The 43,141-nt window shown below is 63.3% G+C and carries 44 protein-coding genes (1 of these 44 only partly in view); 26 read left to right on the forward strand and 18 right to left on the reverse strand.

Going from position 1 to position 43,141, the window contains the following annotated elements:
• The 8 genes from cobS to UP09_RS02135 form a co-directional block, all read left to right on the forward strand.
• Positions 1 to 423: the end of a cobaltochelatase subunit CobS gene (cobS, locus tag UP09_RS02100; protein ID WP_044536352.1), read on the forward strand. It extends 576 nt beyond the left edge of the window; the window shows 423 of its 999 coding nt (coding positions 577-999); its start codon lies off the left edge, out of view; its stop codon occupies positions 421 to 423.
• A gap of 3 nt (positions 424 to 426) precedes the next feature.
• Positions 427 to 837, forward strand: coding sequence for a GNAT family N-acetyltransferase (locus UP09_RS02105; RefSeq protein ID WP_044536353.1), 411 nt, complete (start codon positions 427 to 429; stop codon positions 835 to 837).
• On the forward strand, positions 834 to 2,732 hold the full coding sequence (gene cobT, locus UP09_RS02110) for a cobaltochelatase subunit CobT (protein WP_044536354.1): 1,899 nt from the start codon (positions 834 to 836) through the stop codon (positions 2,730 to 2,732). Before UP09_RS02105 ends, cobT begins: the two co-directional genes overlap by 4 nt.
• Before the next feature lie 3 nt (positions 2,733 to 2,735).
• A complete protein-coding gene (locus tag UP09_RS02115; protein ID WP_044536356.1) occupies positions 2,736 to 3,839 on the forward strand; it encodes an esterase-like activity of phytase family protein in 1,104 nt (367 codons plus the stop codon).
• A gap of 122 nt (positions 3,840 to 3,961) precedes the next feature.
• The gene (locus UP09_RS02120) at positions 3,962 to 5,074 is read left to right on the forward strand and encodes an NADH:flavin oxidoreductase/NADH oxidase (RefSeq protein ID WP_044536357.1); all 1,113 of its coding nucleotides are present in this window, start codon (positions 3,962 to 3,964) and stop codon (positions 5,072 to 5,074) included.
• Positions 5,075 to 5,101: 27 nt separating this feature from the next.
• Positions 5,102 to 6,193: an LLM class flavin-dependent oxidoreductase gene (locus UP09_RS02125; protein WP_044536358.1), complete on the forward strand. Its 1,092-nt coding sequence runs from the start codon at positions 5,102 to 5,104 to the stop codon at positions 6,191 to 6,193.
• A 105-nt stretch (positions 6,194 to 6,298) separates the two neighbouring features.
• The gene (locus UP09_RS02130) at positions 6,299 to 6,718 is read left to right on the forward strand and encodes a hypothetical protein (protein WP_044536359.1); all 420 of its coding nucleotides are present in this window, start codon (positions 6,299 to 6,301) and stop codon (positions 6,716 to 6,718) included.
• Positions 6,719 to 6,883: 165 nt separating this feature from the next.
• Positions 6,884 to 7,141, forward strand: a complete 258-nt coding sequence (locus tag UP09_RS02135) for a hypothetical protein (protein ID WP_044536360.1) — start codon at positions 6,884 to 6,886, stop codon at positions 7,139 to 7,141.
• A 36-nt stretch (positions 7,142 to 7,177) separates the two neighbouring features.
• Here UP09_RS02135 and UP09_RS02140 read toward each other — a convergent pair whose 3' ends face one another.
• Positions 7,178 to 7,366, reverse strand: coding sequence for a hypothetical protein (locus UP09_RS02140; protein WP_156164395.1), 189 nt, complete (start codon positions 7,364 to 7,366; stop codon positions 7,178 to 7,180).
• A 75-nt stretch (positions 7,367 to 7,441) separates the two neighbouring features.
• On the opposite strand from UP09_RS02140, the gene UP09_RS02145 reads away from it, so the two are divergent.
• Positions 7,442 to 10,894 (forward strand): acyl-[ACP]--phospholipid O-acyltransferase, encoded by a 3,453-nt coding sequence (locus UP09_RS02145; RefSeq protein ID WP_044536362.1) that lies wholly within the window; start codon positions 7,442 to 7,444, stop codon positions 10,892 to 10,894.
• Positions 10,895 to 10,960: 66 nt separating this feature from the next.
• Positions 10,961 to 11,923, forward strand: a complete 963-nt coding sequence (locus tag UP09_RS02150) for an alpha/beta hydrolase (RefSeq protein WP_044536407.1) — start codon at positions 10,961 to 10,963, stop codon at positions 11,921 to 11,923.
• A 52-nt stretch (positions 11,924 to 11,975) separates the two neighbouring features.
• Here UP09_RS02150 and UP09_RS02155 read toward each other — a convergent pair whose 3' ends face one another.
• Positions 11,976 to 12,200 carry a hypothetical protein gene (locus tag UP09_RS02155; protein ID WP_044536363.1) on the reverse strand — a complete coding sequence of 75 codons (225 nt, stop codon included), beginning with the start codon at positions 12,198 to 12,200 and terminating at the stop codon, positions 11,976 to 11,978.
• Positions 12,201 to 13,022: 822 nt separating this feature from the next.
• On the opposite strand from UP09_RS02155, the gene UP09_RS37370 reads away from it, so the two are divergent.
• Entirely contained in the window at positions 13,023 to 13,172 is a 150-nt protein-coding gene (locus UP09_RS37370) for a hypothetical protein (protein ID WP_156164396.1), read from the forward strand.
• Positions 13,173 to 13,266: 94 nt separating this feature from the next.
• Here the strand turns inward: UP09_RS37370 and UP09_RS38005 are convergent, their stop codons facing one another.
• The 3 genes from UP09_RS38005 to UP09_RS02165 all read right to left on the reverse strand — a co-directional run bounded on the left by UP09_RS38005 (position 13,267) and on the right by UP09_RS02165 (position 14,182).
• Positions 13,267 to 13,497 (reverse strand): hypothetical protein, encoded by a 231-nt coding sequence (locus UP09_RS38005; RefSeq protein WP_044536408.1) that lies wholly within the window; start codon positions 13,495 to 13,497, stop codon positions 13,267 to 13,269.
• Between the two features lie 36 nt (positions 13,498 to 13,533).
• The gene (locus tag UP09_RS37380; protein WP_156164397.1) at positions 13,534 to 13,695 is read right to left on the reverse strand and encodes a hypothetical protein; all 162 of its coding nucleotides are present in this window, start codon (positions 13,693 to 13,695) and stop codon (positions 13,534 to 13,536) included.
• 298 nt (positions 13,696 to 13,993) lie between these two features.
• The gene (locus tag UP09_RS02165) at positions 13,994 to 14,182 is read right to left on the reverse strand and encodes a hypothetical protein (protein WP_044536364.1); all 189 of its coding nucleotides are present in this window, start codon (positions 14,180 to 14,182) and stop codon (positions 13,994 to 13,996) included.
• Positions 14,183 to 14,756: 574 nt separating this feature from the next.
• On the opposite strand from UP09_RS02165, the gene UP09_RS02170 reads away from it, so the two are divergent.
• Positions 14,757 to 14,954 (forward strand): hypothetical protein, encoded by a 198-nt coding sequence (locus UP09_RS02170; RefSeq protein WP_044536409.1) that lies wholly within the window; start codon positions 14,757 to 14,759, stop codon positions 14,952 to 14,954.
• A 12-nt stretch (positions 14,955 to 14,966) separates the two neighbouring features.
• On the opposite strand, the gene UP09_RS02175 is transcribed toward UP09_RS02170, so the two are convergent.
• Positions 14,967 to 15,293, reverse strand: coding sequence for a hypothetical protein (locus UP09_RS02175; RefSeq protein WP_044536365.1), 327 nt, complete (start codon positions 15,291 to 15,293; stop codon positions 14,967 to 14,969).
• A gap of 83 nt (positions 15,294 to 15,376) precedes the next feature.
• Positions 15,377 to 16,009, reverse strand: coding sequence for a toll/interleukin-1 receptor domain-containing protein (locus UP09_RS36190; protein ID WP_052832920.1), 633 nt, complete (start codon positions 16,007 to 16,009; stop codon positions 15,377 to 15,379).
• A gap of 416 nt (positions 16,010 to 16,425) precedes the next feature.
• Here UP09_RS36190 and UP09_RS02185 point away from each other — a divergent pair, with 416 nt between their 5' ends.
• From UP09_RS02185 to UP09_RS02205, 5 genes are all read left to right on the forward strand, one after another.
• On the forward strand, positions 16,426 to 16,644 hold the full coding sequence (locus UP09_RS02185) for a hypothetical protein (RefSeq protein WP_044536366.1): 219 nt from the start codon (positions 16,426 to 16,428) through the stop codon (positions 16,642 to 16,644).
• Positions 16,637 to 16,840, forward strand: coding sequence for a YodC family protein (locus UP09_RS02190; RefSeq protein WP_044536367.1), 204 nt, complete (start codon positions 16,637 to 16,639; stop codon positions 16,838 to 16,840). The genes UP09_RS02185 and UP09_RS02190 overlap by 8 nt, the downstream gene beginning before the upstream one ends.
• A 38-nt stretch (positions 16,841 to 16,878) precedes the next feature.
• Positions 16,879 to 17,412, forward strand: coding sequence for a hypothetical protein (locus UP09_RS02195; RefSeq protein ID WP_044536368.1), 534 nt, complete (start codon positions 16,879 to 16,881; stop codon positions 17,410 to 17,412).
• 80 nt (positions 17,413 to 17,492) lie between these two features.
• Complete coding sequence (locus UP09_RS02200) at positions 17,493 to 18,824, forward strand: hypothetical protein (RefSeq protein WP_156164398.1); 1,332 nt, start codon at positions 17,493 to 17,495, stop codon at positions 18,822 to 18,824.
• Positions 18,825 to 18,847: 23 nt separating this feature from the next.
• The gene (locus tag UP09_RS02205) at positions 18,848 to 19,138 is read left to right on the forward strand and encodes a hypothetical protein (RefSeq protein WP_044536370.1); all 291 of its coding nucleotides are present in this window, start codon (positions 18,848 to 18,850) and stop codon (positions 19,136 to 19,138) included.
• Between the two features lie 142 nt (positions 19,139 to 19,280).
• Here the strand turns inward: UP09_RS02205 and rpmB are convergent, their stop codons facing one another.
• Positions 19,281 to 19,589, reverse strand: coding sequence for a 50S ribosomal protein L28 (rpmB, locus tag UP09_RS02210; RefSeq protein WP_044536371.1), 309 nt, complete (start codon positions 19,587 to 19,589; stop codon positions 19,281 to 19,283).
• 394 nt (positions 19,590 to 19,983) lie between these two features.
• On the opposite strand from rpmB, the gene UP09_RS02215 reads away from it, so the two are divergent.
• From UP09_RS02215 to UP09_RS02235, 5 genes are all read left to right on the forward strand, one after another.
• On the forward strand, positions 19,984 to 20,835 hold the full coding sequence (locus UP09_RS02215) for a DUF3108 domain-containing protein (RefSeq protein WP_502689023.1): 852 nt from the start codon (positions 19,984 to 19,986) through the stop codon (positions 20,833 to 20,835).
• A 649-nt stretch (positions 20,836 to 21,484) separates the two neighbouring features.
• Complete coding sequence (locus UP09_RS02220; protein WP_044536372.1) at positions 21,485 to 24,967, forward strand: helicase-related protein; 3,483 nt, start codon at positions 21,485 to 21,487, stop codon at positions 24,965 to 24,967.
• Positions 24,968 to 24,976: 9 nt separating this feature from the next.
• Positions 24,977 to 25,246 (forward strand): RNA-binding S4 domain-containing protein, encoded by a 270-nt coding sequence (locus UP09_RS02225; protein WP_044536373.1) that lies wholly within the window; start codon positions 24,977 to 24,979, stop codon positions 25,244 to 25,246.
• 188 nt (positions 25,247 to 25,434) lie between these two features.
• On the forward strand, positions 25,435 to 25,773 hold the full coding sequence (gene fdxA / locus UP09_RS02230) for a ferredoxin FdxA (protein WP_044536374.1): 339 nt from the start codon (positions 25,435 to 25,437) through the stop codon (positions 25,771 to 25,773).
• A gap of 431 nt (positions 25,774 to 26,204) precedes the next feature.
• Positions 26,205 to 27,044, forward strand: coding sequence for a CarD family transcriptional regulator (locus tag UP09_RS02235; RefSeq protein WP_082069937.1), 840 nt, complete (start codon positions 26,205 to 26,207; stop codon positions 27,042 to 27,044).
• A gap of 336 nt (positions 27,045 to 27,380) precedes the next feature.
• Here the strand turns inward: UP09_RS02235 and UP09_RS02240 are convergent, their stop codons facing one another.
• A complete protein-coding gene (locus UP09_RS02240) occupies positions 27,381 to 28,712 on the reverse strand; it encodes an MFS transporter (RefSeq protein ID WP_082069932.1) in 1,332 nt (443 codons plus the stop codon).
• A gap of 109 nt (positions 28,713 to 28,821) precedes the next feature.
• Between UP09_RS02240 and UP09_RS02245 the strand changes: the two genes are divergently transcribed.
• Together UP09_RS02245 and UP09_RS02250 are read left to right on the forward strand one after the other, a co-directional pair.
• Positions 28,822 to 29,517 (forward strand): GntR family transcriptional regulator, encoded by a 696-nt coding sequence (locus UP09_RS02245; RefSeq protein ID WP_044536375.1) that lies wholly within the window; start codon positions 28,822 to 28,824, stop codon positions 29,515 to 29,517.
• Entirely contained in the window at positions 29,514 to 30,260 is a 747-nt protein-coding gene (locus UP09_RS02250) for an HAD-IA family hydrolase (protein WP_044536376.1), read from the forward strand. Before UP09_RS02245 ends, UP09_RS02250 begins: the two co-directional genes overlap by 4 nt.
• Here the strand turns inward: UP09_RS02250 and UP09_RS02255 are convergent.
• From UP09_RS02255 to cyoA, 8 genes are all read right to left on the reverse strand, one after another.
• Positions 30,247 to 32,010, reverse strand: a complete 1,764-nt coding sequence (locus UP09_RS02255) for a cytochrome c biogenesis protein DipZ (RefSeq protein WP_044536377.1) — start codon at positions 32,008 to 32,010, stop codon at positions 30,247 to 30,249. The genes UP09_RS02250 and UP09_RS02255 overlap by 14 nt on opposite strands.
• Positions 32,011 to 32,416: 406 nt before the next feature.
• Positions 32,417 to 32,953: a response regulator transcription factor gene (locus UP09_RS02260; protein ID WP_044536414.1), complete on the reverse strand. Its 537-nt coding sequence runs from the start codon at positions 32,951 to 32,953 to the stop codon at positions 32,417 to 32,419.
• Positions 32,943 to 34,274, reverse strand: coding sequence for an ATP-binding protein (locus UP09_RS02265; protein ID WP_044536415.1), 1,332 nt, complete (start codon positions 34,272 to 34,274; stop codon positions 32,943 to 32,945). The genes UP09_RS02260 and UP09_RS02265 overlap by 11 nt, the downstream gene beginning before the upstream one ends.
• A gap of 28 nt (positions 34,275 to 34,302) precedes the next feature.
• Positions 34,303 to 35,091 carry an SURF1 family protein gene (locus tag UP09_RS02270; protein WP_197082584.1) on the reverse strand — a complete coding sequence of 263 codons (789 nt, stop codon included), beginning with the start codon at positions 35,089 to 35,091 and terminating at the stop codon, positions 34,303 to 34,305.
• 44 nt (positions 35,092 to 35,135) lie between these two features.
• The gene (gene cyoD / locus UP09_RS02275; RefSeq protein WP_044536378.1) at positions 35,136 to 35,513 is read right to left on the reverse strand and encodes a cytochrome o ubiquinol oxidase subunit IV; all 378 of its coding nucleotides are present in this window, start codon (positions 35,511 to 35,513) and stop codon (positions 35,136 to 35,138) included.
• Positions 35,510 to 36,139 (reverse strand): cytochrome o ubiquinol oxidase subunit III, encoded by a 630-nt coding sequence (gene cyoC / locus UP09_RS02280; protein WP_044536379.1) that lies wholly within the window; start codon positions 36,137 to 36,139, stop codon positions 35,510 to 35,512. Before cyoC ends, cyoD begins: the two co-directional genes overlap by 4 nt.
• Positions 36,136 to 38,139: a cytochrome o ubiquinol oxidase subunit I gene (cyoB, locus tag UP09_RS02285; protein ID WP_044536380.1), complete on the reverse strand. Its 2,004-nt coding sequence runs from the start codon at positions 38,137 to 38,139 to the stop codon at positions 36,136 to 36,138. Before cyoB ends, cyoC begins: the two co-directional genes overlap by 4 nt.
• 9 nt (positions 38,140 to 38,148) lie before the next feature.
• Complete coding sequence (gene cyoA, locus UP09_RS02290; protein ID WP_044536381.1) at positions 38,149 to 39,315, reverse strand: ubiquinol oxidase subunit II; 1,167 nt, start codon at positions 39,313 to 39,315, stop codon at positions 38,149 to 38,151.
• A 179-nt stretch (positions 39,316 to 39,494) separates the two neighbouring features.
• Between cyoA and UP09_RS02295 the strand changes: the two genes are divergently transcribed.
• Entirely contained in the window at positions 39,495 to 40,817 is a 1,323-nt protein-coding gene (locus UP09_RS02295; protein ID WP_044536382.1) for an MFS transporter, read from the forward strand.
• Here the strand turns inward: UP09_RS02295 and UP09_RS02300 are convergent.
• Positions 40,814 to 41,572, reverse strand: coding sequence for a transporter (locus tag UP09_RS02300; RefSeq protein WP_044536383.1), 759 nt, complete (start codon positions 41,570 to 41,572; stop codon positions 40,814 to 40,816). The two genes, UP09_RS02295 and UP09_RS02300, sit on opposite strands and share 4 nt — an antisense overlap.
• Before the next feature lie 326 nt (positions 41,573 to 41,898).
• On the opposite strand from UP09_RS02300, the gene UP09_RS02305 reads away from it, so the two are divergent.
• Positions 41,899 to 43,002, forward strand: coding sequence for an IS4 family transposase (locus UP09_RS02305; RefSeq protein WP_044535962.1), 1,104 nt, complete (start codon positions 41,899 to 41,901; stop codon positions 43,000 to 43,002).
• The last annotated feature ends 139 nt before the right edge of the window (positions 43,003 to 43,141 follow it).

Below are 43,141 nucleotides of genomic sequence, written 5' to 3' on the forward strand. Positions count from 1 at the left end.
GGTCTCGGCGACACCTCGGGCCTCTATCACGGCACCCAGCAGATCAACCAGGGCCAGATGGACCGCTGGTCGATCGTCACCTCGCTGAACTACCTCGCCCATGACGAGGAAGTCGAGATCGTGCTGGCGAAGGCGCATCATTACCGCACGCAGGAAGGCCGCGACATCGTCAACAAGATGGTGCGGCTGGCCGATCTCACCCGCAACGCCTTCGCCAATGGCGATTTGTCGACGGTGATGAGCCCACGCACGGTGATCACCTGGGCGGAGAACGCCGACATCTTCAACGACATCGGCTTCGCGTTCCGCGTCACCTTCCTCAACAAGTGCGACGAACTGGAACGGCCGCTGGTCGCCGAGTTCTACCAGCGCTGCTTCAACGTCGAGCTGCCGGAATCCTCCGTCAACGTGGCGCTCAGCTAGCCCATGCCGAAAATCTCCGTCGAGCGCACACTGACCCAGACGAAGAAGGCGGTGCTCGGCGGATTGGGCCGTTACAATGACGAGAAGATGGGGAAGCAGAAATACAAGCGCTTCGCCATCTCGCTGCGCGAAGGCAACGAGATCGTCGGCGGCATCATCGGCGAACTGTGGACCGCGGTGTTGTTCATCCAGTACTTCTGGATGGATCAGAAGTTTCGCAAGAAGGGTCTTGGCGGGAAACTGATCAAGGCGATCGAGGACGAGGCGCGGCGCTTTGGGGCTGTTCGTGCCTATGTCGACACAATGAGTTTCCAGGCGCCGGGTTTCTACCGCGCCAACGGCTATGAAGAGTTTGGCTCGATTGAGGGGTATCCCGGCGGCGTCACGCGCCACTGGCTTACGAAATCGCTATGACAACCTCCAATATCAAATTCCGTCCCGGATCAAAGGAAGCGCCGACCGAGCCGTTCAAGCGCTCGGTCTCCGCGTGCCTGAAGGCGATCGCGAAGAAGCCTGAGCTCGAAGTCACCTTCGCCGCCGAGCGGCCGGGCCTCGCGCCCGGCAAGGCGCGGTTGCCGGAGCCGGCGCGCAAGATGACGAAGCGCGATGCCGCGATCGTGCGCGGTCACGCCGATTCGATCGCGCTGAAGATCGCCTGCCACGATCCGAAGGTGCATCGCAAGCTGATGCCCGGCAATCCGCAGGCCCGCGGCGTGTTCGAGGCGGTCGAGCAGGCGCGCGTCGAGGCGCTCGGTTCGCGGCGGATGGCGGGCGTTGCCAAGAACCTCACCGCGATGCTCGACGATCATTTCCACCGCGGCAAGTATGACGAGATCACCGACCGCGCCGACGCGCCGTTGTCGGATGCGTTGGCAATGCTGGTGCGCGAGCGCCTCACCGGCATGGCGCCGCCTGCGGCTGCGAAGAAGATGGTCGATCTCTGGCGTCCGGCGCTGGAGGACAAGATCGGCACGCGGCTCGACAAGTTGAGCCGCTTTGCCGAAGACCAGGCCAAATTCGGCGACCTCGTGCATGATTTGCTGTCGGCGCTCGACCTCGGCGACGACCGCAACATGGACAGCGACGATGACGACGACCAGGACGAGAACCAGGACGGCGAGAACGATCAGTCCGGCGCCGAGGGCTCGCCCGATTCCGATGCCGCGCAGGAGATGAGCGCCGACCAGGCGCAGGCGACGGCCGACGAGATGAGCGAAAGCGCGATGGAAAGCGCGCAGGCCTCCACCAGCGACACCTTCGACGACGGCGAACTCGGCGACGACGAAACGCCGGGGGAAGCGACGCGGCCGAATTCGCGCGGCGCCAACGAGCCGCGCGGGCCGGAATATCACGCCTTCGCGCCGAAGTTCGACGAGGTGATCGCAGCCGAGGATCTCTGCGATCATGATGAGCTCGAGCGGCTGCGTTCCTATCTCGACAAGCAGCTCGCGCATCTGCAGGGTATCGTGGCGCGGCTCGCCAACCGCCTGCAGCGCCGCCTGATGGCGCAGCAGAATCGCGCCTGGGAGTTCGACCTCGAAGAGGGCATCCTGGATCCGGCGCGGCTGTCGCGCGTGGTCACCGATCCCCACCATCCGTTGTCCTTCATGCATGAGAAGGAGGCAACGTTCCGCGACACCGTGGTGACTTTGCTGCTGGATAATTCCGGCTCGATGCGTGGCCGCCCGATCACGGTCGCCGCTACCTGCGCCGACATCTTGGCGCGTACGCTGGAGCGTTGCGGCGTCAAGGTCGAGATTCTGGGCTTCACCACCCGCGCCTGGAAGGGCGGGCAGTCGCGCGAGGCGTGGCTTGCCGCCGGCAAGCCGGCCAATCCCGGCCGCCTCAACGATCTCCGCCACATCATCTACAAATCCGCCGATGCCCCCTGGCGTCGCGCGCGCAAGAACCTCGGCCTGATGATGCGCGAGGGGCTGCTGAAGGAAAACATCGATGGCGAGGCGCTGGACTGGGCGCACAAGCGCCTGCTCGGGCGTTCCGAGCAGCGCAAGATCCTGATGATGATTTCCGACGGCGCGCCGGTCGACGATTCCACGTTGTCGGTCAATCCCGGCAATTACCTCGAGCGGCACCTGCGCCACATCATCGAGGAGATCGAGACCCGCTCGCCGGTCGAGCTGATCGCGATCGGCATCGGTCACGACGTCACTCGCTATTATCGTCGCGCCGTCACGATCGTGGACGCCGAAGAACTCGGCGGCGCCATCACAGAAAAGCTCGCCGAATTGTTCAGCGAGACCAGCGGGGCCGCGCCTGCACAGGGCTCCCGGCGCCGGCTCCACTCGTGAGACATGCGCTCAACTCCTAGCCGCCGCCGCGTCCTGTGGGATGCGGCGGCGGCCCTTTCGGCCGCCGCGCTGCCGGATATTGCGTGGGCACAGAGCGCAACGCAGCCGCCGCCGAAGCCAGCCGCCAAACCCAGCCCATATTCCATCAACGAGCCTGTTTCGATTGAGGTCAAGGCGCGGCCGTTGCCGTCGTTCGATATCCGCGATCGTTCGCGGGTGCGGTTCGGTTCGCTGGAATATCGCAGCGGTCTGATCCTGACCTCGCCGTTCTCCGCGTTCGGCGGCCTGTCGGCGCTGCGGCTCGATGCCAAGGGCGAACGCTTCATTTCGCTCAGCGACAAGGGGACGTGGTTCACCGGCCGCATCGTTTATCGCGGCCGCGAGATGACCGGGCTCGACGATGTCGAAGCCGCGCCGCTGCTCGGGCCCGACGGCAAACCGATCATCACGCGCGGCTGGTACGATTCCGAATCGCTCGCGCTCGATGGCTCGATCGCCTATGTCGGACTCGAGCGCGTCAACCAGGTGCTACGATACGATTTCGCCAAGGGCTTCACGCGCGCATCCGGCGAGGTCGTGCCGCTGCCGCCGGCAGCGCGCAAACTTCCCTCCAACAAGGGGCTCGAGGCGCTGGTCTTCGTGCCCAAGGAATCGTCCAAGGAATCGCCCAAAGGGCTGCCGCTTGCGGGCACGCTGATCGCGATGTCCGAGCGCGGGCTCGATGCCAACGGCAATCTCATCGCCTTCCTGGTCGGCGGCAAGACGCCCGGCCAGTTCAGCGTGCGCCGCACCGAAAATTTCGACATCAGCGACGCCGTGCTGCTGCCGTCGGGCGATCTGTTGATCCTGGAGCGGAAATTCTCCTGGCTCGGCGGCATTGGCATCCGCATTCGCCGTCTCACGCTGTCCGAGATCGCGCCCGGTGCCGTCGTCGACGGTCCTGATATCTTCAATGCCGATCTCAGCAACGAGATCGACAACATGGAAGGCATCGACGCCCATGTCACGGAGCAGGGCGAAACCGTGTTGACCATGGTCTCCGACGACAATTTCTCCCTGATCCAGCGCAATCTGCTGCTGCAGTTCACGCTGGTGGAGCGAGGTTAGGGCGGGGGCGCCGTTACCGCATTGCTGACCTGCGTCCCGGCCGCTCCGGCGGGCGGTTGGTGATCGCACGCACCGCCTCTATGTTGTCAGCACCCTTTCATTAAGGTCCGGATATTCCCCGCATGAGCACCCTGTTCTCCCCGATCGAGCTGCGCGGCCTGAAACTTGCCAACCGCATCACGGTCTCGCCGATGTGCCAGTATTCGGCCGTCGACGGTTCGGCCACTGACTGGCACTTCACCCACATCAACATGCTGGCGCTGTCGGGCGCCGCGATGTTCTGCATCGAGGCCACCCATGTCGAGGACATCGGGCGCATCACACCGGGCTGCCTCGGTCTCTACAGCGACGCCAATGAGGCGGCGCTGAAGCCGATCCTGGCCTCGGTGCGCAAGCATTCGAAGGCGGCGGTCGCGATGCAACTCGCCCATGCCGGCCGCAAGGCGTCGAGCCAGCGTCCCTGGGAGGGCGGGCAATTGATCCCGGTCGCGCAAGGCGGCTGGCAGACGGTGGCGCCATCGGCCGTGCCGCACAAGGACGGCGAGGCGTCGCCGCTGGCGCTTGATGACGCCGGACTGAAGCGGATCCGCGATGAATTTGTCGCTGCTGCGAAGCGCGCCGATCGGCTCGGCATCGATGCGCTCGAGCTGCACAGCGCGCACGGATATCTCTTGCACCAGTTCCTGTCGCCGATCGCGAACAAGCGCACCGATCAATATGGCGGCTCGCTGACGAACCGCATGCGCTATCCGCTGGAAGTGTTCGACGCGGTGCGCGCCGCGTTTCCGGACCGCAAGCCGGTCGGCGTGCGGGTCTCGGCGACCGATTGGGTCGAAGGCGGCTGGGACGTCGCGCAGACCATCGAATACAGCAAGGAATTGAAGAAGCGCGGTGTCGACTGGATGGACGTCTCCTCCGGCGGCGTCTCGCCGCTGCAGAAGATCCCGCTCGGCCCGGGCTACCAGGTGCCGGCGGCACAGGCGGTGAGGGAGGCGACCGGTGTCACCACGATGGCGGTCGGCCTGATCACGGAAGCCAAGCAGGCGGAAGAGATCGTTGCTTCGGGCAAGGCCGACATGGTCGCGCTCGCCCGTGGCCTGCTTTACGACCCGCGTTGGGGCTGGCACGCCGCCGCCACGCTCGGCGGCGAGGTGACGGCGCCGCCGCAATATTGGCGCTCGCAGCCGTCGACGCAGAAGGCGTTGTTCGGCACGACAACGTTCGGGGCGAGGTAAGTTCAATACGAGACAAGAGGAATCCTGATGGAACTCGGATACTTCGCGATGCCTTCGCATCCGCCGGAGTGCGGATTGAAGGAGGGCCACGACTGGGACCTTCAGGTGCTGCGGTGGCTGGACGAACTCGGCTATCAGGAAGCCTGGATCGGTGAGCACCACACCGCGCCCTGGGAGCCGCATCCGTCGCCCGACCTGTTGATCGCGCAGGCGCTACTGCAAACAAAAAATATCCGCATCGGGCCGGGCGGTTTCCTGCTGCCGTATCATCATCCTGCCGAGCTCGCCAACCGTGTCGCGATGCTGGATCACCTCTCCGAGGGCCGGCTCAATTTCGGCGTCGCGGCGAGCGGCCTGCCGAGCGACTGGGCGATGTTCAACGTCGACGGCATGTCGGGCCAAAACCGTGACATGACGCGCGAAGCGCTCGAGATCATCCTGAAGATGTGGGCCGAGCCGGGCCCGTGGACCCACAGGGGCAAGTTCTGGACGGTGACCAAGCCGGACACGATGTTCGATTTCCTGAAACCGCACATCAAGCCGAAGCAGGCGCCGCATCCGCCGATTGCCGTCGCGGGACTATCGAAGAACTCCGACACGCTGAAGCTTGCCGGTGAGCGCGGCTTCATCCCGATGAGCCTCAATCTCAATCCCGCCTATGTCGGCAGCCACTGGGACTCGGTCGAGGCCGGTGCCGCCAAGACCGGCCGCAAGCCGAGCCGCAAGGACTGGCGGATGGTGCGTGAGGTGTTCGTCGCCGACACCGATGAGGAGGCCTGGAAGCTGTCGACCGGCGACATGATGGGCCGGATGATGGGCGAGTATTTCCTGCCTCTGCTCGGGCACTTCGGCTTCAAGGATTATTTGAAAGCGTCACCCGACGTGGCCGACAGCGACGTCACGGTCGAATATTGCGCCCGCAACAACTGGATCGTCGGCTCGCCGGCAACCGTCACCGAGAAGATCGAGAAGATCTATCACGAGGTCGGCGGCTTCGGTGTGCTCTTGGTGTTCGGCTTCGACTACAAGCACAGGCCCGAGGCGTGGCACAATTCGCTGCGGCTGTTGAAGCAGGACGTACTGCCGCGGCTGAAGCATCTCGACGCCGCGATCGCCTAGCCATAAAAGCGTGACGTGGTCGCGGGCATGTGAGATGGCGCGTCTTTCGCAACGCGGCGAAAAGGCCTAGCCTGATCTTCGGGGCGATCGATGAGGGCACGGCGAATGCGGGCCCGCGCGCGGAAATTTGCTCACATCCTTGAACGTCTCGGCCTTGCCATGGCCGGCGCCGGGAGCGGCCTGTTCGTGGCCGTCCATGTCGGCTCGAGCGTATCGGCGCTGACCTCGCAGGCGTTCCTGCTCGTCATGATGCTTGGCGGCGCTGTCGGATTCTATCTCGGCATCGATACGCCGCAGCTGGCGTTTCATCCGACCAACGGTGGCTCGACGCGCAAGATCGATGCGGCGGAGCTCCTCAGCGCGGTCGGCACTTTCCTCGCGACCCTGGTCGCCTTCTTCTCGGTCGGCGTGATCGTGCTGCGCAGCGAGCCCGACATTGGCTGGACCGCGGCGATCATGGTGGGCTGGGTACTTGGCATCGCCATGCAGATCGTGGCCGGCACGATCGCGCGGCTACGCGCCTGAGTTTCGATAATTGATAGTGATTTCAATAATTTAAATGGAGTGTGGCCGCGAGAGAGCTCGATCGGCGCAAGATTCCCTGCCACTCCATGCAGAATTACCTTGAGCGCCGCTCATTCTTGCTCTATAACTTGAGCGTTGCTCAAGTTGGCATAGGAGGCCACGCTCATGCAGACCCTAGCACTTCAACTGACCACCACCTTCGTTGATGACGCGATTGCGTTCGTGACGGACATCGGCCGCAGCATCGTCGAGCTCGCGACCGCGCCGATCGAGCGCATCGCACGGGCCTGCGACGTCGCAGGTGTGCTGGAGCAGCGGCGCGCGAACATAAGCGCGCCGCGTCCGGTTCCGCATATCGGCCGCCGTCGCAATCTGCGCAACGGCTGGTTCTCGCTGTTCGGTGGCCTGAGCGAGCTGACCTGAGGTCAGGACGGCAGCGGTCATGCGCACGCCGAATTGTCACCAAATGCTCAACAAAGCACTCACCATGTCCCGCGCCAGCACCTCTCTGGATCGATCGACCGCGGCCCTGAGAAAGGTCTCGTACATTTCTGCCGGGCATGGTGGCGCCGCTCCGGCGCGCACGATCAGCGCCGGATCGAACCGATACGCGACCAAGAAGACTAAAGGCTGCGGCATCTCTCTCATTTCCCATCGCTCGTCCTCCGACACCCGAGATTGCAGATCCTTCGGGGCCGCACGCCCGAACACAAGGAAACGGTCATGATCAAGGAATTGATGTCGTCCCGCCGCTTCGCGCCGCTGTTCTGGGCCCAGTTCTGCTCGGCGTTGAACGACAACGTGCTGAAGAATGCGCTGGTCATCATGCTGCTTTACGGCGCGACCGTCGAGCAGGGACCGACGCTGGTTCAACTCGCGGGCGCGATCTTCATCTTCCCGTTCTTCGTCCTGTCGGGACTCGGCGGCGAACTCGCCGACAAATACGTCAAATCCGTCGTGGCACGGCGCCTCAAGTTCTTCGAGATCTTCGCCGCAGGCTTTGCAGCCGCGGGCTTCTTCGCACATTCGATCCCGCTCCTGTTCATCGCGCTGGCGCTGTTCGGCATCGTTGCGGCCCTGTTCGGTCCGGTGAAATACGCCATGCTGCCCGACCAGCTCTCGGTTCCCGAACTCGCGACCGGCAACGCGCTGGTCGAAGGCGCGACCTTCATGGCGATCCTGATCGGCACCATTGCCGGCGGCCTGTTCGTCGCGGGGGCGAGCCACATGGGCTGGATCTGCGCCGCCGTGATCGGCCTGGCGTTGCTGTCCTGGGGCTTTGCGTCGCGCATTCCGGTGACGCAGCCGTCGGCGCCCGATCTGCCGATCACCAAAAATCCCTGGACCTCGACCGTGCGTCTGTTGAAGGCGCTCCATGCCGAACCGCGGCTGTGGGACGGCATGATTATCGTGTCCTGGTTCTGGATGGTCGGCGCGATCGTGCTGGGGCTGCTGCCCCCGCTGGTCAAGGATGGCGTTGGCGGCACCGAGGATGTGGTCCCGCTCTGCCTTGCGGTCTTTGCCATCGGCATCGCCGTCGGCTCGCTGTTCGCCGCGCAACTCAGCCATATCAGACCCAATATCGCGCTGGTGCCGATCGGCGCCATCGTGATGGGCCTCGTCGGCCTCGATCTCGCCTGGGCGATCGGCCACACCTCGCTCGGCCATGACGTCACCGCGGCCGCGTTCGCGACGTCGTTCGGCGGCGTTCGCATGCTCATCGACTTCTTCCTGTTTGCCTTCGGCGGCGGCCTGTTCGTGGTGCCGTCCTTTGCCGCGGTACAGGCCTGGACTCAGCCTTCCGAGCGCGCCCGGATCATCGCCGCCGGCAATATCCTGCAGGCGGGATTCATGGTCGCCGGCGCGCTGTTCGTCGCGCTGCTGCAGGCCGCGGGACTGCCGATCGCCTGGATCTTCTTCGGCCTTGCGATCGCGAGCTTCGGCACCGTCTGGTTCGTGCTGAGCAAATGGGGCAAGGAGGGCGTGCGTGATTTCGGCGCGCTGCTGTTCCGGGCGCTGTTCCGCCTCGAGGTGCGCGGCATGGAGAATTTGCCGCCCGCAGGCACGCGCATGCTGATCGCGCCGAACCATGTCAGCCTGGTCGATGGTCCGCTGCTGCACGCCATGCTGCCGATCGACGCGAGCTTCGCGGTTGATACCGGCATCTCGAAGGCGTGGTGGGCCAAGCCGTTCCTGAAAATGATCAAGCACTACACGATGGACCCGACCAAGCCGTTGGCCGCGCGCGACCTGATCAAGCTGGTTTCCGCCGGCGAGCCGGTGGTGATCTTTCCGGAAGGGCGCATTACCGTCTCCGGTTCGCTGATGAAGGTCTATGACGGCACCGCGATGATCGCCGACAAGGCCGACGCCGTCGTCGTGCCGGTCCGTATCGAGGGCGCGCAGCGCTCGCATCTCAGCTACCTGAAGAATGGCGAGATCAAGCGCTCCTGGTTTCCCAAGGTGACGATCTCGATCCTGCCGCCAGTGAAATTGCCGATCGACCAGGCGCTGAAGGGCAAGGCCCGCCGCAACGCCGCCGGCGCAGCACTTCAGGACGTCATGATCGACGCCATGGTCAAGAACGCGATGCTCGACCAGACGCTGTTCGACGGCCTCGGCCACGCCTATCGCGACCGCGACACCGGAAAACCGATCATCGAGGACGCGCTTGGCACCAAGCTGACCTATCGCAAGCTGATCCTCGGCGCGCAGGTCCTGAGCCGCAAGCTCGAGCAGGGCACCTCTGTCGGTGAGAACATCGGCGTGCTGTTGCCGAACTCGGCCGGCGTTGCCGTCGTGTTCATGGCGCTGCAGACCATCGGTCGCGTGCCGGCGATGCTCAATTTCTCGGCCGGTCCGGTCAACGTGCTGTCGGCGATGAAGGCGGCGCAGGTCAAGACCGTGCTGACCTCGAAGGCGTTCATCGAGAAGGGCAAGCTCGACAAGCTGATGACGGCTATCGCCGAGCAGGCGCGTGTCGTCTATCTCGAGGACGTGCGCACCGGCATCAGCCTCGCCGACAAGATCGCTGGCTTCCGCGCCGGCATCGCGCCGCGCGTCTCCCGCAAGGCTGATGATCCGGCCGTCATCCTGTTCACTTCGGGCTCGGAGGGCACGCCGAAGGGCGTCGTGCTCTCCCATCGCAACATCCTCGCCAACGCGGCGCAGGCATTCGCACGGGTCGACGCCAATGCCAACGACAAGGTGTTCAACGTCCTGCCGGTGTTCCACTCGTTTGGCCTGACCGGCGGCATGATGATGCCGCTGCTCGGCGGCATCCCGATCTTCATGTATCCGTCGCCGCTGCATTACCGGATCGTGCCCGAGCTGATCTATCAGACCGGATCGACCATCCTGTTCGGCACCGACACCTTCCTCACCGGCTACGCCCGCTCGGCGCACGCCTATGATTTCCGTACGCTGCGGCTCGTCATTGCCGGCGCGGAAGCGGTCAAGGAGCGCACCCGGCAGATCTACATGGAGCGCTACGGCATCCGCATCCTCGAAGGCTACGGCGTCACCGAGACCGCGCCGGTGCTGGCGATGAACACGACGATGGCGAACCGCCAGGGTACCGTCGGCCGGATCTCGCCGCTGATGGAATACCGCCTCGATCCGGTCCCCGGCATCGAGGAAGGCGGGCGCCTCTCGGTGCGTGGGCCCAACGTCATGCTCGGATATCTCCGTGCGGAAAATCCCGGCGTGCTCGAGCCGCTGGTGGACGGCTGGCATGACACCGGCGATATCGTCGCGATCGACGCGCAGGGTTTTATTGCCATCAAGGGCCGCGCCAAGCGGTTCGCCAAGATCGCCGGCGAAATGGTCTCGCTGTCGGCAGTCGAGACGATGGCCGCAGCAATCTGGCCGCAGGCGATGTCGGTCGCGGTCTCGATCCCGGACGCGCGCAAGGGCGAACGCATCGTGCTGCTGACCACGCAGAAGGACGCCGACCGCGCCGCCATGCAGCGGCAGGCCAAGAGCGTCGGCGCCTCCGAACTCGCCGTGCCCGCCGACATCCGCATCGTCGACAAGGTGCCGCTGCTCGGCACCGGCAAGACCGACTATGTCGGCGCCACCGCGCTGGCGAAGGAGTTGGCGGCTGCGCCTGCAGCGCAGGCCGAGCCCGATGGCGAGGAGCCCGCACCGGAGTCACTGCAGCAACACGTCGCATGATGGTTGTGCTTTTCGGGAGCTTGTTGTCAGATGACTGGCAACTGCTCCCAAAGAAAGCACACCATGATGCCGCTGCCGCTCGATCCCGTCATAGAAAAAATCATTCCGCTGCTGCCATTGCGCGATCCCGCGGTCATGACGCCGCAGAGTGCGCGCGATTCGCTGCGGGCGCTGGCCGATGCGCGCGCTGCCATACCGCCGCCGCCGGTCGATCGCGTCGAGAATATCGAGGTGAAGGGCGGCGCCGGGAAGCTTGCGGCGCGAGTCTATCGCAGCGGCCAAGGCAAGGCGCCAACAGTCGTGTTCTTCCATGGCGGCGGCTGGGTTGCCGGCGATCTCGAGACCCATGACCGCCAGGCGCGCAACCTCGTGATCGAGACCGGCGCGGTGGTGATCTCGGTCGACTATCGCCGGCCGCCCGAGACACGCTTCCCCGGCGCGTTCGAGGATGCGTTTGCGGCCACGCGCGATGTGATCGCGCGCATCGGTGAATTCGGCGGCGACTTGTCGCGCCTCGGCGTCGCCGGTGATTCCGCCGGTGGCAATCTTGCCGCGACCGTGGCGCTGGCGTGCCGCGATGCCGGGATCACGCTTGCCGCGCAATTGCTGGTCTATCCGGTCACCGATGTAACAGGCAATTTCGCCGATGCGGCGGAGAACGCGAAATATCCGTCGCGCGAAGAGAATGCGGAAGGCTATTTCCTGTCGCGTGCGACGATGGAGTGGTTCGCCGGGCATTATCTCGCCGACAAGGCGCAAGGCGCCGACTGGCGCGTCTCGCCGCTGCGCGCAAAGACGCTCGCAGGTCTCGCCCCGGCCGTCGTCACCACCGCCTGGTTCGATCCGCTGCGCGATGAGGGTGTGGCTTATGCGAAGGCGCTGCAGGCCGCCGGTGTGCCGGTGAACTATCATCCCGGCGAGGGCCTGATTCACGGCTATTTCGGCTTGGGCGATACATCGGAGGCCGCGCGCGCCGAGGCGCAGCGGGCGCGGGCGGATTTCAGGGTGTTGTTGGAGAGGGGTGTCTAAATTCTTCGTCGTCCCGGCCTGCGCCGGGACGACGATGGGGAGGGACTCTGCCTTACCGCGCGCGCACGCTGCCGGTGGTGATCGGATCCGTCGGCAGCACGGTGGCGCCGGCGCGGTCGGCGGCGGCTGAGGTGATCATGCCGGGGCCGGCGGCGCGCACATCGTGGCGCGGGGTGAATTCGAGGAGAATCAGTGCGGCCGTCGCCAGCACCGCCACAATGGCGGTTGCGAGTGCGGGCACCAGTCTTCCGCGCGTATCGAATGCGCGAACTTGCATTTTATTAATTCCTTTATTCGGGTCGTCTTGCAGATACGATCTAGGAGCGGTTCGGTTTCTTCCCAAGGGTGCGGCGCACGCGCCTCACGATGAGTTGTGCCGGCCGTGATATTCACGGCCCCTCTCCCGAATCGGAGGCGTGGTGTACTGCGTCGTTTGCGCACAAACAATTGGAAATGATCGCGTCCGATGCATGCGCCTCATGCGCGCGCAATGCCGTGAACAACCCGGTTTCGTTAGGGTTTTCTTCACCGGGATCGCGGCGGCTTTTGTGCCTGCAACGGCGGCAGTTCGCAGTCCTGCCGTCATTATGAGCAACGTTAGCGAACTGTCTCGCGAGAGCGCCGCTAGCGACGACGCAATCCGTCTCTCCACGCGCGGCACGATAGAATGGATTGCTTCGCGCCTGCCTCCGCAGGGGCGCACTGCCAAAATATCGAAAACAACCCCATGCAAAGTAGCCGGCGGCTACCGGCGTTCGACACGAGCGCCGCTCGCCCCGACAAGCGGGAGAGGTGCAGCCAGTCTGCCGTCCGACCGACTCAACCTGGCCTCATCATGCTCAGGAGGCCGGCGGGCAGGGCCAGCCAGTCATCCGTCGTCAGGAGACGGCGCGCAGAATGAATGCGGCGACGGTCAAAATTGACCAGTCAGGTCTGGCTGGATGTGATCGACTGGGACTGGAACGCCGCGCAGGCCGCACCTGACGCCGTTCCCCCAGATGGCCCCAGCGCTCAGCCCCCGCGCTGGGGCTGTTCTGCTCCACCTGGGACCAAACCTGAGCCGGAGAGTCGGTCCCAAGCGTCCCGGCCTGAAAGGCACATGACGATGAAGATCAGAGAACATATTTGCCCGACGTGCAAGGGAACGGGTTTCCCCGCCGTGAAGCAGCCGGTGCAGGCGAACCACAAAATCTATCCCGCCAAATGCACGTCATGTGGCGGCAAGGGGAAGATTGCGGACAAGGACTGAAGTCACCTTGACGCGTCGATCTCGTGGAGCATGAGAGCGTTTTCCAGCGAAGTGGATACCGGTTCGCGCAAAGAAAACGCGTCAAAACGAGAATCTAGAGCTCCGTTCCGATTCCATCGGATCGGAAACGGCTCTGGCCGAGGCGGGCTTGGCGTTTGGCTTTCAATTCGCAAACCATGCGATTGAGTTGCCATAGCTCGACGTCGTGACCGTTGACCAGGTTTTCGGCGCGGTGCCTGGCGGCCTCGTCATTGTCGCAGAGGAAGTCGATACGCCGTCGGATCCGGCCCTTTGAACCTATGACGTAGGCGCGGTAGTCTTGCATCTGCGGCTCCCCACCAGCGGTCACGACATCACGGCCCTATTTGGGGGCTTGCAATTGGCCATGAAGCCAGCCGTTTGCTTTCGGGGATTTCATCGGGTCGGCCAGATCGGCGACGACCTGATGGATGCCGGTGCACACGGGGCATTCAAAGGTGCGGATATCGAAGTCCCATGCGCCGTGCGTAATCCGAGCCAGCATGGTTGTTGTTCGACACGTCGAACATAGAGGCTGGAACATGTTGCGCGCCTCGATCAGGCGGGAGCACGACGGAGCTCTCAGTCGCCGGCAGGTGCCGTTACAGGGCCGGTGATGCAGGAAGCTTGGAACGGATGAAGCTTCGCCGCTGGTCTGTTTTGATCACTTTGGAAAAAATTAACGATTTAGGCCGGGCCCGCGAACTCGATAGGACCGCCGCTGGTGTTCTGCGCGGTCGCCATGGTCGGTCATCGCGATCCTCCCCCGTAGTTTACGAAGGGGAAGCGTCCGAAACGTTCATTTAGAATTGTATTTTCCGCATGTGGTCGAACCTGGCTATCTTGCGGTCTCGCTGCCAAAGCTCGACGTCGTGGCCGTCAATCAGCTGCTCTGCCTGTTCCATGGCCTCGGTATCATCGGCGCATTCGAGCGGAACAGCGGTGTGGAAATGGCCGTCTTGGCCGATGATGTAAGCTCGGTATTCCGGCATATGACTCTCCCTTGGATCGGGCGGGAGTGCTACCGAACTCTCAGTCACCGATAGTGGCCATGGGGCGCGCGGCGATGGCCCTTATGTAGATACTTGTCACCATTCCTCAAGCCAGGCCCGCTCTCGCTGAGAGCGAACATTCACCGCGCCGCAATCCTTACTGCGAACGCCGGCCAAGCCCTGGTTTCCTTTCGATCAGGCGAGCGAGGATGCTCAAAATCAGCTCAGGACAGCTGAGGTTAAAGTGCGAACAATACCCGGGCATGGTCACACCGCGCGGCAATTGGTCGCCACCGAGGAACCAGCGCCGTGGCATCGACTTGATGCAGCGGGTCGGTTTGCCGGCCTGCACGGCCTTGTATTCTCCTGCCCCCAAAGCCTTGGCCGTGCACTTCCGGGGGTGGTCGCGGCGCTAGCCGTACCCGATTTCCTTGTCCGCTGTGTTCACAAGTGCACCGTCACGCCGCGCCCGGCAGGTGTAGCTTTCAGCCATCACCGCGCGGATATCCTGGCCTCTATCGGTGACTGAGAACGCCCGTTGCGCTCCCGCCTTCTGTTGGAATGGAGCAGCGTCATGCCGATGAGCCTTTCCAATCCCCGCCGCTCCGTCGAGCAGCACCTCGCGGATGAATCGATCCGCCTGCGCGAGGAAGCCAGCGCCATGCCTCCCGGCGTGGAGCGCGACCGCCTGATCCGCATGGCGCGTCGCGCCGAGACCGCCTCGCGCGTCAATGCGTGGGTGACGTCGCCGGGATTGCAGTCGCCGAAGTGAGCGACGACGCGATCAGGCTGCTTCGGTGACCGCGCGAATTTTCAGCTGCACGCCGGTCTCGTCCTGCAAGGCCCTGACGACGCCGAGCAGGTTGTCGGCAGTCGGATTGCCGTCCGGCCCGAACATCCGCATCAGGCTCTTCGGCGGGCGTCCCAGTACCTCGCCCAGCCGCTCAAACCCAACGGTCGCATTGATATAGGCCCGCAGCGTCGCGCGGCCGTCATCGGTCTCGCCGGCCAGCAGCGCCTGCATCGCCTCCTGGAACAGCGCCTTGCGAAACGCAGGCTCGCGCTCGGCCCGCGACCGCACCGTGTCGCGAAAACTTTGAGTCAGTGGCATGGGCTCATTCTTCATTTGCGCTCTCGCGCTTTGGCACGCTTACAAGTCGGTGCCATCCTGCGGACGGGAGGTGAAGATTGAACCTACGACGAAATATCGCGATCCCATTCAGCAATTTCGCGCAGTGCCTTGTCTCTGACATACATGGTCTGACCGTTGTCGCGGACTGCGTCCCGCACGATCTTCGAAAGCTTCTCGTTCCACACGGTCGCCTCTTCGAGCTGAGAAAAACGCGATTTAGCTGCTGCGAAGGTACTGCTGTCGGCAAAACGCAGTGCGGTATATGTCGCCAACCGGCCCGCTGTCTGCTCATGCCTGCAATAAGCTTTAAATAGAGTGTGAGCAAGTTTTGAAAGGTCGCCGCCTTTCAGGGGGAACGCTTGAAATTTGGCTAAGAAGCCGTAGGGGGCCTCGCCTAAATGGACTGCGAATGCTGGCATGTTGCGACCCATGACAAATCCAACTTCTTGATCCGTCCAATTGCTCTTGTGAAATCCCGGATGCAACAGTGCGACGAGCGAGTGGCATGTCCGAAGCGCATCTTCGATGGTATTCTCCCATCGAGATGTAGGGGTGATATCGGCGTGCGCAACGAACGCGTCAATTCCATATTCAGCTAGTGCAACCTTAAGCGACGCTGCTTCTGCTTGCTTGCTGGATAGGTGGGAGATGAAGACCCTTAGTCGATTAGCCTTCCATACCATCGCATCAGACATCTCGAAACTTCCATAAGTATTAGAATGACGTTGAAAGAAACACGTCCGACGATACAGCGATTGAAGCGGAAAGGATCATCATCGGGTAGAGGTTTTCCGCTCTTGCAATCTCATACGTCCCCCACCCTCGTTGCAAAGGATAGTTGTCGTTTCCACGTCCGTCCACCGTTAGATGGCGGACCCGTGAGGGCGTCGAGGCCAGCTATCGGCCAAAGAGGGCTTTCGACACGAGCGACACCGAAAGTATTGGACGGCCGTCATCACAGTGGGAGCTACAGCGGGTTTCAAATTCCTGGGAGATTGGATACTCTCTCGACTGAAATCGTCCGAGCCGCCGACACAACTGACGATCAATCACACGACCATCAACGCCGAGAATGTCGTGACCATCATCAATAATTTTGGGAGTAAAGTCGATGACGAAGCACGGCCTGATCATTGAAGAGTTGGAGCGCGAGCGAGCCAATATCGATAAGCTCTGGGAAGGTCTCGGCACTCGTCAGGTCCGAGTCCATCCGCCAGGCGGTGCGGAAGTCCTTGTCACAACCAAATATGCGGATGGTCTACGGCAAGCGTCGGATGCGCTCAACAAAGCGATACAGGCTCTAAAGAACGTAGGCGCCGGGCATGACTAAGCCGTCATTCGAGATCGGCGATACCGTGACGCTTACAAGCGGGGGCCATTTAATGACCGTGATTTCTATCGATCCCGAAGACGTAGTCACGTGCGCGTGGTCTGTGAGGGAAGACATTAAATCCAAGGGCTTCCCTGGTGCTGCGTTGATTAAAGCCGACAAGCCGCAAACGTTGGAAGAATTGCTCGCAGGTTAATCGGGCGAGCAATCGGCCCGTGCCGGCAGGAGCAGCCCATGATCTACTCATACTTCAAAGACTTTGCCGGGCCAGTCGCCACCATAATCGCGGCGGTCGTTGCCGCCTTTTTCATCCGACGGCAATGGCAGACAGCACAACAACAGGCGCACACGGCGTTAGATCAGCTTCGCTATAATCTATTCGAGAAACGATATGCAATTTACGCGGCGGCACGGGAAGCGATAAGGATCACCTTCGAAAAGCGCGATCAAGATACGATGCCGCACGAGCTAGATGCGTTGTTTCTGCGCTTTGAAGAGGCGCGTTTCTTCTTCCCTGATCATATACATGCGTTTCTGGATCAGCTTCGCAAAGATATAAAAGCATTCCTCACTAAGAACTATCTCCATAGGAGGAACGCCGCACAACACACAGACCCGCAAAGCGCGGAGATACGCGGGGTACTATTAGGTGAGGAAGCTGCTCTTTTATCGATGCAAGAGGGGCTTTACGTCACTTCTCAAGCACTCCCGAAAACTTTTGCCGGTGTGCTCGCCTTCCTACAATTGATTGGCAATAGACCGGGATGATCTTCGGGGCTTTTCACTTGCCGAAGGGACTTGCGCGCTCAATGAGCTCCGCTACGATTGCTAGCGGGAGCATCGCAACCATGAAACATCTTTCGCTCGCGGCTGCCGCCGCGATCGTCCTGCTGAGCCCAGCGCACGCCGCGTCACCAAACTCAGAAGTGGGGTCGACCGGTATTGCAAAGATATGTCTTACAGACAACGACGTTCATCTTAGGCCCACAGATGAACTGGTCATTCCGGCGACAACCGTTTTCGAGGATGATGGGCCAAACATTGGGAAGCTAGAGGACCCATCAACATGGCGCTATGAAGCTAAAGAGGGCTTCAAGCTCCCCGCTCAATTTCTGACTTTGAATGCCGTCTCGCTCCGGAGCAGCAAGCCATGCGCAGAAGTGAATGTACAAATGCTGACCGGCGCAGGTGCGATCGAAATAGCAAGACGAGCCGCGGACAACCATATCTTCGTCATTAACGATGTACTCGACTACCCTGTTCCCACGACGCGGCCTCCGGTTGAGCTTGGCAAGCTAATCGACGACATCAGTGTCAAAGCCATATTGATCACCGACGTTACTCAAGCGGTCGTCCGGTCCAAGCCGACTATTCCCGACGACGCGGCGAACGCTGCAAGCTGTCTCTCTGGCGCTAAGAAGCTTGCCGCTTACCTCGGAGGCGGGACGGGGCAGCAAAGGAGCATGAACATCGAGATCGGCCACGTTGGAGCAGCTAGCGTGACTTATGGCTGCCCATTCGGCCCAAAGCAAAAGCCCGACTTTGCGGTTTATTGGGAAGGAAAGGCGCGACCGCCTTCTGGTATAGCGGCTCTTATCGCCAAGGGGGGCGAGTTCGTAACGGGGGCCACTCGCGCAGAAATCACGACGGAAACGTCGGCGTGCGTTACTGACGCGCTCAAATCAAGTGCTGCCGAACTTGCTGATCGGGAAGTCCGTGGCGTTAAAATCGAATGCCAAGCCTTTGCTCGCGATGGCGGCGGCGGGAGCGTCACAATTTACAGACGTTTCGGCCCCGATCCCGTACAACTCGAAATCTCCGACAAGGCGGCAAATGCTGCCGATCAAGCGTCACGCGACATAAAGATCGAAGATGATAGAAAAGCCGCTGAGGCGCTGCGGTTCGCAGAATGGTATCAAGACCCAACTATTCCACAGACCGTCAAGGCTTTTGCGATGATGGCTGCGCGCGTGATATCCCTCCAGCAAAGCTGCCCGTTCTCGAAATCCCACGAGGATAAGATTGCACGATGGGCGTCAGATGCCGGAGTGAAGTCGTCCGACATAGAGCCGGGTGGCCGCTACGCTTCTCTTATGACGAAGATGTTGGCGGAAATGAAATCTGGAACGGCGAAAGAAAGCATTGCGGAAGCGTGCGAGGCAATCAAGAAATACGATTAAGGGGCTGAACGCTGGAGGAAGCCATGGGCGACCGCACGGACAAAGTGTGGAAGAGTTTCGCGCACGAGGGGCCGATGATCTATTGGGCCAATATCCTTGTCACCGCCGCTTGCTTACTCGACTATTATTTCTCGGATCGCACTTGGGAAATCGAAACATTGGCCGCTCTAATCTTTCTGATCAACGGCTTCGCCCTATGGAATCGAAAGAACGAGTTGAACAAAGCATATAAGCTCGAAAGGGATGACATGGTCGAAGCGGCACGGAGCGATGCCGCACGCACCGAGCGACTGAAATCCCGGGGACTGATCTGAACTCGGCGGGGGTGCGAATGCCCCCACTAGCCGCCAATCCTTTTGTGTCTGCCTCAACGCAAACAAAAACGGCCAGGTCTTCCGACCCGGCCGCTCAAAACTCTCTCCGCGCTTTTCTGCGCCGCAGCTGAGCTACTCGCGCTCAGCTCGCCTTCTTCACGAACACCGGCTTGCCGACCTTCTTCTCGATCGCGCGCTTGAAATCGAGCGCACGGGGCGAGAGCACGTCGGCCTTGGACTTGATCAGGAAGGCGTCGAGGCCGCCATTGTGGTCGACGCTCTTGAGCGCATTGGTCGAGACGCGCAGGCGGATGTTGCGGCCGAGCGCTTCCGAGATGAAGGTGACGTTGGCCAGGTTCGGCAGGAAGCGCCGCTTGGTCTTGATGTTGGAGTGGCTCACCTTGTGGCCCGTCATGGGGCCCTTGGCCGTCAGTTCGCAGCGCCGGGACATCTCAAAAATCCTTATTGCATCCCCGCATCAGGCGGCACGTGCGATCACGCGGCCCGCGCGGGGGTTTTGAATTCGCGTCCATTTTCCAGGAACCGCGGGTGTATAGGGGCAGATCGCCGGAGCGTCAAGGTTTTAGGCCGTTTCGACCGGCGTCCCCCGGCGCCTGCGGCGTTATTTCTTGACGCGTTTTCGTGGACCGCGAACCGGAAGGCCACTTCGCTTGAAAACGCCCTGTTCATAAGCCGTTGCAGCCACTTAACGTCAGATATAGCAACCATATAAAGGGCGTATTCGGCTGCCATTCTGGGTTCCATACAAGACGCGCGCGTTGTCCGGCCGATTTGACTGCCTAGATGGACACGACGCAGCGCCGAATAGCAGGACCGTCAGGTACGTGACCACCCCAATCGCCTTTTTGGCCCCGCTCGGGCGGCTGCTCGGCCTTTGCGCCGGCGCTTTCTTGCTGTTCGGGGCGCACAACGCGAGCGCCCAGGGGCGGCTCGACGCCCAGTATGAGGCGACGCTCGCCGGTATCCCGGTCGGCAAGGGCGCCTGGGCCATCGAAATCGGCGACGACACCTTCTCGGCCTCGGCCCAGGGCGGCACCGCCGGGCTTCTGAAGGCGTTTTCCGGCGGCACCGGCACGGGGGCCTCGCAGGGCCGCGTCGTCAACGGCGTGCTGGTCGCCACCGCCTACACCGCGACCACCACCACCTCGAAGAAATCAGAGACCATCCGGATGGTGCTGGCCAACGGCGCCATCAAGGATTTCGCGATCGAACCGGAACCGCCGGTCGATGCCGACCGCATCCCCGTCACCGAGGCGCAGAAGAAGGGCGTGTTCGACCCGATGACCGGCTCGATGCTGCGCGCCCCCGGCAATGCCGACCTGATGAGCCCGGATGTCTGCCGCACCGGCGCCGGCGTGTTCGACGGGCGCATGCGCTACGATCTCAGGCTCGATTTCAAGCGGGTCGAGACCGTCAAGGCCGAGCACGGCTATCACGGCCCGGCGCTGGTCTGCGCGATCTATTTCGTGCCTGTTGCGGGCTACATCCCGGATCGCCCGGTCATCAAATACCTCGCCGCCCAGCGCAACATCGAGATCGCCTTCGTGCCGATCGCCGGCACCCGCATCCTGGTGCCGTTCCGCATGATGATCCCGACGCCATTGGGGCCTGCGATGCTGGAAGCGACGTCGTTCGTCACCACGGCCGCGCCGCCGCGCGTGGCGAAGACGCAGTAGGGATCGCCCCGGAATGACGGCTTCGTAGCCCGGATGGAGCGAAGCGAAATCCGGGGCCTGCGCATCCGCCGATCGACTTGTCCCGGATTGCGCTTCGCTTCATCCGGGCTACGCGAGCGTCGGGAATGTAACAAACGGCACCGGAATCCAGTTGACTCTTGCCCGCTTCTGATTCGACTCGTCCGGCTCTGGAATTTAGCAAAATGCCACCCGTCTCAGCCGCTTGTGGAGCCCTCGTAAACTTGATCTAGTGCCGCCGCATTGGAGTCCACGCGAGATGTTGCGGTGAACGGAACAGGCCTGAAACGGAGTCACCGATTCGGCCGCGATTCGTTCCGGACTCGTTCCGAAGCTTAAATCCGGCGTGTTGAGCGTCGCATTGTGAGACAGATTTTGCGAAATGACGGGTGAAGGAGTGAAGACCGCGGCTTCCATCTCTCACCGTCACCCTGAGGAGGCCGCGCAGCGGCCGTCTCGAAGGGCGGCGGCCCCGCTAGCTCCACGTGCGGATCGCGATGCGCGGCCCTATATCGGCCGTTCATCCTTCGAGACGCGCTGCGCGCTCCTCCAGCACAACGGCGAAGGCGCCGTTGTGCTAGGGATGACGGGTTAAGCAACTCGCCAACAGTTCAAGAAACACCTGTAAAATATGGCTTTCTCACATTCGTTCGGACATGACCGCGCACCCGGCGCCGGCGTTACCGCCGTGCTGGGGCCGACCAACACCGGCAAGACGCATCTGGCGATCGAGCGGATGCTGGCGCATTCGTCGGGAATCATCGGGCTGCCGCTGCGGCTGTTGGCACGCGAGGTCTACAACAAGGCCGTCGATCGCGTGGGCGTCGACAATGTCGCGCTGATCACCGGCGAGGAGAAGATCAAGCCGAAGGCGCCGCGGTTCTGGGTTTCGACCGTGGAGGCGATGCCGCGCGATCTCGACGTCTCGTTCCTCGCGGTCGACGAGATCCAGATCGCCGCCGATTTGGAGCGCGGGCATGTCTTCACTGATCGCATCCTCAACCGCCGCGGCCGCGATGAGACGCTGCTGCTGGGGGCTGCGACGATGCGCCCCATCATCGAACGGCTGCTGCCGGGTGCCTCGATCGTCACGCGGCCCCGCCTGTCGCAGCTCGAATTCGCCGGCGACCGCAAGATCACGCGGCAGCCGCGGCGGACTGCGATCGTCGCGTTCTCCGCCGATGAAGTCTATGCGATCGCCGAGCTGATCCGCCGCCAGCATGGCGGCGCGGCTGTCGTGCTGGGCTCGCTGTCGCCGCGCACACGCAATGCGCAGGTCGAGATGTTCCAGAACGGCGACGTCGATTATCTCGTCGCCACCGACGCTGTCGGCATGGGGCTCAATCTCGACGTCGATCATGTCGCCTTTGCCTCCGACCGCAAATACGACGGCTATCAGTTCCGCCGGCTGACGCCGTCGGAGTTTGCGCAAATTGCAGGCAGGGCAGGCCGCGCCACCCGCAACGGTACCTTTGGTACGACGGGGCGCTGCGCGCCGTTCGAGCCGGAGCTCGTCAACGCGCTGCAGAACCACACTTTTGACAGCGTGAAAATGCTGCAATGGCGGAATGCAAAACTCGATTTCGCCTCGCTCGGGGCACTGCAGGTGTCGCTGGCGCTGTCGCCCGGCCATGAGGCGCTGACGCGGGCGCAGCCTGCGGAGGACCAGCGCGTGCTCGATCACGTCGCGCGCGACGGCGATGTGCGCGATATGGCGCATGGCAAAGCCGCCGTGGAGCGGCTGTGGGAGGCCTGCCAGGTTCCGGACTATCGAAAGCTGGCACCGGCCGCCCATGCCGAACTCGTGACCACGCTCTATGGCTTCCTGATGCAAAAGGGGCGTATCCCGGACGCATGGTTTGCCGCCCAGATCGACCAGGCCAACCGCACCGACGGCGATATCGATACGCTGTCGGGCCGGATCGCGCAGATCCGGACCTGGACCTTCGTCGCCAACCGGCCGGACTGGCTGTCCGACCCGGAGCACTGGCAGGGGACCACGCGGGAGCTCGAAAATAAATTATCCGATGCGCTGCATGAACGGCTCACGGAGCGTTTCGTTGACAGGCGGACCAGTGTATTGATGCGCCGCCTGCGGGAGAACTCAGTTTTGAATACGGAAATTGGCAAGACCGGCGAAGTGATCGTGGAAGGCCATGCAATTGGCCGCCTCGACGGTTTCACCTTTGCACCAGATGCGGCCGAAGCGGGCTCAGACGCCAAGGCGCTGCAGGCCGCGGCCCAGCAGGTTCTGGCGAAAGAGATCGACGCGCGTGCCGAGAAATTGAGCGCCGGCGCGGACGATCAGTTCGTGCTGACCTCCGACGGCACCATCCGCTGGACCGGCGACGCGGTGGCCAAGCTTGTGGCAGCCGACGACGCGCTGCATCCGCGGCTGCGTATCATTTCCGACGAGCGGCTCTCCGGCGCGCCGCGCGAAGCGGTGCAGACCCGGCTCGACCTCTGGCTCAAAACGCATATCGAAAAACTGCTCGGGCCGCTGTTCGAATTGTCCAAGGCCGAGGATCTGCAGGGCATCGCCCGCGGCATCGCATTCCAGCTGGTGGAAGCGCTCGGCGTGCTCGAGCGCGCCAAGATCTCGGCCGAGATGAAGGATCTCGACCAGCCGTCGCGCGCGACGTTGCGCAAATACGGCGTGCGGTTCGGTGCCTACCACATCTATTTCCCGCTGCTGCTGAAGCCCGCGGCGCGCTCGCTGGCGTCGCTGCTGTGGGCCGAAAAACAAAGCAATGTCGACATGGCTATCCTGTCGAACGTGCAGCATCTGGCCTCGAGCGGACGGACTTCGTTCCCGGTCGACAAGCAGCTCGCCCGCGACGCCTATCGCGTGCTTGGCTATCGCCAGTGCGGCGAGCGCGCGGTGCGCGTCGACATCCTGGAGCGGCTCGCCGATCTGATCCGCCCGGCGCTGTCCTGGCGCGAGACCAATCCCGGCGACAAGCCCGCCGGCGCGTTCGATGGCCGTGGCTTTGTCGTGACGCAGGCGATGACCTCGCTGACCGGGTCGGCCGGCGAAGACTTCGCCTCGATCCTGCGCGCGCTCGGCTATCGCATGGACCGCCGCCCGCCATTGCCGCCGAAGCCGGTTGAGGCCGTCACCGTCGAGGCCACCGAGACCGTCGCCGTCGAGGCACCGCCCATCGAGGCGAGCGCGGACGCTGTTGTGGATGCGCCGGTCGATGCTGGCCCCGAGGCCGTCGCCGACGCGCCGGAGGCGGAAGCTGCCACCGATATGGAGGTTTCCGGCGATCCTGCGCCGTCAGCCGCACTGCTGCCCGATGTCGGCTTCGCGCCGGTCGCGGCGCCCGAGGAGACGCCCGTCGTCGTCGAGACGCAGCCTGAGCCCGTGGCCGAGGCCGCGCCGGAGCCCCCCGCTGAGGAAGCGCCTGCGGCCGAGGAGGCTGCTGCTGTCGAAGCCCCGGTGGAAGCTTCTGCTGAAGCGCCTGCCGAGACCGCAACGACCGAAGCTGCTCCCGCCGAGGCAGAGGCCGCGCCCGAGGCGCCGGCCGAGCCGCAACTGGTCGATGTCTGGCGCCCCGGCGGCCGCTCCGACGAGCATCGTCCGCGCCAGCACGACCGCAACCGCGATCGCAATCGCGGCCGTCACCAGGGCAAACCCGCCGAGGGCGGCGCGCCAGCCGCCGCGGCAGGCGAAGCGGCCCCGGGCGAGAAGCGCGAGCATCATCGCCGTCCGCGCCGTCACCAGGATTTCCGCGTGCCGCCGCGTGAGGGCGCGCCTGCCGAGGTTGCCGCTGCACCCGCCGCGCCCGTTGACGGCGCGCCGGCACCTGCACCTGACAACCGAGGCGATCGTGGCCCGCGCCGTGAGCGCTTCGAGGGCAAGGGACGCGATCGCGACAATGATCGTCCGAAGAAGTTCGGCGGCGATCGCAACAAGGGCGGCGATCGCGATCGTGGCGGCCGCGATTTCGGCCGTGACAAGGGCGGACGTGACAAGGGCGGGCCGTCGCATCGGCCCTACGCCTCAAGTGCGGCGCCGCCGCGCGAGCGCGACCGGCCGATCGATCCGAACTCGCCATTCGCCAAGCTCGCCGCGCTGAAGGAACAGCTCGCGGGCAACCGCAAGGATTGATTATCTCGATTGGATCGGCAGCGCCTCGACAAATGGCTGTGGCACGCGCGGGTGGTGAAGGCCCGCACCAGTGCTGCTGAGCTTGTCGAGAAAGGCCGCGTCCGCATCAACGGCACGCGCGAGAAATCGCCGGGGCATGCGGTCAAACTCGGCGACGTCGTCACCGTTGGGCTCGACAACAGCGTCCGCGTGCTGAAGGTTGTGGGCTTCGCCGAGCGGCGCCGCGATGCGGCTGCCGCGCGTCTGCTGTTCGAGGATTTGCAAGCTGGCAAGGAATAGCTATCTCAGCCTTGCCAAGTGCATGATCCGGAAAAGTGGCCCCGGTTTTCCGACAAGATCATGCGCCATACCAAAGCCGGCGGGCAGGAACGCCGGAATGCCCGGTTTTTCGCAGGCCGCTTCCCTTGCGGCTGGGGTATTCCTGCGCTAGGCAACCCCTCAAATAGTTGATCGTTTCGGAGTTTTGGATGACCTACGTCGTCACTGAAGCCTGCATCAAGTGCAAATATACCGACTGCGTTGAGGTGTGTCCCGTCGACTGCTTCTACGAGGGCGAGAACATGCTCGTCATCCATCCGGACGAATGCATCGATTGCGGCGTGTGCGAGCCGGAGTGCCCGGCCGACGCGATCAAGCCGGACACCGAGCCGGGCTTGGAGAAGTGGCTCGAGGTCAACACCGAATACGCCAAGAGCTGGCCGAACATCACCCAGAAGAAGGACTCGCCCGAGGACGCCAAGGAGTGGGAAGGCAAGGAAGGCAAGTTCGAGAAATATTTTTCTGCGAATCCGGGTTCAGGCGACTGATTCGCTACCCCCGCGCGAACAAGGGCGGGCTGTGGCGCGTTCCGGCCCGTTCCAGCCCTCGCAGGCCCCTGATCGGCCTGCCGGTTTAACCCTAATGACGGACATATGACCGAATGGTCTCTGGATAGGTCCGGAATCGGGCGTAAATCATTGATTTTTGCGGAAAATGTGCTATATTGGGCACATTACAAGCCAAGAACTCGCTGCCATGCGTACCTTGTGGCTTCGAGGTTCCCGCAAACATCGAACAGGGGCGTGGCAGTTTCCGCGCGCAGGCTGTGTCACAGAAAACGCGTAAAAAGAGTGCTTCTAAGACCACGAAAAAAGCCGCTGTCGTTGCTCGCAGCGCAACCAAGGGCCGTGCCAAGGCGTCCGTGAAGGTCGCCAAGAAGGCCGCGGCCGCAAAGTCCTCAAAGAACAAAAGAAGCCTGATGCCAGACAAGACTGCCAAGACTGCCGCGAAAGCGACAGCTGCGAAGCCCGCTGCCGCGAAGGTCGCCCCGAAGCCTGCGGTTGCCAAGACTCCTGTTGCCAAGCCTTCCGTCGCCAAGCCTGCCGCTGTTGCTGCTCCCAAGCCGGCGGCGCCGAAGGCTGCTGCCCCCGTCGTCGCTCCGAAGGTTGCCGCGAAGCCGGTGGCTGCGCCCCGTGTCGAGGAGCCGAAGAAGGTCGTGACCCAGCGCCAGGGCTTCAAGGCTAACGAATTCGTCGTCTATCCGGCTCACGGCGTCGGCCAGATCCTGGCGATCGAGGAGCAGGAGATCGCGGGCGCCAAGCTCGAACTGTTCGTGATCAATTTCATGAAGGACAAGATGACGCTGCGCGTCCCGACGGCGAAGGTCGCCAATGTCGGCATGCGTAAGCTGTCGGACCCGGCGCTGGTCAAGCGGGCGCTGGAGACGCTGAAGGGCCGCGCCCGCGTCAAGCGCACCATGTGGTCGCGCCGCGCCCAGGAATACGAAGCCAAGATCAACTCGGGCGACATCGTCGCGATCGCCGAAGTGGTCCGCGATCTCTATCGCTCGGAATCGCAGCCCGAACAGTCCTACAGCGAACGCCAGCTTTACGAAGCCGCGCTCGACCGCCTGTCGCGCGAAATCGCCGTCGTCCAGCACTCGACCGAGACCGAAGCGGTCAAGGAAATCGAAAGCCAGCTCGCCAAGAGCCCGCGCCGCGGCGCCAAGTCCGAAGCCGGTGAAGGCGATGCCGAGGGCGAAGCCGAAGGTGAGGATGCCGACGGCGACGACACCGCGGTGGCCGACGAAGCCGCCTGAAAGGGTTCGACGGATTGAAAACAAAAGCCCGGTCGCAAGACCGGGCTTTTTGCTTGTTATGATGAGAAGGTCTCGCCACTCGGACAGTCACCTCTCCCTTTGTGGGAGAGGTCGGATTGCATCGCAGATGCAATCCGGGTGAGGGGTCACGGTCTATCGAGGGACCTCTCCTCGCGGATAGACTGCACCCCTCACCCGGAGCGCATTCCGCTTCGCTGCATCCGCTCCGGCCTCTCCCACAAGGGGAGAAGCGGCCGGAGTGCATGGAGATGGTGCAGTTTTCTCGCGCCAGCAAAAGATGGAAGAGCCACTCGCGGCTCTCCTGCCTCAGCTCTCTCAGTCGCTTTCGTCGCCAGACAGCGATCGCGATCGCGTCTCGGGTGCGATGAGTGCTGCTAACAGGCTGACCCCTGCAAGACCTGCGAGCCAGGCCGGCGCGGGCCAGTAGCGTCCATCGGCCCATTTCACCAGCGCTGTCGCGATCAATGGCGTGAGACCGCCACCCAGTGCCGCTGAGAGCTGGTAGCCCAGCGATGCGCCCGTATAGCGAACGCTGGTCTTGAACAGCTCCGGGCCGAACGAGCCCATGATTCCGAACAGCACACCGTTGGCAACTCCGCCGATCGCCATGCCGAGCAGGATCAACGACGTGACCTTGGTGTTCACCAGCCAGAACAGCGGGAAGGCGAACGCGATCGTGAACATCGCTGCGAGAATGAACACCGGGCGGCGCCCGATCCGGTCCGAGAACGCGCAGACCGGAACGATAATCAGAAGCTCGGTGATCGCAAACACGAGGACACCGTTGAGCATCAATTCCCGGGGCAGACCGAGATTTATCGAGCCATAGGCGACCATGAAGGTCACGTAGACGTAGAAGCCTCCGCTGGTGACGAGAAACAGCCCGGCCGCCAGCAAGACTTCTTTCCACTGGGTCCGCAGAGTCTCGGCGAGTGGAAATGCCGCGATCGCGTTCTCGCGTTTGGCCTGCGAGAAGGCCTTGCTCTCGGGCATCGAGAAACGGGCGACCGCACCGACCAGCACCAGCACCACACTCAGGAGAAACGGAAGCCGCCAGCCCCATGAAGCAAATTGCTCTGATGTCGTCATCGCGGTGGTGGCCGCGAACACCAGCGTTGCGATCACCAGACCCGCCGGGGATCCCAGTTGCGGCAGGCTGCCGAGCAGCCCGCGACGGGATTGCCCTCCGCTTTCGGTCATGATCAGCACAGCGCCGCCCCATTCGCCGCCGAGGCCAATGCCCTGGATCAAGCGGAGAGCCACGAGCAGGATCGGCGCGAAAATGCCGATCGCATTGTAGTTCGGCAGACATCCGACCAGCAGCGTTGCGCCCCCCATCAGCAGGAACGTCGTGATCAACGTCGACTTGCGGCCGATCCGATCGCCCATATGCCCGAAGATGATCGCGCCGATCGGACGCGCCAGGAATCCGGCGGCGAAGGTCGCGAATGCGAGCAGGGTGCCGGCGACTGGATCGACGTTTGGAAAGAACTGGGAGTTGAAAATCAGCGCTGCGGCCAGGCCATAAACCTGAAAATCGTACCATTCGATCGTCGTGCCGACGGTCGCTGCCAAAGCCGTGCGTGCAAGTGAACCCGCGGCCTGATCGGCGGGAACATGCGCCGCCACGTCCGAAATCTGCGTCATGAATCAGCTCCTTACGCGCAACACGCGCTGCCTGACGATGCTCTTGATTTCCTATCGATCTTAGATTATCGATAATCTAAGATCAGGCAACATCATGGGATTGTCAAGGATGACGCTCGCAGAAGGCCTCTCAGGCATCACCACCGCCAAGCTCTCGACGCCGGAGTTGATCGCCGAACAGCTGCGCCGCGCCATCCTCCTCGGAGCGATTGCCGGTGGCGCGCAGCTCAAACAGAACGACGTTGCCGCGCGGTTCGGCGTCAGCGTTGCGCCGGTGCGCGAAGCGCTGCAGCGGCTCGTCGCCGACGGATTGGCAGTGCTGCATCCCAACCGCGGCGTGACCGTCTCGCAGATCTCTGAACAGGACTTTCTCGAGATCGCCGAACTTCGCGCGCTGCTCGAACCGCACGCGCTTCGCTATTCCGCGCCGCGGCTGACGCAGGCGAACCTGGAATACTCCGAAGCCATTCTCAGCAAAGCCGCCGCTGCCGCAGACCCGCTGGACCGGGCCAGCCTGCATTGGGAGTTTCACCGCAGCCTCTACCAGCGCGCCGAGAGGCCGCGGCTGCTGTCGCAAATCGCCGGCCTCTACCAGGGTATCAACCGCTATTTGCTGCCGGCATGGGCGCAGTCCGGCCTCAGTCCCGGCTGGGTCGATAGCCATCTCCTGATCGTGGCGGCGATCCGCGACGGTGACATCGACGGTGCGTCGCGCCTCATCGTCAGCCAGACCGACGCATCGACCAGGCGCGTGCAGGCGCATTTGCACCGGGGCGACGTTGCGAGGAAGGACCTGAAGCGATGATCGACCTTTCGCAATTCAAGGTGCTCACTTTCGACTGCTATGGAACGCTGATCGACTGGGACACATCGATCGCGCAACTGGTCGAACCCTGGCTCAGGGAGATGAACTCGCCGGTGCCGCCGGACCTCGTCGTCAGCACGTTCGCCCTGATGCAGGCCAGGCATCAGCAGACCCGCCCGACGCTGCTGTATCCCGAGGTACTCAGGCGATCATGGCGCGACATCGAGGAGCAGTTCGGATGGGACGCAAATCCCGCTCGCGCCGATGCGTTTGCGCGATCCGTGCCGCATTGGCGCCCCTTCGCGGACACGCTCGAAAGCCTGCGCTATCTAGGCCGCTACTACGATCTCGCGATCCTCTCGAACGTCGACAATGCCTCGCTGGCCGGCACGCTCAAAATGCTGGAAGTGCCCTTCCTGTTCACCGTCACGGCGGAGGATGTTCGGTCCTACAAGCCGGAGCAACCTCACTTCGATGCGGCGTTTCGTGAAGTCGCCCAACGCGGCATGCGCAACAGCGACATCCTTCATGTCGCCCAAAGCAAGCACCACGATGTAACGCCCGGCAACCGGCTCGGCCTGACGACCGCGTGGGTCAACCGCCGCCACGGCAAGAAGGGCACCGGCGCTACGCTCGCAACGACAGCCGAGCCCAGCCTGACCGTCAATTCGCTGGCCGAGTTGGTTGATCTGCACAGATCGACGCAAGCCGGAACGTCTCCGGCTGCCCTTAGCCAAACGTGAACGCATAGGCGTTCACGCCGGCGTCGAGGAAGCGGATCTCGAACGTGTGGTCGGCGACCGCGCCGGTGTTGCGGATCAGTTGATAGAGCCGTTGCCCGGTCACGACGCCGTTGCCGTCGGCGTCGGTATCGACGCCATGCGCGTCAGCCGGCCGCTTGCCGTCGATCGTGACGCGGAAGCGGATCGGCTTTCCGTCGGGTGCCGGACCGAGCACCAGATGCAGGTCGCGCGCATGGAAACGATAGACGATGCTGCCGCCTGAAACGTTGAGCATCGCCCGTTCGCCGCCGATGATCCAATTACCGGTCAGCGACCAGTCGTTGAGCGCGGGCGTTCCTGCCGCGTAGGTGTTGTCCTTGTCCTGGACCACGCCGCCCGGCGAGACGAAGCGGTCGATGCGATTGTAGCCGACATAGGTCTCGGGCGAGTTGACCTGATCCGCCATCGAGGCGGCTTCCGCGCCGGACGCATTGACGGCGACGATGCCGTTCGGAACGTCCTTGTTGCCGGCTTCGGTGAGCAGTTGCTGGATGATCCGTTCGGACTCGTCGTACTCGCCTTCGCCGAAATGGTGGTGGCGAATCTTGCCATTGGCATCGATGAAATAATGCGCCGGCCAGTATTCGTTCTCGAAGGCGCGCCAGATCGCGTACTCGTTGTCGATCGCGACCGGATAGCCGATCTTGAGTGTCGCGATCGCCGCGCGCACATTGTCGACATTGCGCTCGAAGGCGAACTCCGGCGCGTGCACGCCGATCACCACCAGCCCGTGGTCGCGATATTTCTCAGCCCAGGCGCGGATGTAAGGGATCGAGCGCAGGCAATTGATGCAGGAATAGGTCCAGAAGTCGACCAGCACGACCTTGCCCTTGAGGCCTTCGGTCGTCAGCGGCGGCGAGTTCAGCCATTGCGTGGCGCCGTCGAGCGCGGGCGCTAGCCCTTCCGAGGGCAGCGCCTGCGTCTCGCCGGGCTTGCCCTGCATGGTCATCGTCATCGACGGCTTGCCGGTCATCGCCGCCGTGCTCTCGCGCGGGCGCAATTTGTCGAGCAGGCTCTGTTCGAGCGAATTTGTCCCCGCAACCGAGAGATTGGTCAGCAGCCCGGTGTCGAGGCCGAGCGCGATCGCACCGACGCCGACCAGCACCGCAGCTCCAAGTCCGCGCCTGATCCATTCCCCGGCGCCGATCGAGCGCTTCATCGCCGCGAAGACGCGGCCGCCGATCAGGAGTGCCAGCGCCAGCGACGTCGCCGCGCCGGCGGCGTAGGCCAGCAGCAGCAGGGTGGTCTGGAAATTGGCGCCCTTCAGCGCGGCGCCGGTCAGGATCAGGCCGAGCACCGGACCGGCACAGGGCGCCCACAGGAATCCGGTCGCGACGCCGAGCAGCAGCGGGGTGAGGAACGCACGCTCGGATCCCTGTCCTGCGGTTTCGGAAAGGCGCGCGCCGAACGACACCAGCGGACGCATCAGGCGATCCGCAAGCGACGGAAACAGCAGCGTCAGGCCGAACAGCGCGAGCAGCACCAGCGCGATGGTCCGGCCGTATTGATTGGCTGACACGACCCAGCCGCCGGCGACGGAGGCCAAGGTCGCCACGACGGCGAAGGAGAGCGCCATGCCGATCAGCATCGGCAGGCCGTTGTTCAGGAACGGCCGGTCGGCGCGCGCCAACACGAACGGAATCACCGGCAGGATGCAGGGGCTGACGATGGTCAGCACGCCTGCGAGATAGGCGAGCAAGGGCAGAATCATGGCTGTTCCGTTCGGCTGATGTCGCGACTCGGCCGCTTTATATCGGTAATTATATAACGGTCCAGTAGCCGACGCCGATGCCTTATCTGTCCGGTGCGCAGACAGCGGCATAATCGCGGATATGTGAAGTCTGTAGCCTGGATGAAGCCAACGGGTCGCGCGAATGCGCGCCCGATGACAGGCTCCGCGAAATCCGGGGCAGGTCTATCCGCAGCTACAACTCGTGCCCATTCACCGCCGTCGTCCCGGCGAAAGCCGGGACCCATAATCACCGTCATCGATTGTTAGAAAAGGCTGGGGCTACAACGCGCTCAGACAACACGACCCTGTGGTTATGGGTCCCTGCTTTCGCAGGGACGACACCCGGAGAGATCGCGCAATAGGCTACGGCAGGCGCCGATGACGCCTACTTCACCCGCTGCTTCTCCAGCTTTCTTGCCAATGTCCGGCGGTGCATGCCCAACCGCCGCGCCGCCTCGGAGATGTTGAAATCGGTCTCGATCAGGGTCTGGTGGATGCGCTCCCATTCCAGCGTCTTGATCGAGGTCGGACGGGCGCCGAGCGCGATGTCGGCATTCCCTGCGGCTTTCTGGAACGCAGCCTCGATGTCGTCGGTGTTCGATGGCTTTGCCAGATAGTGGCAGGCGCCGAGCTTGATCGCCTCGACCGCGGTCGCGATGCTGGCAAATCCAGTCAGCACCACGATCAGCATCTCTGGATCATGGGCATGCAGCGCTTCGACGCAGGCGAGTCCGGAGGCGCCGCCGGCGAGCTTGAGGTCGACGACGGCGTAGCCGGGCGACTGCGCGTCCATGAGGTGACGGACCTCGTCGAGCGAGGTTGCGACGACGACGCTGTAGCCGCGGCGCTCAAACGAGCGTTTCAGCGTGCGGGCGAAGCCGGCATCGTCCTCGACGATCAGGAGCTGGCGGTCATCCGTCAAAGCCATCTCCGATCGCAAGCGTCGCCAGCGGCAGCTCGAGCCGGACCGAGGCGCCGATATCCGGCCGGTTGCATGCGCTCACCACACCGCCAAGCTTGCGCACGACATTGACGACCAGGAACAGACCGAGGCCGCTGCCCGGGCTGCCCTTGGTCGACTGGTAGGGCTTTCCGACATGCGGCAGCATCTCGCGCGGAAAGCCGGGCCCGCGATCGGTCACCGACAGCACCAGCGTATCGGCCTTGCGTTCGGCCATCAGTTCGATCCAGTCGCGCGAGACCTCGGCGGCATTATCAAGCACGTTGAAGATCGCCTGCTTGAGCGCGATGTCGGAGACGACAGGCAGATCGGCGCCGAACGCGTTGCGGAAGTACAGCGTGGCCGATGGCCGCGTGGTCCGCCATTCGTCCACCAAGGCGGTCAGGAAGGCCGCGACCGTGGTCGGCGCGGAACCTTCGCCGCGCGCTTGGCCGGCCGACAGCAGGATGCCGGTCACGATCGATTTGCAGCGCTGCAGCGAGGTCTCCATCTCGCCGAGATCGTGCGACAGCTCGGGGTCGGAAGCGAGCGCCGGCATCCGGCGCCAGTCGCTCAGGATCACCGACAGCGACGACAGCGGCGTGCCGAGCTCGTGCGCCGCGCCCGACGCCAGCAAGCCCATCCTGACGATGTGATCCTGCTCGGCGGCATGCTGGCGCAGCGCGGCGAGATGCGCATCGCGTTCGCGCAGGTTCCGGTTGATGCGGGTGACGAACACCACAAGCAGCACGGCATCGAGCACGAAGCCGATAAACATGCCGGCCAGATACAGGCTGAAGTGGTCGTAGAAGTCGTACAGCGGCACTCCCAGCGGCCGATAGGCAACGGTCAGCCAGGCGAAGCTGAGGCAGGCGAGCGCCACCAGCGACCAGATCGACCGTGTGTCGAGCAAGACAGCACCGAGCGTCACCTGCAGCAGAAACAGCGAAGTGAACGGGTTGGTCGCTCCGCCGCTCAGATAGAGTTGGGCGGTCAGGGCAGCGACGTCGAGCATCAGTGCGAGCAGCAGCCCGCGCCTGCCGATTCCCGCGCGGTCGTGCACCCAGATCATGCTTGCGATGTTGAGTGTCACCAGTGCGCCGATCACGGCCACCATGGCGGCAAGCGGCAAGGCAATGCCGAGCCAGAATTCGACAAAGGCGATCGTCACGATCTGGCCGATCACCGCGGTCCAGCGCAGCTGGATCAGCAGCGCCATGTTCTTGCGATTGACGGCGTCGTTGGTCGGCAGCGAGGCGAGGTCGAACGGCGTGCCCGTGGGCACGCTGCCGGCTGGTGGCATCACGATGCCGCCTGGTGCTGCTTCCCCGTCATGCAGATCCGATGTGCGCTCGAGCATCTGGGCCTGTGGTGCGAGACAGATTGCGTGCTGCGCCGATCAGGCCGCGCACGGCGGCGCGCCTTGGGTCCCGCGTTGGGTCGGTGCCGCCGGCGCGACCCCTGCCGCTGATGACGCGCAGGAGCGTAGCCGCCAGCATAAAGGCGAGCGCGAACCATGTCAGCGCGTAAATCAGGTGGTTGTTGGGAAACCGGACAATCGTGAGGCCGCCGACCGGGTATCCGCCGGGGCTTTGGACCGCGTCGGCGTCAACGAAGAAGGGGGCTGTCTGCGGCAATCCGTGCACAGCGGCGATCGCGGTGACGTCGCGCGAGAACCAGCGGCCGGCCGCAGGGTCGTTGTTGCGCAGGAAGCCGCCCTTCGGCTCGGACATCCGCAGCAGGCCGGTGACGCTCACCATGCCCTGCGGGGCGCCCTCGCGCCGGGTCGCGGGATCGCGCCTGTCGGGCGGGACGAAGCCGCGGTTGACCAGCACGGTGGTTCCATCAACTGTCAGCAGCGGGGTCAGCACCCAGAAGCCGGGACCGTCCGATGTCACGGCCTGTACCAGCGTTTCATCGGCATGCAGGAATTGGCCGCTGACGGTGACGCGCCGGTATTCGTCGCTGGCCGCCGTGATCGTGGGCGATGATCGCGGTGCGGGTATCGCGGTCGGCGCCGCATGGATGCGCGCCTCGACCCGCTCGATCAGCGCCAGCTTCCAGGTCCGCCGCTCGATCTGCCAGACACCGAGCGCGGTCAGTGCCACCACGCCCAGCATGCCGAGCGTGAGCAGCAGAAGCGAGGGCCTGGAGAGGCGTCTCGTCACGGCATCTGGCTCATGTCGTGCATCGGCATCATGTTGGTGTTGAGGTGATGCATGACCCACAGCGAACCGGTCAGCGCGATCACCACCATGATCACGGTGAAGATCAGCGCCATCATGGTCCAGCCGTTCTCGGACCGCGTATTCATGTGCAGGAAGTAGACCATGTGCACGACGATCTGCACGGCGGCGAACACCAGCACGATCAGCGCGGTGACCTGCTTGTCGTCCAATACGCCTGTCATCACCAGCCAGAACGGGATCGCGGTGAGGACGACGGAGAGGCCGAAGCCGATCAGGTAGCTCTTCAGCGACCCGTGCGAGGCCGTATCATGGGCGTGGTCGTCGGAGTGCAAGGCATAAGAGTCTGTTGTCATCGCAGCATTCCCAGGAGATAGACAAAGGTGAAGACGCCGATCCAGACCACGTCGAGGAAGTGCCAGAACATGGAGAGGCACATCAGCCGGCGCCGGTTGGCCTCGATCAGGCCGAAGCGGGCGACCTGCGTCATCAGCGTCACCAGCCAGATCAGGCCGCAGCTGACGTGCAGGCCGTGGGTGCCGACCAGGGTGAAGAAGGACGACAGGAAGGCGCTGCGCTGCGGGGTTGCGCCCTCATGGACCATGTGGGCGAACTCGGTCAGCTCGATGCAGATGAAGGCGAGGCCGAACAGTCCGGTGATCGCGAGCCAGGCTTGCGTCGCGCGAACCTGTGACTTCTCCATCGTCAGCATGGCGAAGCCGTAGGTGATCGACGACAGCAGCAGCATCGTGGTGTTGAGCGCGACGAGCTTGAGGTCGAACAGGTCCTTCGGCGCCGGGCCGGCGGCGTAGTTGCCGCCGAGCACGCCATAGGTCGCAAACAGGATCGCGAAGATGAGGCAATCGCTCATCAGATAGAGCCAGAAGCCCAGCATGGTGCTGGTGCCTTCGGGGTGCTCATGCTCGTCGATCAGGTGGAAGACCGGCTCGGAATTTTGCGAGGGGGCGACGGCAATGGTCATGACTTGGCTCCCGCGGCGAGCATCTGCGTGCGCGCGTCCTCGGCCCGCACCACCTGATCCGCCGGGATGTGGAAGTCGCGGTGATAGTTGAAGGTGTGGCCGATCGCGACAGTGAGCAGGGCTATGAAGCTGACGGCAGCGAGCCACCAGATGTACCAGATCAGGCCGAACCCCATCGCGGTCGCGAGGCCGGCGAGGATGATGCCCGTTCCGGTATTGCTGGGCATGTGGATCGGTTTGAAGCCGGTCAGCGGACGCTGGTAGCCGCGGCGCTTCATGTCCCACCAGGCGTCGGTGTCATGGACAACGGGTGTGAAGGCGAAATTGTAGTCCGGCGGCGGCGATGAGGTCGCCCATTCCAGCGTCCGCGCGTTCCAGGGATCGCCGGTGAGGTCGCGCAGCTGCTCGCGTTTGAGAATGCTGACCGCGAACTGCATCAGCATGGACATGATGCCGAGCAGGACCAGGAACGCGCCGATGCCGGCGAGGATGAACCAGATCTGCAGGGAGGGGTCGTCGAACACGCGCAGCCGCCTTGTGACGCCCATCAGGCCGAGCACATAAAGCGGCATGAAGGCGAGGTAGAAGCCGGAGACCCAGAACCAGAACGACAACTTGCCCCAGAACGGATCGAGCTTGAAACCGAACGCCTTCGGGAACCAGTAGTTGATGCCGGCGAACAGGCCGAACAGCACGCCGCCGATGATCACGTTGTGGAAATGCGCGACCAGGAACAGGCTGTTATGCAGCACGAAGTCGGCCGGCGGCACCGCCAGCAAAACGCCGGTCATGCCGCCGATCACGAAGGTCAGCATGAAGGCGATCGTCCACATCATCGGCAGCTCGAAGCGGATGCGGCCGCGATACATCGTGAACAGCCAGTTGAACATCTTCGCGCCGGTCGGGATCGAGATGATCATGGTGGTGATGCCGAAGAACGAGTTCACGCTGGCGCCGGAGCCCATCGTGAAGAAATGATGCAGCCACACGAGATAAGAGAGGATGGTGATGACGACGGTCGCGTAGACCATCGAGGTGTAGCCGAACAGCCGCTTGCCCGAGAACGTCGAGGTCACCTCGGAGAAGATGCCGAACGCGGGGAGGATCAGGATGTAGACCTCGGGATGGCCCCAGATCCAGATCAGGTTCACGTACATCATCGGGTTGCCGCCGAAGTCGTTCGTGAAGAAGTTGGTGCCGACGTAACGGTCGAGCGACAGCAGCGCCAGCACGACTGTCAGCACCGGGAAGGAGGCGACGATCAGGACGTTGGTGCAGAGCGAGGTCCAGGTGAACACCGGCATCTTCATCATCGTCATGCCCGGCGCGCGCAGCTTGACGATGGTGCAGATCAAATTGATGCCCGACAACGTCGTGCCGACGCCGGCGACCTGCAATCCCCATATGTAATAGTCGACGCCGACGTCGGGACTGTAGCCGAGGTTCGACAGCGGCGGGTAGGCGAGCCAGCCGGTGCGGGCGAACTCGCCGATGAACAGCGACAGCATCACCAGCGCGCCGCCGCCGACCGTCATCCAGAAGCTGAAATTGTTGAGGAACGGGAACGAGACGTCGCGGGCGCCGATCTGCAGCGGCACGACGTAGTTCATCAACCCCGTCACCAGCGGCATCGCGACGAAGAAGATCATGATCACGCCATGCGCGGTGAAGACCTGGTCGTAGTGATGCGCGGGGAGGAATCCCTCGGAGCCGTTGAAGGCGATCGCCTGCTGCAGGCGCATCATCAGCGCGTCTGCGAAGCCGCGCAGCAGCATCACGATGCCGAGGATCATGTACATGATGCCGATGCGCTTGTGGTCGACGGTGGTGAACCATTCGCGCCACAGATAGGTCCACAGCCGGAAGTAGGTGACGATGGCAAACAGCGCGAGGCCGCCGGTCGCGACCACCGCGAAGGTGCCGACCAGGATCGGCTCGTGCAGCGGCAGCGATTCGATGGAGAGGCGGCCGAAGATCGCCTTGAGGATGTCGGGGTTCATGCGGCCCTCTTAGGAGTCTGATTTCGGACGCTGGCCGAGCAGCAATGATGTCGATGATGGATGCGCCGGCGAGAACGGCGGGCGCTTCAGCCCGACGCCGCGTAGCGGCGTCATGTCGAACGGCGCATTGACCTCGCGTGTCGGCGTGTCCTTGATCTCGTCGATCGCGCAGATGCCGGCAACGAAGACAGGCTCGCTGCCGAGCGGCGCGCCGCGGCGGGCATATTTGTCGTAAGCCAGCGGCAGCGTGTTGTTGAGGCCCTCACGGCCGAGCCCGCCCTTGGCGTCGATATCCGTCATCTCGCTCATGCACATCTTGCCTGACTCGACGCACATGTTGAGGATCGCCTTGTAGAGGTCGCGATCGACGGTGCCGTAGAGGCGCACCGGATCGTTCGAGCTCGGCTTTTCAAGCTGCAGATAATCGCTACGCCCGAGCATGTTGGTGCTGGCCTTGGCGTTGGCGACCCATTTGTCGAAGTCGGCGGCCGAGGTGCTCTTGAATTCGAAGTGCATGCCGGAGAAGCCGGCGCCGCTGTAATTGGCGGAGAAGCCGCGGAAGCTGCCTTCCTTGTTGGCGACCGCGTGCAGCTTGGTCTCCATGCCGGGCATGGCGTAGATCTGGCCGGCGAGTGCGGGGATGTAGAAGGAGTTCATCACGGAGGAAGCCGTGATGCGGAAGCGGATCGGGCGATCGATCGGGGCTGCGAGCTCGTTGAGCGAAGCGACGCCGTAATCGGGGTAGATGAACAGCCACTTCCAATCGAGCGCGACCACCTCGACGTTGAGTGGCGCGTCCTTGCCCTCGATCGGCCGGTCGGCGGCGATGCGGCCGAGCGTGCGGTAGGGATCGAGCAAATGGGTGCCCATCCAGGTCAGCGCGCCCAAGCAGACGATGATCAGCAGCGGCGCCGACCAGATCACCAGCTCGAGCTGGGTCGAGTGATCCCAATCCGGCTCGTAAGTCGCCGCGGTGTTGGACTGGCGGTAGCGCCAGGCGAAGAACACGGTCAGCGCCATCACCGGCAGCACGATCAGGAGCATCAGGACGGTGGAGATCAGGACGAGGTCGCGCTGCTGCACGGCGATGTCGCCGGCTGGCGCCAGGACGACGAAGTCGCACCCCCCGAGCAGGGCCGCAAACGGCAATAAGGCCAATAGTTTCAAGGCGCGCACGGCTCACCCCACTAGAATTTCATGAGTTGTGCCAAGGGCTAGCTGCGATGCAGCAAATTTGACATTGGACAATTTGTCCAATGTTGCAGTGCGGGATAGGCCGTCAAACATGCAACCGGACCGTGACGGAATCCGTCCGCGGCCCACCATGTTCAACGACAGACAACGGCGCAATCGCGATGGCACAGGCCCCTGCAAGCACCCTTGCTACGACCCTTGGAGCCCCGGAGGCCGCCGGTCACGGCCAGGCGAAGCCGGGCGAAATCGCCATCGGCGTCATCATCGGGCGCACCTCGGAATTCTTCGATTTCTTCGTCTATGCGATCGCCTCGGTGATCGTGTTTCCGAAGCTGGTGTTCCCGTTCGTCAACGAACTGACCGGGACGCTCTATTCCTTCGGGATCTTCGCGCTCGCCTTCGCCGCGCGGCCGCTCGGCACCGTCATCTTCATGGCGGTCGACCGCCGCCACGGCAAGGGCGCCAAGCTCGTCATCGCGCTGTTCCTGCTCGGCACCTCCACGGTCGCGATCGCGTTCCTGCCCGGCTACAACGAGATCGGCGTGGCCGCGATCTGGCTGCTCGCCGCGGCGCGTCTCGCGCAGGGCATCGCCTGGGGCGGTGCATGGGACGGCCTGGCCTCGCTGCTCGCGCTCAATGCGCCGCCGCAGCATCGCGGCTGGTATGCGATGGTGCCGCAGCTCGGCGCGCCGCTCGGGCTGATCGTGGCGAGCGCGCTGTTCGCCTTCTTTGCCGGCAATCTGTCGGCGGATGATTTCTTCGACTGGGGCTGGCGCTATCCGTTCTTCGTCGCCTTCGCCATCAACGTCGTGGCGCTGTTCGCGCGGCTGCGCATGGTGGCAACACCTGAATATTCCGATCTGTTCGAAAGCCGCGATCTGCAGCCGGCGCGCGTCGCCGAGACGATCCGGCACGAAGGCCGCCACATCCTGCTTGGTGCGTTCGCGCCGCTGGCGAGCTTTGCGCTGTTCCACATGGTCACGGTGTTTCCGCTGTCCTGGGTGTTCCTGTTCACCCGCGAGAGCCCAGTGCGCTTCCTGATCATCGAGATGGTCGGCGCGATGGTCGGCGTTGGCGCGATCGTGGCCTCGGGCATGATCGCTGACCGCGTCGGGCGCAAGCCGCTGCTGATCGGTTCCGCGATCGCGATCGCCGTGTATAGCGGCTTCGCCCCGCAGCTGCTCGATGCCGGTGCGGTCGGCGAGACCGTGTACATGGTGCTCGGCTTCATCCTGCTCGGCCTCTCATTCGGCCAGTCGTCGGGCGCGATCGCCTCCAGCTTCGCGCGGGCCTATCGTTACACAGGCTCCGCGCTGACCTCGGATTTCGCCTGGCTGTTCGGCGCTGGTTTTGCGCCGCTGGCAGCGCTGCTGCTCGCGACCCATTTCGGGCTGATCTCGGCGGGCGCTTACTTGCTGTCGGGCGCAGTGTGGACGCTGCTGGCGCTGTGGCTGAGCGGATTGCGCGAAGCCGAGGTTGATTAGCGAAACAACCCGTCGACGCGGAAGGAATAGCCGAGGCCGACGATATAGCTCGGCGAATTGCGGTTGAGGCCGAACGCGACATGGAAGTCGACCTGCTGCGTCGGCGTCAGGTGATACATGCCGCCGGAATTGATTAGCTGGGTGGGGCGTGCGCCATCCGGATAGTCGCCGACATATTCGGTGAACACGCTGATCCGCTCGGTCAGCTTGTTCTCGATCACGAAAGTCGCCTCCGACATGTGCTGGCCCGTCAGCTCGGCGGGACGGAAGAATTCCGTGAACATGCCGCTGACGCCCCAGCCGTGATCGAGCTCCCATGACCATGGCAACTGGATGTAGGGTTGTGTGCCGCGCCCGGCGACCCCTGCTGCGCCGCTCGGCAGCGCGACGCCGGCGGTAACAGACATGTCGATCCTTCCGGGCACCGGGCTGACCTGCCATTTGATCGCCGGCGCGACGTCCGAAAAACCTGATGCCCCAGGTGACTTCACGTTGCCGGTGTAACTCGGCAGGTCGACCAGCACTTCGAGACAGGGCGCGATGCCGAGCCGCCAGCGGCTGTTGGTGCCGTCGATGGTGCGGCCGCCATCGCGGCCGGTCAGGTTGACGCCGTTCTCGTTCTGCAGGCTGCCGACCGGCACGACGATGCTCGAATTGGTGACGTCGGGCCGGTCTGTCGCAATCTCATCGCTTGCTCTCGGACATCCTTCAGCATGTGCGCCGGCAGCCGTCGATATCGCGAGTGCAGCAAGCATGCACAAGCGCCGACAGACCTGCGCGACACCATCGAACCGGTACGAACCCAACTGCCTTGTGCCTCCACGCTCCCGCGGTCGCTCCGAGCCCGCAGGATAGATCGCGCAGGCGGCGTGATTATTCCCGCTCTCTCGCGTGTCGTCCCTGTCTAGTGCGCAATTGCGCACGGGAGCAGGGACCCATAACCACAGGGTTGTGTTGCCTGAGCGCGCTGTGGCCCCAGCTTCTTTCAACAACCGAAAACGGTGGTTATGGGTCCCGGCCTTCGCCCATAGGCGCTAAAATAGGATTTGCGCGTTGGATTTGCGTGTGATTCCAAGAAGAGATGAGAAACGAATCGCTTGTGAACGAAGACTGGGCGCGTGTTGTTTCGCGGCTGGGCGGAGCTGAGGCTCTGGAGGCTGGCGCGCGGGAGACGAAGGCGTTTGTTCGCCCGCGCGAGATCAGCAATGCAGTCGATCTGCTGCGGCTGATCCTTGCGTATTGCCTGGGCACGAGAGGTCTGCGGTTGACGGCGGCATGGGCGACTTCGGTGGGCCTTGTCGATATCTCCAACGTGGCTCTGTTATACCGGCTGCGTCAGTCCGGGGATTGGCTTGCACAGCTGATAGGCCGGGCACTTGCGAGCGGTGCGCCGAAGGCAAGCCGCGGTCGACTGATCCGCATCGTTGACGCCACGACGGTCCCAAAAGCTGGAACCGGCGGCAGGCAGAAGAATGCGGTGTGGCGCATCCACAGTGCGTTCGATCTTCCGCAAGAACGTTTTGGTCACTTCGAGCTGACCGACGAACGCGCGGGCGAGACGCTGGACCGGATCCCGCTGATTGCCGGCGAGATCCGTCTTGCCGACCGCGCCTATCTGCAGCCGGAGCGCATGGCGTATCTGGTCGAGGCCGGTGCGGACTTCGTGATCCGCTCGGGCTGGAAGAGCGCTTGTTGGCTGGATCGCAAAGGCAATCTGATCGATCTCGTCGCCGAACTGCGCAAGGCCGCGGCACGCGGCATCATCGACCGGCCGATCTGGGTAAAACGCAAGTCTGGTGGAGCACCGCTTGCTGTGCGTTTGGTTGCCGTCAAGAAACCTGCAGATGCGGCTCAGGCTGCACGGCGCAAGGCACGCAGGACGGCTCAGAAGGGAGGCCATCGTCTCTCCAGGCAAACGCTTGATGCTGCGGATTGGGTGATCCTGGTGACCTCGCTCAAGCCCGAGGACTTCACAACCGCTGATCTGCTTGCCCTTTACCGGCTGCGATGGCGGATCGAACTCGGCTTCAAGCGGCTGAAGAGCCTGATTGGCTTGAAAGGACCTCCAGGAACTGACGAGCGGTCTGCCAGACCCCATATCCTCGCTCACCTGCTGATCATTCTTCTGCTCGAGCCGCTTGTCGACGAACTCGAGGACTCTCCCCGCTTGGCCGAAGCCGCCTAACCAGACCTGCAGCATGGCGCCTGCTCCGTCAGCTCATCGCCTCCCTGCTCCAAGCCATCATTCCCCAGCCCACAATCGCGCGTCTGCGCAGAGCCAGCCTCGCTCTCCAACGACATCTGCGCGAGCCTCCCAGACGTAA

This window comes from Bradyrhizobium sp. LTSP885 (genome assembly GCF_000938305.1).
Taxonomy (GTDB): Bacteria; Pseudomonadota; Alphaproteobacteria; order Rhizobiales; family Xanthobacteraceae; genus Bradyrhizobium.

Bases quoted from the DNA above. Each gene is read 5' to 3' on its own strand.
- UP09_RS02105 (WP_044536353.1), top strand. From the start codon at position 427: ATGCCGAAAATCTCCGTCGAGCGCACACTGACCCAGACGAAGAAGGCG.
- UP09_RS38005 (WP_044536408.1), bottom strand. From the start codon at position 13,497: ATGCAAGACTACCGCGCCTACGTCATAGGTTCAAAGGGCCGGATCCGA.
- UP09_RS37380 (WP_156164397.1), bottom strand. From the start codon at position 13,695: ATGCTGGCTCGGATTACGCACGGCGCATGGGACTTCGATATCCGCACC.
- UP09_RS02250 (WP_044536376.1), top strand. From the start codon at position 29,514: ATGATCGACCTTTCGCAATTCAAGGTGCTCACTTTCGACTGCTATGGA.
- UP09_RS02190 (WP_044536367.1), top strand. From the start codon at position 16,637: ATGACTAAGCCGTCATTCGAGATCGGCGATACCGTGACGCTTACAAGC.
- cyoC (WP_044536379.1), bottom strand. From the start codon at position 36,139: ATGACCATTGCCGTCGCCCCCTCGCAAAATTCCGAGCCGGTCTTCCAC.
- cyoD (WP_044536378.1), bottom strand. From the start codon at position 35,513: ATGACAACAGACTCTTATGCCTTGCACTCCGACGACCACGCCCATGAT.
- UP09_RS02205 (WP_044536370.1), top strand. From the start codon at position 18,848: ATGGGCGACCGCACGGACAAAGTGTGGAAGAGTTTCGCGCACGAGGGG.
- UP09_RS02235 (WP_082069937.1), top strand. From the start codon at position 26,205: ATGCCAGACAAGACTGCCAAGACTGCCGCGAAAGCGACAGCTGCGAAG.
- UP09_RS02155 (WP_044536363.1), bottom strand. From the start codon at position 12,200: ATGCAAGTTCGCGCATTCGATACGCGCGGAAGACTGGTGCCCGCACTC.
- UP09_RS02165 (WP_044536364.1), bottom strand. From the start codon at position 14,182: ATGCCGGAATACCGAGCTTACATCATCGGCCAAGACGGCCATTTCCAC.
- UP09_RS02185 (WP_044536366.1), top strand. From the start codon at position 16,426: ATGACGAAGCACGGCCTGATCATTGAAGAGTTGGAGCGCGAGCGAGCC.
- UP09_RS02270 (WP_197082584.1), bottom strand. From the start codon at position 35,091: ATGCTGGGCGTGGTGGCACTGACCGCGCTCGGTGTCTGGCAGATCGAG.
- UP09_RS02135 (WP_044536360.1), top strand. From the start codon at position 6,884: ATGCAGACCCTAGCACTTCAACTGACCACCACCTTCGTTGATGACGCG.
- cobT (WP_044536354.1), top strand. From the start codon at position 834: ATGACAACCTCCAATATCAAATTCCGTCCCGGATCAAAGGAAGCGCCG.
- UP09_RS02300 (WP_044536383.1), bottom strand. From the start codon at position 41,572: ATGCTTGCTGCACTCGCGATATCGACGGCTGCCGGCGCACATGCTGAA.
- UP09_RS02245 (WP_044536375.1), top strand. From the start codon at position 28,822: ATGACGCTCGCAGAAGGCCTCTCAGGCATCACCACCGCCAAGCTCTCG.
- UP09_RS02170 (WP_044536409.1), top strand. From the start codon at position 14,757: ATGCCGATGAGCCTTTCCAATCCCCGCCGCTCCGTCGAGCAGCACCTC.
- UP09_RS02125 (WP_044536358.1), top strand. From the start codon at position 5,102: ATGGAACTCGGATACTTCGCGATGCCTTCGCATCCGCCGGAGTGCGGA.
- UP09_RS02255 (WP_044536377.1), bottom strand. From the start codon at position 32,010: ATGATTCTGCCCTTGCTCGCCTATCTCGCAGGCGTGCTGACCATCGTC.
- UP09_RS02195 (WP_044536368.1), top strand. From the start codon at position 16,879: ATGATCTACTCATACTTCAAAGACTTTGCCGGGCCAGTCGCCACCATA.
- UP09_RS02200 (WP_156164398.1), top strand. From the start codon at position 17,493: ATGAAACATCTTTCGCTCGCGGCTGCCGCCGCGATCGTCCTGCTGAGC.
- UP09_RS02115 (WP_044536356.1), top strand. From the start codon at position 2,736: ATGCGCTCAACTCCTAGCCGCCGCCGCGTCCTGTGGGATGCGGCGGCG.
- cyoB (WP_044536380.1), bottom strand. From the start codon at position 38,139: ATGAACCCCGACATCCTCAAGGCGATCTTCGGCCGCCTCTCCATCGAA.
- UP09_RS02265 (WP_044536415.1), bottom strand. From the start codon at position 34,274: ATGCCACCAGCCGGCAGCGTGCCCACGGGCACGCCGTTCGACCTCGCC.
- UP09_RS02145 (WP_044536362.1), top strand. From the start codon at position 7,442: ATGATCAAGGAATTGATGTCGTCCCGCCGCTTCGCGCCGCTGTTCTGG.
- UP09_RS37370 (WP_156164396.1), top strand. From the start codon at position 13,023: ATGACGATGAAGATCAGAGAACATATTTGCCCGACGTGCAAGGGAACG.
- rpmB (WP_044536371.1), bottom strand. From the start codon at position 19,589: ATGTCCCGGCGCTGCGAACTGACGGCCAAGGGCCCCATGACGGGCCAC.
- UP09_RS02305 (WP_044535962.1), top strand. From the start codon at position 41,899: ATGAGAAACGAATCGCTTGTGAACGAAGACTGGGCGCGTGTTGTTTCG.
- UP09_RS02175 (WP_044536365.1), bottom strand. From the start codon at position 15,293: ATGCCACTGACTCAAAGTTTTCGCGACACGGTGCGGTCGCGGGCCGAG.
- UP09_RS02120 (WP_044536357.1), top strand. From the start codon at position 3,962: ATGAGCACCCTGTTCTCCCCGATCGAGCTGCGCGGCCTGAAACTTGCC.
- UP09_RS02295 (WP_044536382.1), top strand. From the start codon at position 39,495: ATGGCACAGGCCCCTGCAAGCACCCTTGCTACGACCCTTGGAGCCCCG.
- UP09_RS02220 (WP_044536372.1), top strand. From the start codon at position 21,485: ATGGCTTTCTCACATTCGTTCGGACATGACCGCGCACCCGGCGCCGGC.
- UP09_RS02240 (WP_082069932.1), bottom strand. From the start codon at position 28,712: ATGACGCAGATTTCGGACGTGGCGGCGCATGTTCCCGCCGATCAGGCC.
- UP09_RS36190 (WP_052832920.1), bottom strand. From the start codon at position 16,009: ATGTCTGATGCGATGGTATGGAAGGCTAATCGACTAAGGGTCTTCATC.
- fdxA (WP_044536374.1), top strand. From the start codon at position 25,435: ATGACCTACGTCGTCACTGAAGCCTGCATCAAGTGCAAATATACCGAC.
- UP09_RS02130 (WP_044536359.1), top strand. From the start codon at position 6,299: ATGCGGGCCCGCGCGCGGAAATTTGCTCACATCCTTGAACGTCTCGGC.
- UP09_RS02150 (WP_044536407.1), top strand. From the start codon at position 10,961: ATGCCGCTGCCGCTCGATCCCGTCATAGAAAAAATCATTCCGCTGCTG.
- UP09_RS02140 (WP_156164395.1), bottom strand. From the start codon at position 7,366: ATGAGAGAGATGCCGCAGCCTTTAGTCTTCTTGGTCGCGTATCGGTTC.